We start from the raw sequence: 57,671 nt of genomic DNA on the forward strand, positions 1-57,671 counted from the left end.
CCAGCGCTGCAGTCGCGGTTCCAGTACCTCGATGGCCTGCGGGTAGCGCTGGCTGGCGGCGAGCAGGTTGCCCAGCTCCAGCCCGGCCAGCAGCGTTTCGAGGCTGCTCTCCCCGTGGTGCTGCAGCGCCACGGGCAGGGCTTCGCGCTGACGCTCGACCGCGGCTTCAGGCTCGCCGAGGGCGAACTCCGCCTGCGCCAGCACGCCCAGTGCTCGCAGGGCCTGGCCGGTGTCCGTCAGGCGCAGCCGCGGCAGCAGGTCGCGCAGCGCTTCGGCGGCCTCGTGGTAGCGCCCCTGCTGTTGCCAGGCTTCGGCGCGGATCAGTCGCAGACCGTCCAGCGCCGCGGGCTCGCTGCGGTCGGCGAGTTGGGCCTCTGCCTGGGCCAGCGCCGCTTCGGCCTCGTCATACGCCGACAGCGACAGCGCGACCTCGGCGACCGCGCGGTACAGCGCCAGCTGTGTGGCCGCGTCGAGCTCGCTGCTGGCGGCAAGCTGGCGCCGCGTTTCGGCCACCAGCTGCTCCGGGCTCAGGCGCTCGTCACGCGGCAGACTGGCGCGGGCGCCCTGGAACAGATTCAGCATGAAGGCGCTGACCGCGTTGGCGCGCGCGCTTTCCTGACGGGCGCGATCGGCCTGCCACAGCACGACGCCGATGCCGGTGCTGGTCAGCAGCAGCAGGCTGATCGCCAGGGCCACGCCGCCGCGATGGCGGTGCAGGAACTTGCGCAGCCGGTAGCCCCGCGCCGGCGGATGGGCGCGCACCGGCCGGGCGTCGAGATGGCGCTCGATGTCGTCGGCCAGTTCGCCGGCCGAGGCATAGCGCCGGGCCGGGTCCGGGTCCATCGCCATCCGCAGGATGTTGTCGAGATCGCCGCGCAGCGCCAGCCGCAGCGCGGCCGGTGGCAGCGCGGCGGCGCGCCCGGCGCGTGCGGCTTCCGACGACGCGGGTCGAGCGGGTGCGCGGGTGTCGGGCCGTTGTCCCAGCAGCAGCTCGTGCAGCAGTACCCCGAGCGCAAACACGTCGGTCGCCGTCGACACCGCACCGCCGGCGTGCTGCTCGGGCGCCGCGTAGCCCGGCGTCAGCGGCGCCAGCCCGGTGCCAGTGGCGAATTCCTCGCCTTCGTCGAGCAGCTTGGCGATGCCGAAGTCGAGCAGCTTCACCTCGCCGTCGGCGGTGACGAGGATGTTCGAGGGCTTGATGTCGCGATGCACGATCAGCTGCCGGTGCGCGGCCTGCACCGCCCGGCAGACCACGCAGAACAACTGCAGTCGGCCCTTCAGGTCGAGCCGGGTGCGTGCGGCGTGCTCGGTGATGGCGACGCCGTCGACGTACTCCAGCACCAGAAAGGGCACGCCGGCGGCGGTCACGCCGCCGTCGAGCAGGTGCGCGATGTGGGGATGCGACAGCGCCGCGAGCGCCTGGCGCTCGCGACGGAACATGCGCTGCTCCAGCTCCGAGAACAGGCCCCGGCGAAGCAGCTTGACTGCCACCTTCTGGCGGAAGCCGCCATCGACACGTTCGGCCAGGAACACCGCGGCCATGCCGCCCTGTCCGAGAAGGTGCAGCAGCCGGTAGGGCCCGATCGTCTCGCCGACATAGCCGTCGAGGGTCCCGTGCCCCGCCTGACCCAGGCGTGCGGCGCGCTGCTCCGCCGGCGTGTCGAGCAGGCCGGCGCGGCCGTCGGCGGCCAGCAGCCGCAGCAGGGCCGCGCGCTCCTCGGGCGCGCTGATGTGGGCGTTCACCCAGGCCAGGCGTTGCGCTTCCGGTTGTTCGAGGGCCTCATCGAACAGGGCGCGCAGGCGCAGCGGGTCGGGCGCTGGGCCGGTGGGCGAGTCCGCCGTCATGGCGCGGGCTCATGAGGTTGCGCGGGAAGGCCGACCCGTGCAGCGGCGGCCGCCACCGGGCGTCCGGGGTCGAAGCCGCGCAGGCCTGCCATCGGACTAGTCCAGCCGCTCATGCAGGAAGGCACGGGCGAAGCGCCAGTCGCGATCGACGGTGCGGCGGGCCAGGCCGAGGCTTTCGGCCACGTCTTCGAGGGACAGTCCTGCGAAGTAACGCAGCTCGACGACCTGGGCGGCGCGTGCGTCCAGCGCGGCCAGTTCGCTCAGCGCGGCATCGAGGGCCAGGGTCTCCTCGGCGCTGGCCAGGGCCAAGGGCAGATCGTCCGACTCAAGGGTGACGGCGACCCAGCCATGCCCCGCCTTGAGGCGCAGGCGATCGCGGGCGCGATCCTTGAGCAGATGGCGTAGCGCCCGCGCCGCATACGCGAAGAACTGGGCACGGTGGCTGAAGCGCAGCTCGCCTGCGGCATGCATCCGCAGGTACAGCTCATGGACCACCGCGGTGGTCTGGAGCGTGGCCGAGGCCTCGCCAGCGAGGCGCTTGCCTGCCATGGCCTTGAGTCGCTCGTACACAGCCGCGAACAGCGCGTCCGGAGCCTCCGCCGGACGCCCGTCAGGTGGGGAGTTCGATGGGTCTGGCTGCGACACGACGCGATGCCCCCGGGCTGTGCGGCATGGAGCCTCGAGTCTAGCGTGGTCGCTGGGCACGCTGGCAGCAGGCCCGGGGGCGCCCGGGCATCAGCCCGCTTCCTGCAGCCTCTTCGCCGAAACCACGATGCCGTCCTCGTCGGCGTACAGGTAGTCGCCGGGGCGGATGTCGACGCCGCCGATGCGCACCGGCACATCGCGCAGGCCCTGGCCGCTCTTGTCGGTCTTGCGCGGGCAGGTGCCCAGCGCCTTGATGCCGATCTCCAGCTCGGCCAGCGCGGCGGAATCACGCACGCAGCCGAAGATGACGATGCCTTCCCAGTCGTTCTTGACCGCGAGTGCGGCGAGTTCGTCGCCAAGCATGGCGCGCTTCAGCGAGCCGCCGCCGTCGACCACCAGCACGCGGCCCTGGCCCGGCTCGGACAGCGCCGCACGCACCAGACTGTTGTCTTCATAGGCGCGGATCGTATGTACAGGGCCGCCGAAGGCGATGATGCCGCCGAAGTCGGAAAGCGGCTCCTCGACCACCCGCAGGGCGTCGCCGTAGGTGTCGCAGAGGTCGGTGGTCTTGGCTTCCATGGAATTCTCCGGGGCGTGGACAGGCCGGCATTGTAGGCGCTGGGCGCTTCGCTCCGGCCAAGCGTCGGGCCGGTGCGGCCGGCGGAATGAACGCCCGCCAACGCCGCAGACCGCAATGTCGCGTGGCATCGCCGCACTGCGTACTACCCGGCACAAGGCCCGCATCCCGCGGGGCCAGCGCGAAAGGCCGGTGCTAGCATGACCGTCACCACTCCGTCGCCCCAGGAGGCGACCATGAAGACCCACCTCGGCCACTACGAGATCGTCGCGGAGCTGGGCCGCGGCGGCATGGGCGTCGTCTACAAGGGCTTCGAGCCGGCGCTGAATCGTTTCGTCGCGATCAAGGAGCTTTCGCCTTCGCTGGCGCACGACCCGCAGCTGGTCGAGCGCTTCCTGCGCGAAGCGCGCTCGATGGCGGCGCTGAACGATCCGCACATCATCCAGATCTACTTCATCGGCCAGGAGAACGGCCAGCCTTTCTTCGTGATGGAGTTCGTCGAGGGCGAGTCGCTGTCAGGTCTCCTGAAGCGCGAGGGTCGCCTGCAGCCGGAGGTGGCGCTGAAGATCCTGCACCAGACCGCGCAGGGCCTCGCCACCGCGCACGACGCCGGGGTGATCCACCGTGACATCAAGCCCGGCAACCTGATGCTGTCCTCGCGCGGCCAGGTCAAGATCGCCGACTTCGGCATCGCCCTTGCTACACAGGATCTCTCCAAGAAGCTCACCAGCACCGGCGAGTTCGTCGGCACGCCGGGCTATCTCTCACCCGAGGTCTGCCTGGGCAAGCCGGTCGACCAGCGCTCCGACGTGTTCTCGCTGGGCATCGTGCTGTTCGAGATGCTGAGCGGGAAGACGCCGTTCTCCGACGAGAGCCCGCTGGGCCTGATGCTGGAGGTGGTCAAGGCCGAGATTCCGGACGTGCGCCAGCTGAACGAGGCGGTCGATCCGCAGGCCGCGGCGATCCTCGGCAAGATGCTGGCCAAGGACCCTGCCGAGCGCTTCCAGAACTGCCACGACCTTGCCGCCGCGCTGCAGGCGCATCCGCTGGTCGCGCAGACCGGCGCGCTCAAGCTGCCGGCCGCGAAGCCGGCAGCCTCCGATGCCACCGTGGTCGGCGCGCCCACCCCGGCCTCGCAACCCAAGCGGGCGCCCACGCCGCCGCCGGTGGTGAGCGCGGCAGGCGTCGGCGTGGCCACGCCCGCGCCTGCTTCGGCGCCGCCGCCGGTGCCGGCTTCCGCACCCGCACCCGCACCCGTCACGGATGGCGCCACCCGCGCTCGCGCGCCAGCGCGGCCGTCCGTGCTGGAAGCGCAGAAGCGCGGCGGTGGCGGCAAGCTGGCCATCGGCATCGCCGCGGGTCTTGCGCTGCTGGTCGCGGGCAGCGTATTCGCCTTCCGTGCGCCGCTGCTGAACCTCGTCAGCGGCTTCTACGACGGTTTCGTCGGCAGCAGCTATTCGGATGGCGTGGCCGCTGGCCGCGCCAGCAATCCGGTCGGCAGCAGCACGGCGGCGACGCCGGCACCTGAGGCCACGACACTGACCAAGGAGACGGCCAGCGTTGATGCCGCAGCCCACAGTGCTGCGTCGCCGGACAGCAGCGCCGCTCTGATCGCCGCCGATGCCGCCGCGCGCGGCAATACCGTGGGCAGCGCGGTGGCCGTGCAGACGCCGCCGGTCGAGGCGGCGCAGGCGAACACCCAGGCCGAGCCTTCGGCCCCCGCCAATACCCTGGAGAGCGCCGCACCGACTGCGGCCGCCAGTGCCGCGGTGGTCGGCGCCAAGCTGGCGGCTGCGGATGAGGCGACGACGGCGGCCGCGCCGAACAGCACCGAAGCGGGCGCGCCGCGCAAGGCCGCTGCCGCCCAGGTGGCCAGCGCCGAGCCGCCGCGCAGCCAGGTGCCGCCGCCGCCGCGCATCGCGGTGGTCGCGCTGGGCGATTCGGCGATCACCGGCCCGGCCCGCCAGCGCATCGAGGAGCAGCTGATCCGCCTGGGCTTCGACGTCGTCGACAGCGATCTGCTCGACGTCGACGGCAGCACGCCCTTGCCGCAGGTGTTCCGCCAGATCCGCCGCCAGGCGGCGGCCGTGGTGGTGGTCCGCGCCGAGCCGATCGGCTCGCAGGAGCTGCAGTACTACGGCCAGAGCTCGACGCTCTACTCCGTGCAGCTGGGCGTGCGCGCTTTCGTGGTCGGTGACCAGCGCCCCTTGGGCGCCGGCTGGCGCGAGCGCGTCGACTTCACCACCTTGAACGCCGAGATCAAGGCGCTGGAGTCGATCGAGCCGCGTCTGGACAGCCTGGTGGATGCGCTGTCGGACTACCGGCCGCGGCGGCGGAGTTGATGTTGAGAGCCGGGATTGGGGATTCGGGATTCGGGATTCGTAGAGCCTGAGCCCTCATCCGCCTCGAATCCTGTCGAAGCTTCCCGGTCTTGGTCTTGAACAACCCCGCGCCCGTGGCGCGGGGTTCGGTCTTCCGGGCGGACCGGCGCGCGGCGTCTGCGAGATGACCGCAGGGGCCGCCACGCAAAATGTCGAAACCCGCCGCGCGGCAGCGACCATCCCGGCCTGCAGCCCGCAGGTCCTCCAAGGAGTGCCGAGATGAACTACATCCTGCTGATCTATGGCGACGAAGCCGACTGCGCGAACTGGACCGAGGCCGACTGGCAGGCCTGCTATGCCGCGCACGAGGCCTATGGCAAGGCGATGGAGGCCGCCGGCGTGATCCGCGGCGGCGCCGAACTGAAGCCGGTCGCGACCGCGCGCACCGTCCGCTTCGCCGGCGGCAAGGCCGGCGAACCGATTGATGGGCCCTTCGCCGAGGCCCGCGAGACCCTGGGCGGCTACTACTTGATCGAAGTCGACAGCCTCGATGAAGCGCTCGCCTGGGCGGCCAGGATGCCCTGCATGCAGGGGGGTGGGGTGGAAGTGCGCGAGCTCGGGATGAGCTGACCGCTCTCGCGGAAGACCCGCACCCTCAGCCCGCGGTCGCGCCGCCCGGTCAACCGGTGGCGCTGCGCCCACGACCGGACCCGCGCGGCTCTCGCTGCCCGACCATGCGCTTTGGCAGGTCGGGCAGCCGCTCAGGCTGTGGCAGGCTTGAGGCTTTCCCTGCCTGCCGAGGTTCCCGCATGTCGACCGCCCGCGCCCGTGTGACGTCCCGCCTGCTGCTGGGCACCGCGCTCTCTGCCGCACTTGCGGTCGTCAGCGGCGCCAGCGCGCGCGACGCTGAACCCGCCCAGGGCCGTGCCATCGGCGGCGCCGCCGACTACGGCGTGCTGGCGCCGCGGGCGCGGATCGAGCCCGAGAACCGGATGCTGAGCGAGCGCCTGGAGCAGCTGCTGCCGCAGCTGATGGCCGAGGCCGATCTGGACATGTGGCTGGTCATCAACCGCGAGTACGCCGAAGACCCGGTCTACTTCTCGCTGGTGCCGCAGCCGAGCTTCGCGGCCCGACGCACCACCATGCTGGTGTTCCACCGCACGCCGGACGGCAGCGTCGACAATCTCAGCGTCAACCGCTATCCGCTGGGCGCGCCGTATGAGTCCGCCTGGGCGGGTGGTGACCTCGCCGAACAGTGGAAGGCACTGGGGGCGCTGATCGCCGAGCGCGAGCCCAAGCGCATCGGCATCAACGTCTCGCGCGAGTGGCCGGTGGCGGATGGCCTGACGCAGGGCCTGCACGCGCAGCTGCTGGAGGTCTTGTCGCCGGAGCTTCGGCAGCGCCTGGTGCCGGCCGAGGGCCTGGTGATCCGCTGGCTGGAAACCCGCAGCGCGTCCGAGCTGGCGGTGTATCCGCACATCATGGGCATCGCCCGCGGGGTGATCAGCGAAGCTTTCAGCAGCCGGGTGATCACGCCCGGCGTGACCACGACCGACGACATCGCCTGGTACATCCGCGAGCGCTTCGAGTCGCTGGGCCTGCCGATCTGGTTCATGCCCTATGTCAATCTGCAGCGCCCGGGCGTGGCCTGCGAGCAGGACAACCCGTTCTGCGGCATCAGCGGAGTGGTCCAGCCGGGCGATGTGCTGCACACCGATGTCGGCATCTGCTACCTGAAGCTCTGCACCGATACGCAGGAGATGGCCTACGTCGCGCGTGCGGGTGAAGCCGAGGTGCCCGCGGGACTGCAGCAGGCCCTGCGCATCGGCAACCGCTGGCAAGACCTGCTCACCGCCGAATACCGCACGGGCCGCAGCGGCAACGAAGTGCTGGCACGCACGCGCGCCGCGGCCGAGAAGGCGGGCATCGTCAGCAGCACCTACACCCACGCCTTGGGCATGTTCGGCCACGCGCCGGGACCGACCATCGGCATGTGGGACAACCAGGGCGACACGCCGGTGCAGGGCGACTGGCCGCTGCATCCGTCCACCGTGTATGCCATCGAGGGCAACATCAAGGCGCCCGTGCCCGAGTGGGAGGGGCAGTGGGTGCAGATCAAGCTGGAGCAGGGCGCGCTGTTCGATGGCGAGCGGGTGATCTACCTCGCCGGTCGGCAGACCCAGTGGCATGTGGTGCGCTGAGGCCGGGAATCGGGAGCGAGGGTTGAGGACCGAGGAAGCGCGCTTGCGGACCACCGGCCCGCGCGCCGAGGGGCGCCCGAGCGCTGGCTGCGAGGGCCGGGATTCGCGGGAACCTTGCGGGGCCTGGAGCCCCTCGCGATGCCCATAGGGTGGGCCCTGGCCCACCGTGAGCTCCACACGCATCTCGGTCCAAGGTTGATCGCGGACCGCGCCGCTTGGTGCGTGCTCGAGTTCGGTTGCGCGCGTGATGGGTGGGCCCTCGGCAACCCGGGATCAACCATCGATGCACAAGGAGGCCGGCGAGTGCGGAGGCCACGGTGGGCCAGGGCCCACCCTATGCGATGGGCTTGAGGGTCGCCCGGCTTCGCGAAGCATTCCCGCACCTCGCCCCCGGAATCCCTAATCCCGCGCAAGCTCGACTGTCCGCCTCAGCGTTCCCGCGCCAGCGCGTTCGCGAGGCTGTAGTGCACGCGCAGCCAGGCCTTGCGCAGCTTGGTGCCGAGGCTGCGCTCGTCGACCTTGGCGCCGATGCTGCTGTCCTGGCTGGTCTCGTCCAGCTCGATCACCGCCGGCGACACGCCGCGCATCAGCAGGCCCTGCGACTCCCACCAGTAGCGCAGGTCCACATCGACCGGGCGACCAAAGGGCTGGCGCGTCGCCAGCAGCTTCTCCGCGCCGCGTCGGCTGATCACGTAGCCGGCGGTGAGGCTGGGCACGCGCCCATAGCGCAGCAGGTTATGTCCCGCGCACAAAGGGGTCTGTGCGCGCGCCTTCTCGCGCTTGCCGATCTCGGCGCGGCCGATCAGCTTGACCATGTCCCAGGACTCGCGGCTCGCCGCCAGCGCCTCAAGGACTCGGGCGAAGGCCGGTCGCAGGCGCACATCGTCCTCCAGAACCACGGCCGCTTGATGCGGCGAATCCAGCAGCCAGCGCCAGGCCTTCAGATGGCTGGCGTAGCAGCCCTTCTCGCCATTCACCAGCGGCTTGTGGAACCCGCGGGCGTTCAGCGCCGGGCTGTACAGGGCGTCCTGCTCGGCCTGAGGCAGCGCGGTCCACAGCACGCCGGGCAGGCGTTCGCCCTGCAGCCCGTGACGCGCGAACTCCGCCTGCATGCGCGCGCAGCGCTCGGCGTCACGGTCGAGGTTGATGAACAGGATCGGCCAGGGCGACATGGGCGCACGGGGGTACAACGGGGCCGGCATGTTCGCATGCGAACCCGCCGTCTGCAGAGTCTTGCGCGCCCGAGTGGCGGTGGGCGCGCCTGGCCTTGCCTGGACGGGCGCGCCGGTATGCTGTCGGCATGGACACTGAGCTTGGTATCACCCGGGCGTTGGCCTGGTATGGCGACACCTTTCTGGGTAGCGCGCCCCTCCTGTTCGCGGGGTTGGGCCTGCTGCTGTGGGCGTTGGCGGGGGCGACGCTGGGCCTGCACCGGCGCATCCGCCGCACGGGCTATCGGACGGCGGCAACCGTGCTGGGCACCGTGCTCAGACCCAGGGTGACGGCGCACCTTGGCGGCGCCCCGCGAGAAGACCATGCAACCCACTTGGCGGTGGAGTATCGCGATGCACTGGGCGCGCCACAGCGTGGCCTGCTCTCGGAGTGGGAGGACGCGTATGCGAGGTTCGCGCAAGGACAGGCGCTGACCCTCTGGGTCGTACCGAGCCCGAGCTATGACGACCTGTACCTCGCCTCGGGTCGTGGAGCCCCCAAGCTGGCCTTGGGCTTCATGGTCGCAGGCAGTCTCTGCCTGTTCCGTCTGTGGCTTTCGCCCTGGGCCTGGCTGGGCGGCGTTGCTGTCGCCGTGCTCGCCTTCGTCGCCAGCGATCTCTTCCTCGGTCGCGTGCAAGCGCCAGCGAGCGTGCCGCCGAACGCGACCTTCGTGGACAGCGAGCTCCGTCCGATGGGGCGGCAGCCTCCGGGCTGAGCCCGGGGGGTGTCCACAGTCCGCGCGGCGAGGCCGGGGCGATCCGCGGCGGGCCCGGCGCCGCTTGGGGCGAGGCTGCGCTCAGCGACCTTGGCGCCGATGCTGCTCGCCTGGCTGGTCTCGTCCAGCTCGATCACCGCCGGTGACACGCCGCGCATGATGAGACCCTCTGATTCCCACCAGTAGCGCAGATCGACATCGACCGGGCGGCCGAAGGGCTGGCGCGTCGCCAGCAGCTTCTCCGCGCCGCGGCGGCTGATCACGTAGCCGGCGTTGAGGCTCGGCACCCGCCGGTAGCGCAGCAGCACGTGGCCCGCGCAAAGCGGAGTCTGCGTCCGCGCCTTCTCGCGCTTGCCGATCTCGGCGCGGCCGATCAGCTTGACCATGTCCCAGGACTCGCGGCTCGCCGCCAGCGCCTCAAGGACTCGGGCGAAGGCCGGTCGCAGGCGCACATCGTCCTCCAGAACCACGGCCGCTTGATGCGGCGAATCCAGCAGCCAGCGCCAGGCCTTCAGATGGCTGGCGTAGCAGCCCTTCTCGCCATTCACCAGCGGCTTGTGGAAGCCGCGGGCGTTCAGCGCCGGGCTGTACAGGGCGTCCTGCTCGGCCTGAGGCAGCGCGGTCCACAGCACGCCGGGCAGGCGTTCGCCCTGCAGCCCGTGACGTGCGAACTCCGCATGCAGGCGCGCGCACCGTTCGGCATCGCGGTCGAGGCTGATGAACAGGATCGGCGAGGGCGAAATGGTGAGGGCAGGCTGGTCCAAACCCTTAGATTCATGACAGCTCTCCCCGCAACAGGGCACGCCAGCCCAGCCCGGATCGCAGCACCCTTCATCGACGCGGGCTCTCGACCGGGCCGAGGTAGCTCGCAGGCGGCTCGCCGCGCCACAGCTCGATGCGCTGGAACACCAGGCCGGAATCGACTCGCCAGAGTTTCAGCAGCTGCGGCCCTGCGCTGACCCGATGGCGGCTGCGACCGATGTAGATGTTGTCGGCGACGGCCCGCTCCCAGGCCAGGTAGTGCGGATGGCCGGGGCTGGGTTCGAGCTGCAGGCGCACGATCTGCGGCGGCTCGTCGCCGATCGACACCGCATAGCGCAGGCCGCCGTTGCCCTGCTGGTCGAGCGTGGGCGACAGATGCACCCGAACCTCGACCTCGCCGTCGGTGTGCAGATGCACTGCGTACTCCAGTCGCGCGCTGTCGCCGCCGGGCTGTAGGGCAGCGGTGGTGGGTGGCAGCGGGGTGACGCCGGCGTGGGTGCGGCCGAGATTCGGGATGACCTCCCAGGCGATTCCCGCAGCTGCCGTCGCGCGGTCGAAGTGGGCCGCTTCGATGACGATATGGCCATCGCCTTCGATGAAGCCCCGCGCTTCACCGTCAACGCTTGGCACCTGCACCGGAACCTCGATCGTCACCTCGGTCAGTTCGTCGCCGTGCACGACCACTTGGCCGCGGTGCTCGCCGGGCGGCAGGTGGGCGAAGTCGACCTCGACGCTCAGGGCCACCACATCCTCGATCGCGCCCGCTTCGGGATGGATGCGCAGCCAGGGCTGCGAAGTTGCGGTGGTGTAGTGCAGCGCCTGCGCGCCGCGGTTGAAAGCTTCGACGCGCCGGCTGCGCGCGGTGTAGGGATCGAGCGCCGGCAGCACGGCGCGGCGCGCCGGCTGCGGCCATCCGCGCGGATCGCCTTCGACCTGCACGCCCAGGGTTCCCGACTCGCGTACATCGACCGTCGCCAGCGCCGGCAGCACGTTGCGTTCGGGCTGCTGCCAGTGGGTGTAGCCGATGCGCGCCTGCGACATCATCCCGGTCCACTTGCCCTCGGCGATGTCCTGCTCATAGACCCGTGCAAGCTCTCCGTCGCGGGCGAACAGACGGCGAGCCTCTTCGGCCCATGCGTTGGCAGAAGCACGGCCCTGGGTGGCGTACAGCCGGTTGCGTGCAACCGCCGCATACAGCCGATGCAGGTTGTCGAGCGCCAGCACCGGATACTCGACCAGCTGATACCAAGAGGCACGCTGCGAGGGCGCAAGCGTGGAAGCGATGCGCTGCGTCTGCGCGACCAGATCGGCCCATTCGGCAAGCACCCGTTCGGACTCGTTGAAGTGCAGCAGGCGATAGGTGTCGGCATCGAGCAGCTCGGGCTTGCGGCGGGCGCTGTACTGTCCGTAGCGGCTCAGGATCTCGCCGATCTCCTCCGCATGCTCCGGCCCGAACTGCTCTGCCGCCCAGCGCGCCGGATAGCGCCGCAGCGCCTGCAGATCCATGCGATCCGGCGCCCAGGCCTGGTCCAGGAAGACGCTGATCGGCAGTTCCATCGGTTTGATGTCGCCGACGTTGACGATCCAGAGCCGGTCGACGCCGTGCGTCCAGGCCAGGCGCATCTGCTCCCAGCTGCGCTCGATCTGATTGGTGTTGAGCCACTTGTAGTTGCGCGGGTCGCCGACGTAGTCGAAGTGGTAGTAGACGCCGTAGCCACCGGTGCGGGTCGCGCCCGGCGTCGGCAGGCGGCGGAGGTTGCCCCAGTTGTCATCGGCGAACAGCAGGGTGACGTCGTCAGGAACCCGCATGCCGGCGTCGTAATAGTCCTGGACCTCCTTGTAGAGGGCCCACACCTGCGGCGTGCGCTCGGGCGCGTGGCCAGTGACGTCGGCAATGATCGTCCGCTGGTCGGCGACGATGCGTTGCAGCAAGTCCGTAGCGGTGTGATCGCTCATCGCTTCGTCGCCATCGCCGCGCATGCCGAGCGTCAGCACCGCCTCGCGTCCCTGCAGGCGCTCGACGCCCTCGCGCCAGAACGCGCGCAGGCGCTCGCCGTTGCGGGCGTAGTCCCAAGGGCCTTCACCGTAGCGCGTCCATTCGACATGCGCCCGCATCATTGGCTCATGGTGCGAGGTGCCGATCACCATGCCCATCGCATCCGCGAGCGCGGCGTTCTCGGGGTCGTCATCGTAGAAGGCGCGTCCCCACATCGCCGGCCACAGGTAGTTGCCCTTGAGGCGCAGGATCAGCTCGAACACGCGTTCGTAGAAGCGGTGGTTGCTGCCGCCGAAGGTGGCGCGCGTCCACGCGCCGAGCGCGGGCTCTTCGTCGTTGATGAAGATGCCGCGATAGCGCACGGCCGGCGCATCGAGCAGGCGACCGGGGCTCACCCAGGCCTGCGCACGTCGCGGAATCGGCACGTCGGCCCAGAAGGTCCAGGGCGATACGCCCAGCCTGCGCACCAACTCGTAGAGTCCGAACACGGTGCCGCGGCGATCCGCGCCGACGATGACCAGCGCCCGCTCGATGCCGTCCTCGGGCTGGTAGACGACCTGCAGCGAGTAGGCTTCCCAGCGCCCGAGCAGATCGTTCACCTCCAGCTTGCCAGCGGCTGCCAGACGATCGATGCGCGGGCTCAGACCAAGCGTGCCGGCGATGATCGCGTGCGCCGCGTCAGCGGCGGGCTCCGAGCCCGCCAGCGACTGCAGATCCTTGCGCACTGCCGCCCCCGCGCGCTGCACGGCTTCTGCATCCTCGGGGTCGATCAGCAGCGGCAAGGGGCGGCCGCTTTCGATCAGCGCCAGTGCGCCGGTGATGGGGCGATCGAGCACGCTGGCGGGTGCGGGGCAGGGAGGAGCGGCAGGCGTTGCCGCGCCGGCCACGTAGTCGCGCAGCCAGCGCAGGGCAGGGCGCTCACGGTTTTCTTCGTCGATCAGATAGGCCCGCTGTTCCTGTCGCCACAGACCGGGCCGGAAGCCCCAGAGGGTGATGCCGGCCACGGATGGATGTTCCCAGAACAGCGGGAAGATCCGCTGGTAGTGCGCGAGCTGATCGGCATCGGTGTAGCCGTCGATGTCGAGCTCAGTCACATACAGGGGCAGGCCGCTCGCGCCGAGCAGATCAAGCGCAGCGCGATGCACCTCGACCGGTGTCTCGCAGCTGGTCGAGAAGGCATGGCCCTGCACGCCGACCGCGTCGATCAGTCCGCGCGTCTGCAGCAGATCGACGATCTCCCGATAGCGTCTGCTGTTGTCGGGGCTGTTGGTGATGCTGTAGTCATTCAGCAGCAGCTGCGCATGCGGGAAGTGCTGGCGCGCGAGCCTGAAGCTCTCGATGATCCAATCCCAGCCGGTCTTGCCGGCGCCGCCGAGGGCTTCGCAGTAGTTGCCGCCGTCGACGTCATCGCTGCAGGGCGGGTCGTGCAGGGGCTCGTTCACCACCTCGACGATCTCGATATCGGGGTAGCGCTCGGCGACTGCTGCGAACCACTGCTCGATCTCGGCGCGCTGTTCGTCGATCGGCAGATGACGGATCCATTCCGGCTGCTGGTTGCCCCAGACCAGTACATGGAACTGGAACGGCATGCCGTGCTCGCGCGCGTACCGGTAGGCCTCGTCCAGCGCCGTCCAGTCCATCACGTCGCGTACGGCCTCGACTTCACCCCACTTGCCGGCATTCTCGGGGCTGAGCTTGTTCCAGTACTGAGCGAAGCCCTCGCGTTGGGGTGCGCTGAACGCGGCGCCCAGAAACTTCGCCTGATCCTCCGCCAGCGGCTGCGCGTCAGCGATCCCCGGCGCCAGCGCCAACAGCCACAGGGCCAGGAACACGCGGGCCAGCAGGCGGGCGTCAGTGCTTGTGTGCAAGCTCATCAGTGGCTCCCGTGTCAGGGCGGTCCCGTTGGGCGAACGGGGCAGAGCGCGCGGTCGACGCCCGCGACGGCGAGCTGACCTCATCGCTCCGCGGCGCTCGCTGTCTGCGACTGGCAGATTCAGAGGGCACCCGTAGACGCGTGCTCGCCGACCCCATTCCGCCGCTGGCATGCCCGCGAAATGCTAGCGCTACCATTAACACAGGAGCGGCCATTTTCCATGTTGCTGCGCAGCGTGCGCTGCATGAATGGGAGCGCTACCGTTGAGTTGTGACTTTAGTGAGCGCCCCTCCGCTCCCCGTCCGTGAGTGGGCTTGCACAGCAGGTTCGTGCAGGCCTCACTCGCGGTTTTTTTCCCGGCTCGGCGATGATCGGCGTGCCTCGTGCCGGGCAGGCTGCGGCCAGCGTGTCGGTGGGGCGCGTTGGTGGGGTTCCGCGCTGTGGAGGCCCTTGGACCTCACGCATAGCGTCGACCCGCTCCGGCCCATCGCCACAGCTGGCGCACGCAAGGGGAGAACGGATCCACATGCAGACCCACCCGGCGACCGAACCGCTCAGCGTCCGCGAGAAGCTGGGGTACAGCCTGGGCGACTTGGCGGCCAATCTGATCTTCCAGACCCTGGTGACCTTCCTCGCCTTCTTCTACACCGACGTCTACCGCATACCCGCTTCGACGGCGGCCAGCATCATCTTCTTCGTCGGGCTGCTGGGCGCGTTCGTGTTCACTCCGATGGTCGGGCTGCTCGCCGATCGCACGCGCTCGCGTTGGGGCAAGTTCCGGCCCTGGATCCTGTGGACCGCACTGCCCTTCGGCGTGCTGTCCCTGCTCGCCTTCAGCACGCCTGATTTCGATGAGACCGGCAAGGTCATCTATGCGCTCAGCACCTACACCCTGCTGGTGCTGGTCTACGCCGCGAACAATCTGCCCTACTCCGCTCTGTCGGGTGTGCTCACCGGCAGCATGAGCGATCGCAACAGCCTGTCGTCCTACCGATTCGTGGCGGTGATGATTGCCCAGTTCGTGATCCAGGTGCTGCTGCTGCCGCTGGTGCTGATACTGGGAGATGGCGACCGGGTGGAAGGCTTCCAGAAGGTCATGGCGATCTTTGCCGTGGTCGGCACCGTGTTTTTCCTGCTCACCTTTCTGCTGACTCGCGAGCGCGTGCTGCCGCCACCGGAGCAGGCCTCCAGCGTGCGCGAAGACCTCGGCGACCTGCTGCGCAACCAGCCCTGGATGATCATGCTGCTGCTGACAGTACTGGTGTTCATCACGCTGGCGCTGAAGGGCGGCACCTACGTCTACTACTTCCAGTACTACCTGGATGTCACAGCGCAGGCGCGCTTCCTGGAGGCGATCGGCTTCAATGCGGTGATTGCGGGCCTGAACAGCCTGCTGATCGGCGTGGGCCTGGTCGGCTTCCAGTGGCCCGAAGACCCGGCGACCTCGGCCTTCAGTCTGTTCAATGCCGGCGGCATCCTCTGCATGATCATCGGTATCGGCTTCTCGCGCCCGCTGGCCGACCGCTACGGCAAGCGCAACGTGTTCGGCGCGGCGCTGTTCGTGTCGACCCTTTTCCTGCTCGTGTTCGTGGCGTTTCCCCCCGACGCGATCGCCCTGGTCTTCGCCTCGCACATCCTGCACGGCTTCTTCTACGGCATCACCATCCCGCTGCTCTGGGCCATGATCGCCGACGTTGCCGACTACTCGGAATGGCGCAACGGTCGTCGCGCCACCGGCATCATCTTCTCGGCGATGCTGTGCGGCCTGAAGGTGGGCCTGAGCGTTGGCGGCGCCCTGGTCGCGGCAATTCTTGCCACCTACGGCTACGAGGCGGGGGCCGCCGTGCAGTCCGAGCAGACTGTCGACGGCATCCGGCTTGCTGTCAGCGTGCTGGCGTCGACGCCCTTCCTGATCTGCGTGGGCCTGCTCTACTTCTACAAGATCGACAAGACCCTGGAATCGCGGATCGAGCGTGAGCTGGTCGAGCAGCGCACGGCCCGCAAGTCGCTGGCGCAGGGGGCGGCATGAGCACGAATCCGACCGGTCGACCGCCTGCAGAACGGATCGCCACGGCGATCTCGGCACCGCTGGTGCGCCATGTCTACACGGCGGACCCGTCCGCCCACGTGTTCGAAGGACGCATCTACATCTACCCCTCGCACGACATCGAGGCCGGTGTGCCCGCCAATGATCTCGGTGACCAGTACGCGATGGAGGACTACCACGTCTTCCGCCAGGACTCGCCCGACAGCGAGGCGGTGGACTGCGGCTGCGTACTGCATGTGCGCGATGTGCCCTGGGCGGACCGGCAGATGTGGGCGCCGGACGCCGCCGAGCGCGACGGCCGCTACTACCTGTACTTTCCGGCCAAGCGCGCCGACGGTGTGTTCCAGATTGGCGTCGCCTGCAGCGATCGCCCGGAAGGGCCCTTCATTCCCAAGCCCGAGCCGATCCGAGGCAGCTATTCGATCGATCCGGCGGTGTTCCGCGATGTCGATGGCGAGCACTACATGGTGTTCGGTGGCATCTGGGGCGGTCAGCTGCAGCAGTATCGCGACAACCGGCATTCGCCGCTGTACGCCGAACCCGTGGGCGATGCGCCGGCGCTGGGGCCGCGGATCGCGCGTCTGACTGATGACATGCTGCAGTTCGCCGAAGCACCGCGCGAGCTGCAGATCCTCGATGCCGACGGCCGGGCGCTGCGCGCCGATGACCACGCGCGCCGCTATTTCGAAGGGCCGTGGATGCATCGGCAGAACGGTCGCTACTACCTGTCCTACTCGACCGGCAACACCCACACCCTCTGCTATGCCATCGGCGATTCGCCCTATGGCCCGTTCGAATGGCAAGGCGTGCTGATGACGCCGGTGCTGGGCTGGACGACGCATCACTCGATCGTCGAGTTCGAGGGTCGCTGGTGGCTGTACTACCACGATGCGTCGCTTTCGAACGGCGTGGATCACCTGCGGTGCATCAAGTGCACCGAGCTCGAGCATCTCCCCGACGGCCGCATCCGCACGGTGCACCCCTATGGCCCTGCTTGAACGCGAGGGAAGGGGCAGCGCAGTCGGCATCGAACTGCCTGACGCCCGCGCGCCGCTGCTGCCGGGGGAGCTGCTCAGCCTCGGCGACGGCGAACTGCGCGCACGGATCGCGCCTGCGGCCGGTGGTCGCATCGCCAGCCTGCAGTGGCGGGGCCAGGAATGGTTGCTCGGGCACAGCGCGAACAATGCCAGCACCATCGGCTGGGGCTGCTATCCGATGCTGCCCTGGGCCGGCCGCCTGCGCGGAGGTGCTTTCCATTTCGAGGACCAGGCCATCGGATTGCCGCGCAACTTCGATGCCCATGCGATCCACGGCCTGGGCTTCGCGATGGCCTGGCAGCTGCTGCAGCAGCTGCCAGGCAGCCTGATGCTGGGCCTGCAGCTGCCGCGCGACGTGCGCTGGCCCTTCGGCGGGCAGGCGCGGCAGTGGATCCGGATCGAAGGCGACAGCCTGCGGCTCGAACTCGAACTCGCGGCGGAGGAGCGCGCGCTGCCGGCCGTGATCGGCTGGCACCCGTGGCTGCTCAAACCGGAGCATCTGCAGTTCGTTCCGCAGCGCTACTACCCGCGCGATGCCGATGGCATCGCCACCCTGCCGCTGCAGCCCGCACCGCCGCCGCCCTGGGACGACTGCTTCGTCCATCGCGGGCCGATCGGCATCGAGCGTCATAGGCAACGTCTGCAGATCGAGTCCGACTGCGAGCACTGGGTGATCTACGACGGCCATCCGCAGGCGACCTGCGTGGAGCCGCAGACGGGCCCGCCCGACGCCTACAACCTGCAGCCGCAGCGCTGCCACCTGCCCGCAGGCGGGCGCCTGCGCGCCTGGATGCGCTGGTCATGGTCGCAGGCATGACGCGCCTCGTGGCTCCTGCCCACATCCCTGACACGGGCAGGGGCGTCCATGCCGTTCCGGTGGTTGTTTGTTCGACCAGAAATGATAGCGCTAGCACTACGCGCAGGAGCGTGCAGCGATGACGGCAGCGAAGGGCGAGCTCTACGTCGGCCTGGATGTCGGCAGCCAGAGCGTCAAGCTGCTCGTGTTCGAGCCGCAGACGCAGCGCATCGTCGCCCTGCATGGCCAGCCCCTGCAGATGAGCGCCGGCGAGGACGGCAGCCGCGAGCAGCGCGCCGAATGGTGGATCGACGCGATCCGCGCCTGCTTCTCGCGGCTGTCGGCGTCCGTGCGCGGGCGGGTGGTGGCGATCGGCGTGTCCGGGCAGCAGCACGGCCTGGTGGCGCTGGACGCAGCCGGCAAGGTGCTGGCCCCGGTCAAGCTGTGGTGCGACACCAGCACCCAGCAGGAGTGCGGCGAGATCATGCAGGCGGTGGGCGGTGCCCGCGCCTGCGTGGCGCTGGCCGGCAATCCGATCCTGGCCGGTTACACCGCGTCCAAGGTGAGCTGGACGCGCAAGCATCGGCCCGAGGCCTATGCGCGGCTCGACACCATTCTGCTGCCGCACGACTACGTGAACTTCTGGCTGACCGGCGAGCGCTGGATGGAGTTCGGCGATGCCTCCGGCACCGGCTGGCTCGACGTGCGCACGCGCACCTGGTCCGAAGCTCTGCTGCAGGCGACTGCACCGGAGCGTGATCTCGTGCGCTGCCTGCCGCCTTTGTTGCCGCCGGACGCCGGCTTGCCGCTGGCACCGACCAGCGCCGAAGAGCTGGGCCTGCCCAGGCACGTCCGGGTCAGCGTCGGCGGCGGCGACAACATGATGGCGGCGATCGGCACCGGCAATGTGGCGCCCGGCGTGCTGAGCATGAGTCTCGGCAGCTCGGGCACGCTGTTCACCTGCGCCGAGCGCCCGGTGGTGGACGACGCAGCGGGCTGGGCGGCGTTCTGCTCCTCCACGGGCGGCTGGCTGCCGCTGGTGTGCACGATGAACTGCACGCTGGCCACCGAGTCGATCGCACGCGCCTTCGGCTTCTCCTCGCGCGATGGCGATGCCCTGCTGGCCGGCACCCGGCCGGGCGCGAATGGCCTGACCCTGCTGCCCTTCTTCAACGGCGAACGCACGCCCGACCTGCCGCAGGCGCGCGCTGCCCTGTTCGGCATGGACGCGAACAATCTGGATGCCGCAAACGCCTATCGGGCAGCGATGGAAGGCGCGACCTTCGCTTTGCGCTACGGCTTCGACGCCCTGCATGCGGCGGGCCTGGCTTTCGACTCGATCCGTCTGACCGGCGGCGGCAGCAACAGCCCGATCTGGCGACAGATGGTCGCCGACGTGTTCGACCTCCCGGTCGATGTGCCCGAGCAGTCCGAGGGCGCCGCCTTTGGCGCCGCGCTGCAGGCGCTGTGGTCGCAGCGCCGCGCCGAGGGCGACAGCACGACCACCCTGGCCGCGATCGTGCACGAGCATGTGCGCCTGGATCCGCAGCGCTCGGCGCGCCCCCAGGCGGACGCCCGCCAGGCCTACCGCAGCCACTACCGCCGCTATCTCGAATGGCTCGACTGCATGCGCCGCATGCATGCGACCACGCCCACCAGCGACGCCCGACCCTGAAGCGCGGCGCTCTACACCTCAAGCCCCAAGGACATCCGCCATGCACAGCCCCTATATCGGCGCCCGCGAGTTCTTCCCCGGCATCGGCCGCATCCCCTTCGAGGGTCGGCAGTCGGACAATCCGCTGGCCTTCAAGCACTACGACGCGACGCGCCTGATCGGCGGCCGCAGCATGGCCGAGCATCTGCGCTTCGCGGTCTGCTACTGGCACTCCTTCTGCAATGCCGGTCATGACCCCTTCGGCCCCGGCACGCGCCGCTATCCCTGGGACCAGGGCGACACCGCCGTGGCCAGGGCCGAAGCGCGACTGGGCGCGGCCTTCGAGTTCGTGACCAAGCTTGGCGTGCCCTACTACTGCTTCCACGACATCGACCTGGCGCCGGATGCCGATGACATCGGTGAATACCGGGCCAATCTCCAGCACATGGTGCAGCTGGCCAAGCAGCGCCAGCAGGCGACCGGGGTCAAGCTGCTTTGGGGCACCGCCAATCTGTTCTCCCACCCGCGCTACATGAACGGCGCGGCGACCAATCCGGACTTCGCGGTCGTCGCGCGCGCCGCCGTGCAGGTCAAGGCCGCGCTCGATGCGACCGTCGAGCTGGGCGGCGAGAACTACGTGTTCTGGGGCGGCCGCGAGGGCTACGCCAGCCTGCACAACACCCAGATGAAGCGCGAGCTCGATCATATGGGGCGCTTCCTTGCAGCCGCTCGCGACTACGGCCGCAGCATCGGCTTCAAGGGCGTGTTCCTGATCGAGCCGAAGCCGATGGAGCCGATGAAGCACCAGTACGACTTCGATTCGGCCACCGTCGCCGGCTTCCTGAAGAGTCATGGCCTGGAGCGCGACTTCAAGCTCAACATCGAAGCGAATCACGCGACGCTGTCTGGCCACACCTTCGAGCACGACCTGCAGGTGGCCTCCGATCACGGCCTGCTCGGCAGCATCGACGCCAATCGCGGCAACGCGCAGAACGGCTGGGACACCGACCAGTTCCCGATCGATCTCTACGACACCGTCGGCGCGATGATGGTGGTGCTGCGCCAGGGTGGGCTGGGCGCGGGCGGACTCAACTTCGACGCCAAGGTGCGCCGCGAGTCGACCGATGCCGAGGATCTGTTTCTGGCCCACATCGGCGGCATGGATGCGTTCGCGCGAGGGCTCGAAGTCGCGCATGCGCTGCTCACGCGCTCGCCCTGGGAGAGCTGGCGCGCCCAGCGCTATGCGAGCTTCGACAGCGGTCGCGGCCGTGATTTTGCCGAGGGGCGCTTGGGCTTGGCCGATCTGGCGGCGCTGGCGGCTGAGCTGGGTGAGCCTGTGCAGCGCAGCGGCAAGCAGGAGCGCTACGAGAACCTGCTGAACCAATACCTGCTCGGCTAGGTCGATGACAGCCGTGCGAGGCTGCCGCAGCGGGGTCGAAGCGCCGGCATCAGCCCGCTTCCGGCGCGCGCGGTGCGGCCACCGATCCGCGCACGATGAGTTCGTGTGCGAGCACCACGTCCTCGGCCCGGCGCGGCTCGCCCTCGCGCTGGCGCAGCAGGCGCAGCAGCACCTCAAGCGCGGCATCGGCCATCGCCGCGATCGGCTGCCGCACCGTGGTCAGCTCAGGCCAGACCGTGGTGGCGGCCGAGCTGTCGTCGAAGCCGACCACCGACAGATCACGCGGCACGTCGAGGCCGCGGCGATGCGCGACCGAGACCACCGCCGCGGCCATGTCGTCATTGGCGGCGACGATGGCGGTCGGCGGCTGCGGCAGCGACAGCAGGTATTCGGCGGCATCCAGGCCCGAGCGATAGGTGAAGTAGCCCTGCCGCACCAGGGCAGGATCGGGCGCGATGCCGGCCTGCGCGAGCGCGGCCTCGAAGCCTTCCTGGCGGCGCCGGCTGGCGATCTGGTTCGGATGGCCGAGGATGCAGGCGATGCGCGTATGGCCGAAGCCGATCACATGGCGGACGATCTCCAGCGCGGCCTCGAAGTCGTCGATCCGCACGCGCGGCATGTCCAGGCCTTCGGCGCCCCAGCCGATCGCCACCACCGGCACGCCGGCAGCGGCGAGCTCGGTTTCGACCAGCAGCGACTCGCACAGCGGCGGCGGCAGGATCACGCCGGAGACGGTGCGCGCCAGCGCGCGCGCCGCGGCCTGTTCGGCCGCCGCGTCATGGTCGGCCCAGGTGTCGATGACCAGCTGCGCGGCGGTGCGCGCCGCGGCGCGCAGGGCGCCGATCAGCAGCTCGCTCAGGTAGGCGGTGCTGGGGTTGGAGTAGATCAGCGCGATGCGCGTCGCCTGCGCGGTGGCGAGCGAGCTGGCCGCCAGGTTCGGCGTGTAGTCGAGCTGCTGGATCGCCCGCTGCACCCGCTCGCGGGTGCTGTCGCGCACGCTGCCGTGTCCATTGATGACGCGCGAGACCGTCATGGGCGATACGCCCGCCAGCCGCGCCACCTCGTCGATGGTGACGGCACTGCTCTTGCGCCGGATCGAGCGTTTGGTCTGCAAGGCGATGTCCTGTGGGTAGGGTGGCCTGCGCCGTGGGTGGCCGTGGCCTCGCTTCTTCTTTGCGGCGGGGCGAACCGCTGCGTCGGGAGCGTTTCCTCATGGTAGCGAGAACGGGTGGACCCGGCGACGGCGGACAGGGCGCGAGCGATGCGGTGTCGGTCGGGCTGGCCGCAGCGGAAGAATTCCATGGCAGCGAATCGGCGATCTCGCGCTGGCTGACCGTTTTGCTGGCCCTGTTGTGTACCTGTGTGAGCGCAGCAGCCGCGGAGTCTTCTACTGAGAGCCTGCTGGCGCCGATCTTCCAGAACCACGCCGTGCTGCAGCGCGATGCGCCCATCCGGCTGTACGGTCGCGCGGAGGCGGGTGCGTCGCTGCAGATCCGCTTGGCCGCGCATCGCCTGCAGGTCGAGTCCGATGCCCAGGGCGATTGGCGGGCCGAGCTGCCCGCACTCCCGGCCGGTGGGCCGCACGTGCTCGAAGTGCGGTCCGGCGCGCGCGTGCAGCGCGTCGAGGATGTGCTCATCGGTGACGTCTGGCTCTGCTCCGGTCAATCCAACATGGTGCTGCCGGTGCGCCGCAGTCTGGACGCCGACAGCGAGATCGCGCAGGCGCAGAACGACCGGATCCGCATGTTCACGCTGCCCGAGGCGGCGTCGCTCCGGCCTGCATCCGCGTTCGCTCGTCCAATCGCGTGGCAGCTGACGAATCCGGACACGGTCGGTGAGTTCTCGGCCGCCTGCTACTACTTTGCCCGCGAGCTGCAGAAGCAGATTGACGCCCCGATGGGCCTGATCGTCGCCGCGTGGGGGGGCTCGCGCATCCAGGCCTGGATCAGCACGGAGGCCTTGTCGGCGCAGGGCGAGCACGACGATGAACTCGACGCCATGCAGCGCTATGCCGTGGACCCGGCCGCAGGCGCCGCACGTTGGGGCGAACGCTGGACCGGGTGGTGGCGTCGGCACGGCAGCCGGGGGCCGACGGATGCGCCGTGGTCGAGCAGCTTCCGCGAAGACGCCGATTGGGCCGATGCGCCTGCCGAACTCGGCGCCTGGGAACGCTGGGGCGTGCCGGAGCTCGCCGCCTACGACGGCATGCTGTGGTATCGCAGCGGCCTGCGACTGACGCGCGCGCAGGCCCGCCAGCGCGCCGTGCTGGAGCTTGGCGCCGCCGACGAAACCGATGTGACCTGGGTCAACGGTCGCGTGGTCGGCAGCCTGTACGGACCCGGCGAAGGGCGTCGCTATGCGCTGCCGCCGGGTCTGCTGCGCGCTGGCGAGAACCACATCGTCGTCAATGTGCTCGACACCTGGCGGGACGGCGGCCTGGCCGGGCCGGCCAGTGCCCACGCCCTGGTTTTCCAGGACGGCACGCGCGTGGCGCTCGATCGCGGCTGGCGCTGGCGCAAGGCGAGCGCCGCCGGCTCGCCGCCGCGTGCGCCCTGGCAGAGCGCGGCCGGACTGTCCACGCTCTACAACGGCATGATCGCGCCGCTCGGCGCCTACGGATTACGCGGCGTGGTCTGGTACCAGGGCGAGTCCAACACCTTCGAGGCCGCGGCCTATGCCGACCTGCTGAAGTCGCTGATCGCCGACTGGCGGCAGCGCTTCAAGGCGCCGCTGCCCTGGCTCAACGTGCAGCTGGCCGGCTTCGGTGCGCCGCCGACGGCGCCTGCCGACAGCGCCTGGGCCGAACTGCGCGAGGTGCAGCGTCGCCATGCGGCCAGCGACCCGCGCTACGGCATCGCAGCCGCGGTCGATCTTGGCGACCGTTACGACATTCATCCGCCGAACAAACAGGAGCTGGGGCGCCGGCTGGCGCGGCTGGCGCGACATCTCGTCTACGCCGAGACCGCACTCGCGCCGAGCGGCCCGCAGCCGGTCCGCGCCTGGCGCGAGGAGGGCCAAGTGCGCCTGCAGTTCGGCCAGCTCAGCGGCGCGCTGCTCAGCCATGGCGCCGAGCACCCGATCGGCTTCGAGCTGTGCACGGCGGCCAGCCAGGCCGGGTCAGCGCAGACAGATCTGCGATCCGACCGAGCCCCGCTGCAGTGCCGCTACGCGCAGGCCGAGCTGCACGGCATGCAGGTGTCTCTGCGCGCCGACAACGCCGCGCAGGCCACCCATGTGCGCCATGCCTGGGCCGACAACCCGGTCATCACCCTGTTCGACAGCGCGGGCCTGCCTGCGCAGCCTTTCGAACTGCCGATCACGCCCGACGCCGCCGAGGAATGAATTCATGCACACACTGTCCGACCACGCCTCGTCCGGTCTTCGCAGACCCACGCGCATGCGCTCGCTGCTGGCGGCCTGTGTGGCGCTGATTTCCGCGCAGTCAGCCGCCGCGCAGTCGGCGCTGTTCGACCATTTCCGCTACGTCGGCCGCGATGCGGTGTTCGAGCAGCCACTGCCCGAGGGCCACTTCCGCAACCCGATCCTGTCCGGCTTCCATCCGGACCCCAGCATCACCCGCGTCGGTGACCGCTACTACCTGGTGCACTCGACCTTCGTCTGGTTTCCCGGCATTCCGGTGTTCGAGAGTCGCGATCTCGTCCACTGGACGCAGATCGGCAGCGTCATCGATCGCGAGGGCCAGCTCGATTTCAAGGGCCTCGGGGTGTCGCGCGGCGTGTTCGCGCCGACCATCGAACACCACGAGGGCACCTTCTACGTGTTCAACACCGCCGTCGACAACGGTGGCAATTTCCTGGTGACCGCGAAGGATCCGGCGGGGCCGTGGTCGGATCCGATCTGGCTGCCCGGCATCGATGGCATCGACCCCTCGCTCTATGTCGATGCTGACGGCCAGGCCTACGTGCTCAACAACGGTCCACCCGAAGGCGAGCCGCGCTACGACGGCCACCGCGCGATCTGGATGCAGGCCTTCGATCTGAAGACGAACACGCCCTTCGGCCCGCGTCGGGTGCTGATCGACGGCGGCGTCGATCCCTCGACCCAGCCGATCTGGATCGAAGGGCCGCACATTTATCGGGTGGACGGCTGGTACTACCTGGTCTGCGCCGAGGGCGGCACCGGCCCGCAGCACTCGCAGGTGGTGCTGCGCAGCCGCGAGGTCTGGGGGCCGTATGTCCCCTATGAGAACAACCCGATCCTGACCCAGCGCGATCTCGATCCTGCGCGCCCACACCCGATCACCAATGCCGGCCATGCTGATCTGGTGCAGACGGACGACGGCAGCTGGTGGGCGACCTTCCTGTCGAGCCGTACCTATGGCGAGGTGCACTACAACACCGGTCGCGAGACCTTCCTGCTGCCGGTCGAGTGGCGCGAGGGCTGGCCGCACATCCTGCCTGAGGGCAGGCCCATTCCCAGCGTGCTGCCGGCGCCGAAAGCGATGCAGGGTGATGCAAGGCAGGCGCCGCTGTCCGGCAACTTCGAATGGCGGGACGACTTCGACGGTCCGCAGATGGACCTCGCCTGGCTCAGCCTTCGCGGCCCCAGTCAGGACTGGGCATCACTTCAGGATCAAGCAGGCTGGCTGCACTTGAGTGCCCAGTCGGATCGGCTGGAAGGCAGCGGCCGTCCCGCCTTTCTGGGCCGCCGCCAGCAGCATCTGGCGTTCGAGGCCGAGTTGCGCGTCGCCACTCCGGAAAGCACCGCGATCTCGGCCGGCCTGGTGGCGTTTCAGAACGAGGATCACTGGTACTACTTGAGCCTGCGTCGGACCGATGCCGGCCGTACGCTGCAACTGCAGAAGCGGGCGGCTGGCGAAACGCGGACGGTCGCCGAGGTCGAGCTTGCTGAGGGTGGGCCTCTGCTGCTGCAGGTCGCGGGTCAGGATGCCGACTACCGGTTCACCTATGACCTGGGCGAAGGCCCGTTGCCCATCGGTGGCGTGCAGGACGGCCGCATCCTCAGCACCGATGTCGCCGGCGGTTTCGTCGGGGCGATGCTCGGCCCCCATGTGACCTTGATCTAGCGCTGAGGCGGGGCTCTATGCGTTCTTGAGCACTGCCGATGGCCGCGTGCGCATTTCTGGCGGACGCTCGGCCGGGCAGTAGCGCTCAAGAAAGGCCTGATGGCTCGGCATCGAGTCCACGCGCCGCTGGATCGGCTGTCGGATTGCCGCCAGCAGTTGGGCAAGGTCGGCATCCGGCAACGCTCTGGACAGGGGATGGTGCGCGCGTGGCGTGATGCCCTGCCCGAGCATCACATGCGTCCACGAGTCGACTCGGAACAGCTCATCCTCGCCCTGCCAGGCATGGGCGCGATCGCGGAACAGGGCGATGCGCTGTGCCAGCGAATCCGGCAGGCCCATGGCCCGGCATTCCCGCCACATTGGCTCGTCGCGCTGGTTCGCGTGGTAGTGCAGGATGATGAAGTCGCGCACGTGCTCGGCTTCCGCGCGGCTCGCCTCGTTGTAGCGGCGCACCAGCGAGTCGTCGATGCCGGCGAAGGGAAACATGTGGATCAGCCGTGCCACGCCACTGAGGGCGAGGTGAATGCTGGTGGATTCCAGCGGCTCGATGAAGCCGCTCGACAGGCCAAGCGCGACGACGTTGCGATTCCACACCTGACGCCTGCGCCCGGTCACGAAGGGCAACACCATCGGCGGCCGCAGGGCGGCGCCCTGCGTGGCCGCCCGCAGGCGCGCGCTGGCCTCGTCGTCGGACATGTAGCGACTGCAGAACACCCAGCCGTTGCCGACGCGATGCTGCAGTGGGATCTGCCAACGCCAGCCCGCGCTGTGGGCGCTGGCCTGCGTGTAGGGCGCGGCGGGCCCGACTGACTCGGTCTGCATCGCCACCGCGCGGTCACAGGGCAGCCAGTGGGTCCAGTCCTCGTAGCCGGTCTTCAGGGTCTGCTCGATCAGCAGGCCGCGGAAGCCCGTGCAGTCGATGAACAGATCGCCCTCGATGACCTGGCCGCTGTCCAACACCAGCGCCGCGACATCGCCGCTGACTGGATGCTGTCGCGCCTCGCGGATCTTGCCCTCTACCCGCACCAGACCCTGCTGCTCGGCGCGACGGCGCAGGAAGGCGGCGTACTGCGCGGCATCCAGATGGTAGGCATAGCTCAGCTCCCCTTGCCCGGGGCCCGACTGCGCGAGCTCCCAGCGCGTCGACCAGCTCGCGGCGCTGCCCTGGGCGGCACCGGTCAAGGCGAAACGATCCGCACGCGAGGCGGCTGCCTCCAGGCAGTAGTCAGCGAGATCGGAGCGCTGGCCACGGCGCAGGCTTTCCAGCCAGAAATGATGGAACTCGCAGGCCCAGGTGCCGAGCCCGGTGCGGCCGAAGGGGTGGATATAGGTCTCGCCCTCGCGGCCCCAGTCGCTGAACTTGATCGACAGCTTGAAGCAGGCGGCGGTGGCGCGCATGAACTCGCGCTCGTCGATCTGCAGCAGGCGATGGAAGGTGCGGACGGTTGGAATGGTCGACTCACCGACGCCGATCGTGCCGATCTGTTCTGACTCGACCAGGGTAATGTCGAGCAGATCGCGGAACTGGTGACTCAAGGCACAGGCTGCGACCCAGCCTGCGGTGCCGCCGCCGGCGATCACGACCCTGCGGATCCTGCGCGCTTCATCGGCCATCTGTGCACTCCAGTCGCAGGCGGGCTGCGCGCGATCGCCGCTGGCGATTTGCGGACAGCGCCGCCGTCATCGGTTGAGCTTGCTGATCAGCATCGCGCGCAGCTGGCGCGCGAGTGCTTCGTCGATCGGTCCCAGCACATGGCGGGCCGCCGACGGCAGGTGCGCGCCGGCGCGATCGGCGGGGCCGAACACGTAGTAGTCGAAGACTTCGCGCCAAGCGCGCTTTTCGGCCTCCGGACGATCGCGCAGCGTCCACAGCGCGTGGTAGAGCGCATGCATGGGCGTTGGCATCCAGGCGGGATGACTGCTCCACCAGTAGTTGACCAGCACGTTGAAGGCGTCCAGCGCTTCGACGTGATGCCACCACAGGCTGGGAATGAAGAGCGCATCGCCGGCTTCGAGCACGACCGACCGTGCCACCGCCATCGCCTCGCGGAAGCGCGGATAGCGATCCAGATCGGGCGCCGCGAAGTCGACCACGCTGACCGCCTGGCCACCCGGCGTCGGGTCGAGCGGGCCAGGATAAAGATTGCCGATCTGGTCGGGCGGAAACAGGGTGAAGCGTCGACGCCCAACCGCGCAGCAGGCCAGGTTGTTGGGCGCGTCGTAGTGGCAGGATGCGGTCACGCGATTGCCGATCCAGATGCTCGGCGGCGCATCCACGCCCTGTGCCGCGAAATCGAGCTCGTTGTGCGCGCGCAGGCCGGGGAAACAGGCATCCACGGGTAGCGAGGCCACGTAGTACATGTCTGGTGCATCGGATTCGAGTCCAGCCGCGATCGCATCCAGCACGGTGGCCAGATCCCCCCGCTGCACCTCGCAGTTGAGCGCGGTGAAGTCATCGCTGTAGAAGGGCCTGCCACGCGCCTCGGGCCCGGCATGCGAGTACTGGACGGGACGCCCGTTGTAATGGGCGAGCAGTGCGGCGAAGGCATCCGCGGTCGAGTTCCGGCCCGCCTGCACCAGGGGCCAATCGCTCACCAGGCCGCGCAGCACGACCGGTTCACCGGCGGCGAGCAATGCCTGGAGCGGCAGTTCTCCCGCAGGGATACTGCTGAGGGAGCGCAGTTCGATGGCGCCTTCGATCATGTGCCAGCCGTCCGCATCAGGCGACGCGCTCCGCCGTGGACGAGGGCGACGACGGCGCGCGCAGCCTGCGCTGCTTCTCTGCCAGCAGCCGACGCACGTTGTGCTGGGAGGCCAGCATCAGGTACGCGCCCTCCAGCCAGCCGGCCTGGTGCAGCGCGTGCAGATCGGACGGACCCAGTGCGGCCAGACGCTGGCGATCGATACCGTGCAGTCCACCGACCTTGACGCCGTGCTCGCTGTCGAAGCGCACCTCCAGCGGTACGGGCTGGATCAGGTCCAGCGCCTTGAAGGCCGCGCACATGATGCGGCTGGCCTGCGCGCCGCCATGGATGCCGCGGAGCACGGTGATGATGTGCTCCAGGTAGGGGCTGTGCCCGCCGTGTGGAAGGAACACCGCTTCGCCGTGATCCGTGCCGATCCGCGGGTGCTCCATATCGACGTGAATGACCGGCTCGGACTCCGGCTCGCCTGCCGAGCCGCGCTGCTGGAAGCCGATCAGGAAGGGGCCGCGCGCAACCGCACCCGGCAGGTAGCTCGCCGCCCAGCGACCCTCGTACAGGAACAGGTTCTCGCGCGGTTCGAAGCCCAGCAGGATGACCGGCTGGTACTCGCCGGAGCCGGCGTCCTGCTTCAGGAAGATCGGATACTCGCGCTGCAGCTCGGCGAACTCCGTCGGGAAGGCGGGCAGCATGCCAACCGAGTCGCCATACGCTGCGCCGAAACGTGTAATCACGCGAAGATCCGCGTGCGCGACGTTGTTCAGGACCTCATAGCGCGCCATTGCAGTTGCAGGCTCCCGCGGCGATGCCGGTTCTTGATGCACGAGCTGACTGACAGTTTCACGCAAAACTCGTCTGCCGCAAGCGTGTGCGGCGTTCGGTGTGCCGGTTGCTTGCGCTGCTTCGGCAGCGCCCTGGGCCGCTGCCGAAGCAGCGGCCCAGGGCTCCAGGCGGACTGACCACTAGCGCAAGGCCAGCACCCGCTGGACCGCGTCGTCGGTGCATCCTTGATTGCGCGAGCGAGGCTGCAGGGAACCGGCTCGGCCTCAGCTCAGAAGGTGTAGCGGAAGCCCAGCATGTAGCGCGGGCTCTGATCGAGCAGTTTGATGAACTGGTTGTACGAACGTCCGCGCCAGCGGATGTCCTCGCCGGTCAGGTTGATCGCCTCCAGCGACACCGACATCCTGTCGTTGATCCGGTAGCTCGTGCTGAGGTCCCACTGGGTGTACTCCTCGACATAGAACGGATTGCGGCTGCCGCCCTGGTTGGCGAGGATCAGATACTCGTCGCGCCAGTTCCAAGCCAGGCGCACCGACCAGCCGTACTTTTCGTACATCAGCATCGCGTTGGCGGTGTCGCTGAGACCCAGCAGTGCGAACTGATCCACGGTTGGATCGCCCGCATCGTCGATGCCGACATCACCCTTGACGATGGTGTAGTTGGCGTACACGCCGAAGCCGCTGTCGCCGAAGAAGTACTGCCCACCGAGCTCCCAGCCGCTCAGCTTGGCCTTGCGCTGGTTGACCGGACGATTGACGTCGAACAGATAGAGCGGGTCGTCCTCCTCGCCCACCAGGTCGAAATCGAACTCCATCTGCAGCACTTGGGCGACCGTGCCGTTGTACGCCGCCAGGCCACCGGTGCCCGGGTTGCGTAGCAGCGCCAGGGCGGTGAACAGCGCGGTGTCGTTCGCTGAGCAGGCAGCGTCGACGTCGCCCCCGCCCGCGGCCACCTGGGTTCGGCAGTTGGCGCTGAGCAGGAAGTCGAGGGCGGCCCGAGCGTCGGGCCCGGAGGAGGGATCGCGCAGGTCGTATAGCGACTCGCGGACGACCGTGTTGCCGACGAAGTTGTCGACGCGCTTGTTCCAATAGGTCAGGGTGACGTAGCTGGAAGGTGCGAAGTACCACTCCAGGGCAAGATCGAGATTGTCCGCTTCGAGCGGAATCAGGGCCGGGTTCTGCGCGCTTCCGGTGGCCCGCGTCGAGGGATTGATCAGGATCGAACCGGTGGGCTGGTTCGGGCTTGGGCCCGCGTACAGATTGCCGTAGGGCACCCGCGACATGGTCTGGCTGAACGAAGCGCGGCCCTTCAGGTCTTCGCGGAGGTCGATGCTGAAGTCCATGTTCGGCAGCAGATGGCTGTACTTCGCCTTTTCGCTGAAGGGTTGCAGCGTGTCCGAACGCACGATCCGGAAATCGTTGTTCGCCTGCCACTCGATGGCCCCGGGAATGGCCACCACCGAGGTCGAGGTGATGTCGGTGCGCTCGTAGCGCAGTCCGATGCGGCTGTTGACCGTTCTGCCAGCCAGCTCACCGTCAAGCTCGATCTGCACATAGGCGGCATCCACGGACTCGTTGATCTCGTTGTCCGCGGCCAGCTGCGGGTTGACGCGGGTGCTTGCGCCGTAGCGCTGTGCCGCCCACTGCGCCAGCTCACTGGCGTCTCCGCGCCAAGCGCCGGTGGGAATGCCGGCGGTGCCGAAGTCATTGAACAGACGGGTGATGCTGAAGGGGGTCAGCAGGTCGGTCATGCCCGACTCGTTGCCCGCGTTGGCGACCCCCCAGTCGCCGAGCGCTGCGTACATCTCGCTGTTCTGGCGACGGGTCATGCGCGTGTCGGACGAATCCACGCCGAACTGGAAGCGTCCTCCATCAAACATCCACTCGCCGTCGATCTTGCCCGCCTTGACCCGAGATTCTTGCGTCTGCGCGTTGATGCGCAGCACCTGCGAGCCCAGCTGCGAGGCGGGGAAATCGGGGTTGACCACCCCATTGGTGCCGGCCAGAGCGTCAGCATTGGTGGGATACCAGGTGCGCGAGGCGATCGGGAGGCCGTTGTTGAAGCGGAATTCCTGGGCCCAGCCACCACCGCAGTAGGGCCCACCGGCCTGGCAGTTGTTGGTTCCAGCAAGACTAAAGAACGTGGAGCCACCGCCGGTGAACGGATCGTTCGGCAGGCTACGCGACTTCGACTGGTGGGTGTCGACGGTGAATCGCAGGTCGTCGTTGGCGCGCCAGACCGCATTGAAGCCCAGCGAGTCCAGCCGGTACTTCTGCATGCTGCGCTGCTGCTCCAAGCCGAAGTCCTTCAGGCCGACCACGTCCCGCAGGTAGATCGGTGTCGCGACCGCCTGGCCGGTGTCGAACTCGAGATGGGTGAAGCTGTTGGAGCGCTGCAGCCACTGCGTCTGCTCGCCTCGGTCCTCGGTGATTTCGTTGTTGCCGTAGGTGTAGTCCAGCGTCAGCGTCAGGCTGTCCGTCGGCGCGAACTGCAGAACGCCCTGAGCGTTCAAGCGCTCGCGCTGGAAGTCTGCGAAGGCGTAACGGATATCGTTCGGCATGCCGTAGAGCTGCCCGATCGCGGGCGGGTTGACGACACTTGCACCCGGACGCAGGGCGGCCTCGGTTCCCGTCCACGGCTGCACATTCCATCCGTTCTCGGTGGCCTGGATCGATCCTCCCTGGCGCTCCTGATAGCTCGCGCTCAGGCTCACGCCCCAGGTCTTGTCGTCGTTCGCGTAGCTGAAGATGCCCGAGACCTCCGGGGTGATCTCCTGGTCGAACGGGGCCGACTCGTCGTACATGCCCTTGATCCCGGCGTTCGCCACCAGGCCAGCCCGATCCAGGGGGCGAGCGGTAAGGATGTTGATCGTGGCGCCGATGCCGCCGCTCGGCACATTCGCCTGGCCGGTCTTGTAGACCTCAAGACCGCTGACGGCCTCGGAGGCGAGCTGCGCGAAATTGAAGGCGCGCGTGCCGCCATCGACGCCGCCGATCGGCACCTGTCCGGGAGCGCCAAAAGCATCCGCGCCGGGGATCTGCCGCCCGTTCAGGGTCACCAGATTGAACTGCGGGCCGAAGCCACGCGCGGTGACCTGCGCGCCTTCGCCGTCGCGGCGCTCGATCGAGATGCCGGTGATGCGCTGCAGTGACTCTGCAAGATTGGTGTCTGGAAACTTGCCGATGTCTTCCGAGGTGATGGCATCGACGATGCCGGTGGAGTCGCGTCGCACGCCCATCGATTGCTCGAGTGCGCCGCGCATCCCGCTGACGACGATGGCGTCAAGGCGTGTCGCGTCGTCGCCCTCGGTATCGCTCTGTGCGTAGAGCGGGTTGATCACCAGCACGCCGCTCACGAAAGTGAACAGAGCTCGTGAACGGAACCGATACTTGTCCAGGTTCATTGGCAGACCCCCTTCAGCCGATCGGGCAGGCACTGCCTGGCCCGAGTCCATGCGCTACGGCGGGCTGCCGACAGGTTTTGCCGACTGCAGATCATCATTTCTTGTCACTCCCCATTGGGCTAGAGAACGCTGCGTCGCCCTCGGCGTACAACCGGGGCTCCCCCTCGGATCGCCTACGGCGGCCCGACCTCCTCGAACGCTCAGGCCACCTCCGGGCAGCCTGATCTCCACGCGACAGAACCTTCTTCGAGCCCCCGGCTTTTTGTCCTGGCCGGGTCGCCATCAGCGGGCTTCCACGCGCTCCTCTTCGGTGACATCCAGAACCTTCTCGCTCCCGCCCCCGGGGCGAATGTTTCATTCGGCAGGCTCAGTCCGAAAACCCTTGAGCGCAGGCGCTGGCTATCTGCGATGCCCAGCGGTTCCTCGGCTCCGCTGCCCCATCGAATGGGAGCGCTACCATCTGCGGTTCCAAGAAAAGCGCTCTCGATGACAGCGCTATCAGATTTCGGCAGTGGCGTGATAACACCCTCCTGCAGGACTGTCACCATGCAGTGCAACAGGGAGCAGGGCGAACCCGTGCTCCGGAAGACCTGCGACAAGCCGCTGCCGTCACGACAGGCGCCAGATTGCCCCTGCTCGGAAACGGCGAGCGAGCAGAACCAGCCCGCGCTGTCCGCCTGAAAGGCAAGTCGTTCCGACGGGGCGTCTAGCTTCGCCAAGGTGGGCCTGCGCGGATGCAGGGCGGCGCGCAGCGCCGGCTCGGCTTCGGCGAGCCGGGCGCGGGCGCTCGCGATGTCGTCAGCGGCGGCGTCCGCTTCAGCCAAGGCCAGCAGGGCTCGGGTCGTGCTGGGATGCGCTGCCGGATGCAGGGATTCAGCCAGCGCCAGTGCCTCGCGCCGCAGCCGTTGGCGGGCGCTGTGGTCGACCCGTGCGCGGCCTGCGCCTGCAGCAGGGCGAGCCGTTGCGGCACGGGCACTTGGTCGAGGGCACTCAGCACGGCCTGCGCGCTGCCGATCGCAGCGGGCGCTTCGACGACGCGGCCAGCACGCGCAGCTGCCGACCTTCGACGAAGGGCATGGCCAGCCAGGGCTCGCCGGCCTCGGTCGTGCCGCCGTCGATCAGCCCCGCGATATGTGGGTGCTCCAGCGCCGCCAGCACCTGGCGTTCGCGGCGGAAGCGTTCGCGCACGCGCTCGGACACGTAGCCGCGCACCAGCTTGAGCGCGACCCGGCGGTCGTACTCGCCGTCGTCGCGTTCGCCCAGCAGCACCACGCCCATGCCGCCCTCGCCGACCAGGCCGAGCACGCGTCAGGGCGCGATGCGCCCCGGCAGGGCGCCGCGCAGCGCCGCCGCGGCCGCGCCGCGCACCCGCTCGGAGACGGCGTCCTTGTCCGCGACGTGGCTTGAATCCGCTGGGGTGGCGGCAGACAGCAGCGCCTCTGCCCGCGCGGCAAGCGCTGCATCGATGCCTTCAGCGCGATACAGCGCTTCGCGCTGCGCCAGCGTCAGCCCCTGCACGCGCTCGAACAGCGTGAGCGGCGCACCCGGCGCGCTCACGACATCGCCTCGCGCAGCCAGGCACGACCAAACTTCAAATCACGTTCGACCGTAGCCACCGACAGCCCCAGCACCTCGCCGACCCGGCGCGCATCGAGTCCTCCGAAATTGGTCAGCTCAAGCGCGCGCGGCTCGCTCGTCCTCGGCCGCCAAGCGCTCCAGCGCCTCGTGCACCTCCAGCACGCCGACGCCATCGTCGACGGCCGCATGTTCCGGGTCGAGCGTCACCGCCACCGCATCGGCACCGCGCTTTGCTGCAGCGGCGCGGCGCGCATGGTCGACCAGCACGGTGCGCATCTGCAGTGCGGCGAGCGCGAAGAAGTGCGCCCGCGAATCCCAGTCGACGTCCGCGCCCAGCATCAGTGCGACCGCTTCGTGCACCAGCACGGTCGGGCTCAGCACCACGTCCGCGCCCTGGAAGCGCTGCCGCGCCATCTGCTTCAGTCGGTCGTAGATGTGCGCATTCAAGCGCGGTGCCGCATCGGCAGCACCAGCGCGCCACGCATGCAGCAGGGCAGTGATGGCGGCGGTGTGTTCCAAGGGGTTCCTCCGGGGCGCGGGTACGTTACCGGAAGGCGGTTGGGGGCGGCCACTCGCGCACACACAGTGCCGCGGTGAACGCCTGTCGCGATCGCGTGGGCAGAAAGGCCTGCAATGACGGACACGGGTTCCGCAAGCGCTTCGGCCGGGAGGCCGCCCTGCGCTCACGAACTCGGCAGCTGTGTCTCTTGCAGAGAGTCCAGCCAGGCCTGCTTGAGGGCGTCCACACGGCTCTGGTCTGCCACGACAGTGCGCAGATTCGCCAGACCTTCTCGCGCCACGATGTAGTCGACGAAGGACCAAGACAGGGCATAGAAGGGCTTGGCGTAGCGGGTACGATCGGTCAACACCTTCGTGACGATCAGGTCCAGCTCGGGCGGCAGCTCATTGCGGCGTCCGCGCGGACCAACCAGATCCAAGACTTCCTGGCCCTGGGGTGTTGCCAGATGCAGCTGGACGTCACGTAGCCGCTCTGGCAGAACGACCGAGCTGTGATAGCCCCCGCTGATCGGCTCGACTGCGGCCGCGACGTGGTTGGCCAGACCTTCGCCGAGCCACTCCGAGTGACGCCACGACCAGCTGGCCATGGCGTGCACCATTTCGTGCAGATAGGGCGCGCTGCGATCGGAGATTCGCCAGGTGGGTATGTACACCATGGTCGGGTGATCGAAGCGCACATGCGACATGCGCACCCGCGGGCTCATGTAGACCTCGATCGTGCGCGGTGACTCCGGCTCGTCGAGCAGTTCACCCAGGTGCGGCCGCAGAACCGCAAGGCCCCGTTCGAGATTGCGGAAGAACGCCAGCACCTCGGCCTCGTCGAGGCCGTTGGGATCGATCCAGAGCGTCAGCCCCTCCGAGTCGTAGCGCTGTCCCGAGGCCTGCAGCGTCTCGGTGACCTCAATGGCGAGGCGGGTTTGCGGCGACTGGGCGTGCAGGGGAGCAATGGCGAGACAGCCGAGAACCAGGGCGAGACGCTGCAAGATGTCGGGCATCAGTGAAGTTATCGGCAACAGGGCGACGCAGCATAAGGCTGTGCGGATGAACGATATGGGCCTGATGGGCGTGCCTTGGCTTGACCATGAACGACACTTGGCGAGCAGGCGGCGCCGGCGCACCCCTGCGCGGGGTGCGCGTCAGCACCGCGGCACGTCGTCAAGCCCGCATGTCGATCCGCAGCGGCACGCTCGCCTGCGTCACGCCGGGTCGGCTCTGGGCGACGGTCCGCGCATCCGCGCCAAACCACGCCAGCGTCCGCCCCAGCGCTGCCACCTCGCCGAGGATCAGCAGCGCCGGTGACTTCACCGCCTCGCGCTTGGCCGTCTCCGGCAGACTGGCCAGATCGCAGTGGATCACCCGCTGCTCGGGCCGGCTGCCGTTCTGGATCAGCGCGGCCGGCGTGTGGCCGCCGCGGCCGTGGGCCAGCAGGCGTTCGCGCAGGGTGTCGAGGCCGCTCACGCCCATGCAGACGACGAGCGCCTGCTTCTCCCCTGGCACGCACTTCCGGCCGCGACTGCATGGCCCCATTCGTTTGAGCGGGCGTAACGAGCTGCGCACGTTCGTCCCACCCCGCCCCTTTGGTGGGGGCGGGATGCGAACCCAGCGCATCAGTCCTCGAAGCCGTCTTCGAAAACCACGTCGTCGGTGCGGTAGAACGCGGCATAGGTGCCGCTGGCGGTCGCCGACAGCGCGAAGATGCGTTCGCCAAAGCGGTACATCCAGTTCGGCTGCAGCGCTTCGCCACCGCGTGATGGCCAGTTGGGGTCCACCTCGCCGCTTCCGGTCGACACCCGGAACACCCGCGGCGGCCGCTCGCCCGAACTGTCCAGAGGCCCCAGCCCGCCGACGTAGACGAATTCGCCCGCCTCATCCACCGCGATGCCACCGGGGGCCCAATGGTCCGACAGCGTACCCAGCACCTGACCCTCGGGCGCGCCTGCAGGATCGAACCTACGAATCACCCATGCGGGCTCCGCCGTCGTCTGTCCTGGGAAAGAGGCATAGATCACCCCGCTGCCCGCATGCACGTCGAAGCCGCCCAGCTGCGCCAACGGCGCCGTGCGGATGGGACCCAAACCGACCGCCTCGGCGGGGCCGGGGAGCCAACGGTAGAGCATGTGCTGCGGCGAGCTCGGTGGCGGTGGAAAGATGATCACACCGCCGCCCGCGAACGCATTCGCCGGCGGCGGGCTGCGATCGAACACCGCGGCCCCATCGCTCCGGACCGCGATTCGTCGGGTGCTTCCGAACGGCAGGGCTGTGCTTGCAGCCGCCAGCTGGCCCGTCCGATCTCCGGTCCTGATGCGGTTGCGTTCCGCGACCAGGAAGCCGGAGCCGTAGCTCGCAACGCCCGATTTCAGGACATTCGCATCGCCCGAGCTGCCGGAATTGAAATCGGGCACCCACGCGCCATCCGAAAGCCGCACCGCACCCAAGGCCCAGGTGCCCTCAGGGCTTTGGGCCCCCCAGTCCTCGGGCCGGGGAATAGCTTTGATCGAGCTGGTGTAAAGAAGCTCTCCGCCGGGGGTGGCGGCGAACGCGTTGGGCGTTCCGAGGAAGTCCATGAAGGGCCCGGCGAGCCGCTGACCCTCTGCATTCAGACGCAGGGTCCCCCACAGCCGTGTGCCCCCGACCACATGGGTGAACTCGCCGAAAACCAGTGCTCCGCCTCCCTCGGCGGGCACGGCGCCATGGAACCGCACGCCGCTTGAGCTTCCAAGTGAAGGAGCCATTGCCGTGGGCGTGCTGCTGGTAGTTGAAAGCGACATGGCTCCGACACGGGTCTGACTCGTCGACCGCAGCGAACCGAGGACCAGCACGCGATCGCCAGTCACCAGCAGTCGGGCGCCGCGGCCGACGATCTGGGGCGGATCAAAGCTGGGATCCTGCGCGTTGTTCGCGGAACTGTCGAAGCGCCAAAGTCCGCTGTATCCCGAGGGCGGGTTCGGCCCCAGGGAGAAGGGCCACCCCATCAGCACATAGGGCCGGTCCTGGGAATCGAATGCGATCTGTTCGACCAGGTCGAAAGCTACAGGCGACTGGAATGCGTGTGCGGTCGTGCCATCCGGGTTGAGCCGGTGCACGGCGGGCCCCGTGCTGACGAACACATCGCCCGCTGAGTTCAAGGCAATATCGCGAACGTGTGACCAGGACCACATGCCCGGCACGGCCGGGCGCTCTGCGAAGGCAGGATCGAGGGTCAGCGTCCCCGCCGTGAGCTTCACCAGCCCCCGGCGCTGTGCGCCGGAGATGAACTCAAAGGCGCCGCCTACCAGTACGCTGCCATCGCCGAGTACTTGCAGGTCGAATACTTCATTGTTCAGTCCAAGAATCACGTCGTAGCTGCCAGACCTCGCGTTCACAAGGAGCAATTGCCGTAGCGGCGAGGTGTCAGGTCGGTGCACGGCAAGCAAGTTGCCATCGGGAAGTACGGCCAGCTTCTCGATCACACCGGGCAGCGCCTGCTCCTCGCCCGGATTCAGAACCCATGCATCCAACTGCCCTGTCAGGCTGAGGCGGGCCAGCCGCGGTCGCGCCGAGCCTTCGATGCTGTCGAAGTCGCCGCCCACGTAGAGCCACTGCGCCTCCGCGTGTAGGGCAAGCGCCTTCGCTCCCTCGATGGACGGGCCCCAGTTCTGCCGGAGTTCAAACTGCGCGGTGAAGTTGAGGAGGCTGCTGTTGACCGCCGTGGAGTCGACATGTGTGGTGTCACTAGCAATCGCAAAGCTGCCGTCGGGTAGCGCGACGGCGCTGTGGACAGTCGCTGGCTTGAGCAGGACCTCGTCGACCAGCCGGACCTGGGCAAAGGTGGCATGGCTTGGCAGAGCAAGCAGGGTAAAACCCAGAAAGAGAACGCAACCAAGTCGCGACATGTTGGACCTCACAGAAGGAAAGCTTCAAGCGCGTAGCGGACGCGTGCGAATTCTGCCAGACGGTCTCTTGCATCGATACGACCCTGCAGGCCGTGTCAAGCGATCACTTCCTGCGGTGCGGGCCATAGTTGCCCCCAGGTTTGAAGCCGGTCCGTATCGCTCGAGCTTGGGGGTCGGAGGGCTCGTTCGTGCCGGGAAGAGGCGACCCCGCTCAGGCCCGCATGTCGATGCGCAGCGGCACGCTGACCGGTGTCGGTCGCGATGAGCTCTGCAAGGCGCTCTGCGCATCCTCGCCAAACCACGCCAGCGTCCGCCCCAGCGCTGCCACCTCGCCGAGGATCAGCAGTGCCGGTGAATTCACCGCCTCGCGTTTGGCCGTCTCCGGCAGACTGGCCAGATCGCAGTGAATGACGCGTTGTTCGGGCCGGCTGCCGTTTTCGATCAGCGCGGCTGGCGTGCTGGCGCTGCGGCCGTGGGCGATCAGACGCTCCCGCACGGTGTCGAGTCCGGAGACGCCCATGTAGACGGCCAGGGTCTGCTTCTCCTGCGCCAGCGCGCGCCAGTCGAGCGCGTCGATGGAATTGCGGCAGTGGGCGGTGACGAAGCGGACGGATTGGGCGTAGTCGCGGTGGGTGAGCGGGATGCCGGCGTGTGCGGCGCAGGCCAGCGCGGCGGTGATGCCGGGCACGACTTCGTAGGCGATGCCGTGGGCGCGCAGGTGTTCGAGTTCCTCACCACCGCGGCCGAAGATGAAGGGGTCGCCGCCTTTCAGCCGCACCACGCGCTTGCCCTTCCGCGCGTGTTCGAGCAGCAGGGCGTGGATGCCCTCCTGGGTGGTGTGATGGGTGCCGGCTTCCTTGGCGACTTCGATGAACTGGGCGTCGCGGCGCGCGAGTTCGAGCACGGCGCGGCTGACCAGGCGGTCGTGCAGGATCACATCGGCTTCCTGCAGTCGGCGCTGACCTTTCAGCGTGAGCAGGCCGGGGTCGCCGGGGCCGGCGCCGACCAGGCTGACGAAGCCTTCTCTTGAGCCTTCGGGTTCGCCGGCTTCGATCAGTTCGACGAGACGCGCGCGCGCGGCGTCCAAGCGCGCGGCGCGCAGCAGCTCGCCGACTTCGCCCGGCCACAGGCTTTCCATGAACTTGCGGCGGCTTGGCACGTGTGGGAAGCGCGCGCGGAGGCGGGCGCGGTGGATGCGCAACAGCTCGGCCAGCTGGCCGAAGCTCTCGTCCACCGACTGTTCGATTTTCTCGCGCAGCTGTCGCGCCAGCACCGGTGCCGCGCCGCCGCTGCTGATGGCGACAGTCAGCGGGCCGCGGCGCACCACGGCGGGCACCTGCACGCGGGTCAGCTCGGTGTCGTCGACCACGTTGACCCAGAGCCTGCGTGCAGCGCCTTCCTCGGCGACGGCGCGGTTGACTTCCACCGCATCGGTCGCGGCGATGGCGAGGAAGACCTCGTCCAGCCAGTGCGGTTGGAATTCGTCTTCGAGGTGGGTGATGCGCCCCTCGGCCTTGAGCTTCTGCAGGGCTTCGTTGAGCGCGGGCGCACCGACGCGGACTTCGGCGCCGCATTCGATCAGGGGCAGAACTTTACGCGCCGCGACTTCGCCGCCGCCGACGACGAGGATGGGGCGGCCCTGGAAGTTGAGGAAGAGGGGGTAGAGGGGTGTGGCGGCTGAGGTCGAGTCTCGCGATTCGAGCTTCGCAGCTTGCGCTCTTGAGCCCCTCTCCCCTCGTGGGAGAGGGGTTGGGGAGAGGGGGGCGCGAGCGTTGGCGGGGTGCGCGCCAAGCTCCGCCCGGACCCTCGCTCCGTTAGTCGCGGGATTGGGGCTTGGAGATTCGGGATCGGTGAGAACTGGGGTGTCGCGGGTTGCAAGCCTGTGCTCCGCCCGGACCCTCTCCCCACTAGAGCCGGGATTCGGGAGTGGGGATTGGGGATTGGTGAGAGCAGGGGTGTCGCAGGTTCGAGGCACGTGCTCCGCCTGGACCCTCTCCCCCCACCCTTGGGCCCTCGCTTCGCCTCTGTTCGTTCGAGCCTCGCGCTCCCGCCGTGAGTTCGTAGGCGGCTCGACTCGCTCCGACCGAAGAGGGGAGCGAAGCGCGGCTTCGCCCGCTGGCTCAAGCGAGCGGCTCGGAGTGCTCTGCGAATCCCGAATCCCGAATCCCCAATCCCAGCTCTTACTCATGCAACCCACACTCCCTCTTCAGGCCGAAGAATCGCGTGTCCTCCTCGCGCATGCCGTCGAGCAGGGGGCGGGTGGTGTGGGTGTCGCCGATCGAGACGTAGCCCTGTTCCCACAGCGGGTGGTAGGGCAGGCCGTGCTGGGCCAGGTAGCGACCGACGTCGCGATCGCTCCAGTCGACGATGGGGTGCAGCTTGAAGCGGCCCTCGCGACGCTGCAGCACGGGCGTGCTGCTGCGGCTCTGCGACTGGCTGCGGCGCAGGCCGGCAAACCAGGTGCCGACGCCGAGTTCGCGCAGGGCGCGCTGCATCGGCTCGACCTTGTGGATGCGGTTGTAGCGCTCGATGCCGTCCAGGCCCTGCTCCCACAGGCGGCCGTGGCGGGCTTCGATCCAGGCCGGCGAGCGCGTGCTGCGGACGATGTGCAGGTTGAGGCCAAGGCGATCGGTGAGTGCGTCGATGAACTGGTAGGTCTCGGCGAACAGATAGCCGGTATCGACCACCACCACCGGCAGGCCAGGCAGGTGCTGGTTCAGCAGGTGCAGGCTGACTGCAGCCTGCGCGCCGAAGCTCGACGACAGCGCGTGGGTACCGGGCAAGTGCTCCAGCGCGAAGCGGATACGGGCGTCGGCATCCAGACCTTCCAGCCAGTGATTGATGCGGTCCAGCGCCGCGCCATCGTCATCGGCCGCGGCGGCGACCAGCGCGTCCAGATCGGCCGGCGCGCTGTCGATGCGGATTGGCTGCGCGCTCATGCGGCCAGCACCTTGCGGATGCGCACGGGCTCGGGCGGCAGCAGGCCGGCGCGCAGCAGGTAGTCGCCGAAGTGTTCGCCCGCATTGCGTTCGGCCGCATAGCGCGCGATCAGCGGATCGAGCTCGGCGAGGATTTCCGATTCGGTGATGTTCTCGCGGTACAGGCGGTTCAGCCTCTGCCCGCGGTGGTCCGCGCCCAGCATCAGGTTGTAGCGGCCCGGCGCCTTGCCGACGAGCGCGATCTCACCGAGGTAGGGCCGCGAGCAGCCGTTCGGGCAGCCGGAGATGCGCAGCAGGATCGACTGCTGGCCCACGCCGTGCCGATCAAGCAACGCCTGCACCTTGTCCAGGGCCTCATCGAGATAGCGCTCGGCCTCGGCCATGGCCAGGCCGCAGGTCGGCAGGGCCACGCAGGCCAGGGCCTCGCGCTTCAGCGGGCTGGTCTCGAGCGCATCGAGCAGGCCGTAGCGGCGCAGCAGGGCGTCGATGCCGGCGCGGCGCTCGGGGGCGATGTCGGCGATGACCAGGTTCTGGTTGGGCGTCATGCGGAAGTGGCCACGGTGCACTTTCGCGACTTCGCGCAGGCCGGTCAGGTGCAGGCGGTCGGCGCTGTCCTGGATGCGGCCGGCGGGAATGCGCAGGGTCAGATGCCAGTGGCGGTTGTCCGCCTCGACCCAGCCGAAGCGGTCGCCGCTGTGGACGAACTCGAAGGCGCGCGGCGGCTGCAGGCTCACCCCCGAGCGGCGCTCGACCTCGGCGCGGAAGGCGTCGAGCCCGTGTTCGTCGAGGGTGTACTTCAGGCGCGCACGCTTGCGGGTGGCGCGGTTGCCCATGTCGCGCTGGGCGGTGACCACGGCCTCGCCGACCGCAATCACGTCGTGGGGTCCGATGAAACCGAGCAGGTCGGCGAGGCGTGGATAGGTTTCGGCGTCGCCATGGGTGCTGCCCATGCCGCCGCCGACGCTGACGTTGTAGCCGGCGAGTTCGCCGTTCTCGACCACGGCGATGAAGCCGAGGTCCTGGCTGAAAACATCGACATCGTTGTGCGGCGGAATGGCGAAGCCGATCTTGAACTTGCGCGGCAGATAGGTCGGCCCGTAGATGGGCTCCGATTCGGGAACGGGCTCGCCCTTGTCGCCGGCGACGCGCTCCTCGTCCAGCCAGATTTCGTAGTAGGCGCGGGTGTTGGGCAGCAGGTGTTCGGACAGCGCGGCGGCCTGCCGGTAGACGGTGTCGTGCAGCGCCGACAGCAGCGGGTTGGCGGCCACCGCGACATTGCGATTGACGTCGCCGCAGGCGGCCAGAGTGTCGATCAGGGCGGCGTTGATCGCCTGCATGGTCGGCTTCAGGTCGCGCTTGATCACGCCGTGGAACTGGAAGGCCTGGCGGGTGGTGATGCGCAGGCCGCGCTCGGCATAGGTGGTGGCGATGGCATCGAGCTTCAGCCACTGCTCGGGCGTGATCACCCCGCCCGGCGTGCGCGTGCGGATCATGAAACTGTGCGCGGGCTCGAGCTTGGCGCGCCTGCGCTCCTCGCGGATGTCGCGGTCGTCCTGCTGGTAGCTGCCGTGGTACTTCAGCACCACCTGGTCGCTGTCGCGCAGGGCGCCCGTCACGGCATCGGCGAGGCTGTCCTCGATGGTGCCGCGAAGCAGGCGGCTGTCGCGTTTGATGTCTTCCACGGAATGGCTGGCCATGGCAGGACCTCAGTAGACGTCGCGGGCATAGCGCCCGGACTGCTGTAGCTGCTGCAGGGCCTCGGTCGCGGCCTCGGCGCCGCCGAGGCGCTGGGCGAACAGGTCGAGCAGGGTCTGATGGACGTCGCGACCCAGTGCCAGGCTGCCGCAGACGTAGAAGTGCGCGCCGCCGTCCAGCCACTCGAACAGGCGCGTGGCCTGCTCGCGCAGGCGCTGCTGCACGTAGACGCGCGGTTTGGCGTCGCGCGAGAAGGCGAGATCGATGTGCTGCAGCTCGCCGCGGCGCAGGTGCTCCTGCCACTCGGTCTGGTACAGGAAGTCGTCGCGCAGGGAACGTGCGCCGAACAGCAGCCAGTGCCGGCCGCGGGCGCCTTCGGCCACGCGCTGCTGCACGAAGGCGCGGTAGGGCGCGATGCCGGTGCCGGCGCCGAGCATGATCAGATCGCGCTCGCCGTCGGCCGGCAGGCGGAAGCGCGGGTTTTCCTCGATGAAGACGCGCGCGCGCGCGCCGGGCTCGAGCGTGGCCAGGTGGTGCGAGGCCAGGCCGAGGCGCAGCGGGTCCTCGTCCTCGGCGCCGACCACGTCGACCGTGAGGTGCACCTCATCGGCGTAGGCCAGCGGGCTGGAGGCGATCGAGTACAGGCGCGGCGCCATCGGCCGCAGGGCGCGGACGAAGGCCTCGGCGGTCCACTGGCCCGGCCATTCGCGCAGCACGTCGATCAGCTGGTGGCTGGACAGCAGGGCCGACAGCGAGGAGGCCTCGGCGGGGTCCAGCAGGCTGTGCAACTCGCGATGCTTGGAGACCGCACCCAGCGCCACCAGCAGCGGCTTGGCCAGGCGCGTGAGTTCGCGATGCTCGCTCAGCCACACGCGCAGCGGACGCGCGACGCCATCGAGCGTGAGTGAGGCATCGCCATCGAGCCGGGTCAGTTCGAGCACGGCGTCGACGAGCGCAGTCGGGTTCGGCGCCCACACGCCGAGCGCGTCGCCCGGCGCGTAGTGCAGGCCGGAACCGGCGAGGCTCAGCTCCAGATGGCGGACGTCGCGCTGGCTGCCGCGGCCGGTCAGGCGCACCTGCTCGATCAGCTCGGCCGCGAAGGGCTGCTCGCGCGAGTGCAGGGCCGCGCTCAGCGCCGGCCGCAGCGGGATGATCGCGGCCGAGTGCGCGGCCCCCGGGTTCGCGCTGGGCGCGAGTTCGGCGGCCAGCGCCTTCAGCGATTCGACCGCGCGCGTGCGCCAGGGCGTGGCGACGGCGTCGATGTCGACATCGGCCTCGCCCAGCGGCTGCAGGCGATGGGCGCCCAGCTCGGCCAGACGCGCGTCGATCTGCCGGCCGGTCTCGCAGAATCTGGGATAGCTGCTGTCGCCCAGGCCCAGCACGGCGTACTTCAGTTCAGGCAGCTTGGGTGCGCGCCGACCGAGCAGGAACTCGACGAAGCCCAGCGAATCCTCCGGCGGCTCGCCCTCGCCCTGGGTGCTGATCACCACCCACAGCAGGCGCTCGTCCTTGAGTTCGCGGGTGGGGTAGGCGTCGGCGCGAAGCAGGCGCACGGCGAAGCCGGCGGACTCGGCCGCGCTGACCAGACCCTCGGCCGCCCGCTTGGCGTTGCCGGTCTGGCTGCCATACAGCACGGTCAGCCTGGGCTGGGCCGCCGCGGTCGCCTGCGGCGCGGCGGCAGTGCCGGGGAGTGCGCCGCGGGCCAGGCCGGCGGCGTAGCCCGAGAGCCACCACAGGCTGGCGGGGTCGAGGCCCTCGAGCGCGCGCGCCAGCGGGACGACCGCGGTGGCGGCGGGCAGGGGCAGGGCGCTCAGGTCGGGCAGGGCGGGAAAGGCAGACATCGCGCACCGGCATCGAAAGTTCGGGCAAGCACTGTCGCAACCGCGGTGCGCGCGCAGAAACGCGGATCGGATGCTTCGATAGTCCGCGAAGGACATAAGCGCCGGTGCCCCGGCATCTGGCAGCCCGCGCCCCCTTCACCCGCCGGCTACAAAGCCCTGTTGGCGCGTGGACTTACGGCACAGGCCGCGGCTGTGCCGGCGGGTTCATGCTTCACATCCGTGCAAGTCGGGCGTGGCGCCGCGGGTAGCCGCCTCCGCCCGCGCCCGTTTCCCCTTTCTGCCGCGTCGTCGCCCTCCCCGCGCTGCCGCTGGCTGCAACCGCCCCCCGAGGTTCGCATGCACTTCCCGTCGCGCTTCAAGCGCTTGAAACACACGTCCGGTCCGCTGCTCTGCGCGCTGTCGATTGGCCTGCTGATGGCGGCCTGCGGCAGCGAAGCCCCTGCACCAGGTTCCTCGGGCGGCATGCCGCCGGCGACCGTGATCAGCGCCACGGTGGCGACGCAGCCGTGGGTCGACCAGATCGAAGCGCTTGGCACGGCACAGGCCAGCGAGTCGGTGACCCTGACTGCCAAGGTCACCGAGACGGTCGATGCGGTGAAGTTCGAGGACGGTGACCGCGTCGCCGCCGGCGACATCCTGGTCGACCTCTCGGGCCGCGCCGAAGTGGCCAACCTCGAAGAAGCCCAGGCCACGTTCAAGGAGGCCCAGCAGCAGTACGAGCGCCTCGTCGGCCTGGTCGAGAACGGCACCGTGCCGCGCAGCCAGCTGGACAGCCAGATCGCCGCCCGCGATGCCGCCCGGGCCCGGGTCGAGACCATCCGCGCGCGCCTGGCGGATCGTGTCATCACCGCGCCCTTCGCCGGCGTACTCGGTTTCCGTCAGGTCAGCCCCGGCACCCTGGTCACCCCGGGCACGCCGATCGCCACGCTCGACGACATCTCGGTGATCAAGCTCGACTTCGCCGTGCCCGAGACCTTCCTGTCTGCGGTGGCCGCGGGGCAGACCGTGCGGGCGCGCAGCGCGGCCTATCCGGGCCAGGAATTCACCGGCGTGGTCGCGACCGTGGGTTCGCGCGTCGATCCGGTCTCGCGTGCGGTGATGGTGCGCGCCGACTTCGAGAACCCGCAGCTGCTGCTGCGACCCGGCATGCTGCTGACCGTGCGGGTGGAGAAGCCGGCGCGCGAGGCGATCGTGATCCCCGAACTTGCCCTGCTGCAGGTTGGCTCCCAGAGCTTCGTCTACCGCGTCGGTGCGGAGGGCGCGGTGGAGCGCGCCAACGTGCGCGCCGGCGCGCGCCGCCGCGGCGAGGTGGAGATCGTCGAGGGCCTGGCGGTCGGCGAGCGCATCGTGGTCGAGGGCACGGTCAAGCTGCGTCCCGGCGTGCGCGTGGTGGAGGCGGCGGCAGCGACTGCCGCGGCCCCGGCAGGCTGAGGGAGGGCGCCATGGTCCTGTCCGATCTTTCAATCAAGCGTCCGGTGCTGGCTACCGTGATGAACCTGCTGCTGGTGGTGCTCGGCGTGATGGCCTACAGCACCCTGACCGTGCGCGAGCTGCCGGATATCGATCCGCCGATCGTCTCGGTCGAAGTGACCTACACCGGTGCCTCTGCGGCAGTGGTGGAAACCCGCGTCACCCAGATCCTGGAGGACGCGGTCAGCGGCATCGAAGGCATCGAGTCGGTCGACTCGCGCAGCCGCAACGGCGCCAGCAACGTCACCATCGAGTTCGGCCTGAATCGCGACATCGAGGCCGCCACCAACGACGTGCGCGACGCCATCAGCCGCGTCATCGACCGACTGCCGCAGGAGGTCAACGCCCCACAGGTGGCCAAGGTCGAGGCCGACTCGCAGCCGATCATCTGGCTGAACATGAACTCCGACCGGATGGACACGCTCGAGTTGACCGACTACGCCGAGCGCTACATCACCGACCGGCTGTCGGCACTCGATGGCGTCGCCGCGGTGCGCGTCGGCGGCCAGCAGCGCTATGCCATGCGTATCTGGCTGGACCGGCAGGCCCTGGCCGCGCGCGGGCTGACGGTCAACGACGTCGAGAGTGCGCTGCGCCGCGAGAACATCGAGCTGCCGGCCGGTCGCCTGCAGTCGGAAACCCGCGACTTCACCCTGCGCGTCACCCGCAACTACCTGACCGCGGATGACTTTGCCCAGCTCTCGCTGGCCAAGGGCGAAGACGGCTACGTGGTGCGGCTGGGCGACGTCGCCCGCGTCGAGCGCGCCTCCAGCGAGCGGCGCGCCTATTTCCGCGGCAACGGCCAACCCAACCTGGGCCTCGGCATCGTCAAGACCTCGACTGCCAACAGTCTCGATGTCGCCAAGGCGGTCAAGGCCGAGGTCGAGCGCATCCAGTCCACGCTGCCCGAGGGCGCCAGCCTGATCGTCGCCTTCGACACCACCATCTTCATCGACTCGGCGCTGAAGCGCGTGCAGTGGACCCTGCTCGAAGCCATGGTGCTGGTGCTGATCGTGATCTACCTGTTCCTCGGCAGCCTGCGCGCGGCCCTGGTGCCGGCGGTGACGGTGCCGGTCTGCCTGATCGCCGCCTTCATGGCGCTGTCGGCCTTCGGCTTCTCGATCAATCTGCTGACCCTGCTGGCCTTGGTGCTGTGCATCGGCCTCGTCGTCGACGATGCCATCATCGTGCTGGAGAACGTGCAGCGCCGCGCCGACCTCGGCGAGCCCGCCCTGCTGGCGTCCAAGCGCGGCACCGCCCAGGTGGCGTTCGCGGTGATCGCCACCACGGCCGTGCTGGTGGCGGTGTTCCTGCCGGTGGGTTTCATGCAGTCGAACGCGGGACGTCTGTTCCGTGAGCTGGCGGTGGCGCTGTCGGCGGCGGTCGCGATCTCCAGCTTCGTCGCGCTGACCCTGACCCCGATGATGTGCTCGAAGCTGGTGCGGCCGAACGAGCGGCCGAACCGCTTCAACGCCCTGTTCCTTGACTTCATTGCAGCGGTCGCCAAGCGCTACGGCCAGCTGGTCAACGCCATGGTGCATCGCTCGCGCGCGGCGCTGACGGCAGGCCTTGCGATCGCCTTCGCCGGCGTCGGCGTGCTGGCGGTGTGGCTGTTCAATACCGTGCCCAGCGAGCTCGCGCCGGATGAGGATCGCGGCAGTTTCTTCGTCAGCATCCAGGGCCCCGAGGGCGCCGGCTTCGACTACACGGTCAGCCAGGTGCAGCAGATCGAGGAGCGGCTGATGCCCTTCGTCACCGACGGCCCGGTGCAGCGCATGAACACGCGCGTGCCGGGCGGCTTCGGCGCCAGCGAGGAGATGCACACCGGCTTCGCCATCGTGATCCTGAAGGACTGGGCCGAGCGCGAGATGAGCACGGGCGAGGTGATCGACGCGTTCCGGGCCCAGCTGAACAGCATCCCCGGCGTGCGCGCCTTCGCCCAGGGCCGCGGTGGCGGTCTCGGCGGCGGCCGCGGCCAGCCCCTGCAGTTCGTGCTGGGCGGGCCCAACTACGAGGAGCTCTCGCAGTGGCGCGATCGCATGCTGGCGCGCATCGACGAGAACCCCGGCATCTTCGCTGCGGACTCGGATTACCAGGAAACCCGCCCGCAGATGCGCATCGACATCGACCGCGCGCGCGCGGCCGACCTCGGCGTGTCGGTGCAGGAGATCGGCCGCACGCTGGAGACCCTGATGGGCTCGCGGCGCGTCACCACCTATGTCGAGGACGGAGAGGAGTACGACGTGGTGCTGCAGGCCGAAGAAGCCTTCCGCAGCGGCCCGACCGACCTCACAGGCGTCTACGTGCGCTCCGAGCGCACCCGCGAGCTGATCCCGCTGGCCAATCTCGTCACCCTGTCCGAGCTGGCCGAGCCGGGCAGCTTCAACCGCTTCAACCGCCTGCGCGCGATCACCATCTCGGCCAACCTCGCGGCCGGCTACACCTTGGGCGAGGCGATTCGCTGGGTCGAGCAGACCGCCCGCGAGGAGCTGCCCGACTACGCGCAGATCGACTACAAGGGCGGCTCGCGCGAGTTCGTCAAGGCCAGCGGCAGCGCGCTGACCACGTTCGCCATGGCCCTGCTGGTGGTCTACCTGGTGCTGGCGGCGCAGTTCGAGAGCTTCATCCATCCGCTGGTGATCATGTTCACCGTGCCCTTGGCGGTGCTGGGCGCGCTCGGCGGCCTCTGGCTCACGGGCGGAACCCTGAACCTGTTCAGCCAGATCGGCATCGTCATGCTGGTGGGCCTCGCGGCCAAGAACGGCATCCTGATCGTCGAGTTCGCCAACCAGCTGCGCGACGAAGGGCGGCAGGTGCTGGACGCGATCACCGAGGCCGCCTCGGTGCGCCTGCGGCCGATCCTGATGACCTCGATCGCCACGATTGCCGGTGCGGTGCCGCTGGTGGTGGCCGGCGGCCCGGGCTCGGCCAGCCGCGCCACCATCGGCGTGGTGGTGATCTTCGGCGTGGCCTTCTCGACCCTGCTGTCGCTGTTCGTGGTGCCGGCCTTCTATGCCCTGCTGGCACCGTTCACCCGCTCACCCGAGGCGCTGGGACGTAAGCTCGACGAACTCGACGAGCAGGTCGCGCCGGTGGGGGGCCACGCATGAGTCATGAGAGCGGAGACGGCGGCAACGAGGGCGATCGCGGTCTTGGCGCCAAGCGCGGTGCCGGCGAGGGCTCGCCGTGGTCGGCGCGCCGCGCTGCGGGCGAAGGCCCCGCGCGCGCGGGCGGAGCGCGCAGCGTGCAAGGCAGCGGCGAGCGCAGCAGCGGCCCATGGCCTGCGCGTGCCTCACGCCCCGCGGACGCCCCCCGCGGGCCTGGTCCGCGGGCGGAGTCGCCCGAGCCGCCGCGCGATCGCAGCGACCGCAGGTCCGCTGAGGCCGCCGCACCTTCCGGCAACCGCGGCCCGTGGTCGCGCGGCGATGCGGCCTCCGCGGGCCCGCGCCGCGAGCCGCCGCCGCGTGGTTCGTCTGCGCCACGCCCGCACGCGGGCAGCGAGCGGGCAGCCCATGGCGAGGCCCGACCGCGACCCGATCGCGAGCGCGGGCCCTCGCGACGCGACGCGGACACGGCGATCGCAGGCCGCGGCACAGACGCCCACCGCGGCCCGCGTCCAGCGCGTCGCGAAGAGCGTCAGGACGAGACTGTCGCGACGCCGCGCGTGCTGCGTGAGCCTGAGCAGAAAATCTGCGGCCTGAACGCCGCGCGCGCCGCCTTTGCCGCGCGGCCCGAAGCCCTGCGCAAGGTGTATCTCAGCGAGGCGCGCATCGGCGCGCTGCGCGAGCTGCTGGCCTTCTGCGTGGCCAAGCGTCTCGGCTATCGCGTGGTCGAGGATGAAGAGCTCGAACGCATCAGCGGCGGCAGCCACCACGAGGGCGTCTGCCTGCTGATGCAGCCGCGGCCCGAGCGCGATCTGCAGGGCCTGCTCGATGCCCTGCCGCGCACCGGCCCGGTGCGCCTGCTGTGGCTGGACGGCGTCGGCAATCCGCACAACCTGGGCGCGGTGCTGCGTTCGGCCGCGCACTTCGGCGCCCAGGCCGTGCTGCTGCCGCCGCAGTCCACGCTCTCGCTGTCGGCCGCCGCCGCGCGCGTCGCCGAGGGCGGCGCCGAGCACGTGCCGGTGGTGCGGCTGGACGGACAGGGCAGCAGCGCCGAGCTCCGCGCCCTTGAGCAGCTCGTCGAAGCCGGCTTCGTCACCGTCGCCACCCTGCCGGCCGGCGCCACTGACCTGTACGCCCAGCCGCTGCCGCAGCGCGCGGTGTTCGTGCTCGGCGCCGAGGGCGAGGGCATGCAGAAGCGTCTGGTCGAGCACTGCGAGCGCGCGGTCTCGATCCCCGGCAGCGGCCGCGTCGAGAGCCTCAACATCGCCAACGCGGTGGCGGTGCTGCTGGCCGAGCACTGGCGCCAGCATCCCTTGCGCTGACACGGGCCGGATCGGGCGCGCCCCACGACCGTCGCGCTCGGGGCCGCCCGGGCGCTGCAAGCGTCGCTGCGGACCGATGGCGCCCGCAGCCTTGCTGCGCGCGGGTGGTTCGCACTCGGATTGAGAACGATCAAGGCATCCACCGGGCTGGACGCGCCACCCTTGGCGAAGATCGACCAGGGGAGTGCGCCATGCCGAGACCTTCAATTCCAGCGCTCGCGCTGTGGATCTGCTGCCTGTGCCTGCCGCTCGCTGCCGCGGCGCAGCCGGCCAATCTGGCGCTCGGCAAGCCGGTCAATGCATTGACCGACACCGTCAGCGGACAGCCGGGCGACGTGGTCGACGGTGATCCGGCCACCGTCTGGTGGAGCTATCAGGGCAACTACACCGAGGTCTCGTTCGTGCTCGATCTGGGCCGCGCCGAGCACTTCACCTCGGTGGTGCAGTTTCCCCGGCAGACTTCGCTGCTCGTGGTCGAGTTCTCACTCGACGCGCAGCGCTGGGAACCGTTGCATCAGCAGACCCTGCCCTGGCCGGGCAATGCCGAGGTGGCGGTCCAGCGAGCAGACCGCCCACGCGCACGCTTCTTCCGCTACACCGGCAGCAATGCTGAAACCGCATACGCCGGCGTCGGCGATTTCCAGGTCTTCGATGCCGACGGTGTGTTCGCCGACGGCTTCGAGGGCGACGCTGCGGTGCCCTAGCCAACGGCCGCCCCGGGGAGATTCGTCGCAGCTTCACCCAAGAGTTGTGCTGAGGTCGCGACGCAGTGGCTGGTCAGGGCTCGTCAGACCGCTGTCTGGCGATGCCCAGGGCACGCTGGGTCAAGCCGCACCGAGTACGCGCGTACTTGATTCGCGAGTACGCCGTCCAGGCGCGAGAGGCTCCGATGCATGCGAGCTTTCCCGGCGTATTCAGACGACTGCCGCGGCGGCCGTGCTCTGTCCGATCCCGGGCTCGACCTCGACCGGTCAGGCGTTGATGCCTGCCGCGGGAGGGCGATGCCCGGCTCAGGGCTCGAAGCCGTTGGCGAACAGCGGCGCGTCGGGCGTGGTGAACGCGGCGATCGCGAAATCGTCGTCGGTGTTGCCGGTCCAGCGGCTGCTGCCGGCCAGCAGGATGCGCGGGCCGGCGTTGCGCAGGTCACGAACGCTCGCCAGCGGTGAGTCGAGGCCATTGCCCGCGTTGAAGCTGGTGCCGATGTGGGCGCTGCCGGTGTTGAAGCCGGTGTCCGGCGTGCCGTCGGCCAGGTAGCGGAACAGTCCGAAGCGGCTGTTCGGCCCCGAGCTGTTGGTGATGTCGGCGGCGACCAGCAGGCGACCCTCGGCGTCCACTGCCACCGCCCGAAAGCGCAGGTCATCGGTCGGAAACGGCGCGAACTCGGTACGCAGGAAGTCCACCGCACCGCTGCTGCCGATGCGCAGCAGCAGGCCGACCTGACGCGCATCGCCGGGAGCGCCATTCGGGTTCACCCGATTCGCCGCCAGCAGCGCGCCGCCGTTTCCCGGCAGCGCGGCGATCGCGCTGACGCCGACCTGGGTGCAGCCGTTGGTGGTGCCGGCCAGCGCGCTGCTGCCCAGCGGATCGGCATCCAGGCTCAGGCCGCCCGGGCCGGCGCCGAGGCTGACGCTGTAGACCGCCAGCAGGCAGCTCTGGGGCCCGGTGAAGGGTAGGCCGACCAGCAGCGCATCGCGTGCCGTCGACCAGACCGCGGCACCGGTCTCGAGCAGCGGCGAGGCGCTCAGGAAGACGCTGCCCTGGTTCTGCGCATTGGCGTCCATGGCGGTGACATGGGTGGCCCAGCCGAAGCTCGCATCGGGGCGCGCACGCACCAGCGCGATCACCTGGTCCTGCGGACCCACCGCCAGCGCCAGCACGCTGTCCTCGCCATTGAGATCGATGCGGGCGAGGCCGAGGAAGCCGAAGCTGGGGTCGACCTCGCCATTCGGCAGGAGGCGGCCCAGCAGCACATCGCTGCCGCCGGAGACCGCCGTGTTGCCGGCAAAAACCACCCGCCCTTGGCTGTCCTGCACCGCATCGATGACCTCCGGGGTGTTCACGGCATAGCTGCGCTTGCCATTGGTGCCGAACGAGGTGTCGAGCTGGCCGGACAGGTTCAGCTTTGTCAGGGCCAGGGCGAGCCCCGGGCTGTTGCTGGCCTGGCCGACCACCAGATAGCCGCCCGCGGTGGGGAAGATCCGGCGCGCACCATCGGTGGCCGCGCTGTCGAGATCGAAGGACACGGTGCGCCGGCCGTCGCCGTCAAAGCTGGCGTCCAGGCTGACCTGGGCGGCAGCGGGCAGGGCGGCCAGCAGCAGCGCGGCGCAGGCGGTTGTAAACAGGGGGCTGAGTCGGGCGAACATCGGCAGGCTCCGTGGGTGTCTGCCGGGGGATACGCAGAACGCGTGACGGATCCGGCGCGGTTCTGTTGAGACACTGCGGCCGAGCCACGGGGCGCTCTGGCCTCGTCACCGCCATCGCCGGCATTGGGTGGGCCCTGGTCGACCATGAGCCCAACGCTTGCGCCGGTGCCAAGCAACGCAACGTCGCCTGCACAGGGTGGGCCCTGGCCCACCGTGAGCCCAACGCTTGCCCCGGTGCCAAGCGACGAACGATAGCGGCAAGCGTCACGGCCCTGGTGGGCCAGGGTCCACCCTATGGATGTCCGTCGCCCAGCCTACGGGTTGCGCTTCGCCGCGGCGGCCAGCTCGTCGACGCTGGCGCGGGTCAGCGGGCTGCCTTCGCCGAGGCTCGCGCGCCGCTGCTCAAGCACGCTGCGCAGCAGGGCGAGCGCCTGCTCGCGATCGGCGTCAGGCAGGTCGAACAGGGCCAGAGCCAGCTCGCGTTCGGCTTCGGCGCGGCGCGGTCCGCCGTTCGGCGAAATGCTTTCGCGATACTCGGCGGCCACGACCTCGGCGACCGTCAGCGCGCGCTCCGGCTGTCCGGCGAGACGCAGCGCACGCGCCTGGATCACCCGGGTCCAGGTCGTGAGCTGGCCGAGCTCGGCCGCGAGGGCGAGGCTCTCGTCGATCAGCGGCAGCGCTTCGTTGGCGCGCTGCGCGGCCAGCAGTCCCATGGCCAGCGAATTGAGCTGCGCCGACAGCCGCGTGTGGTCGTCGAGTGCGCGGCTCTGCGCGACCAGCGCGCGCAGCGTTTCGAGGCCGGCGTCGACCTCGCCGACTTCGACGCGGGCCATCGCCTCGGCCTCCAGCGCGTTGCGGGTCTTGTGCGAATCGGCTCCGAAGGCGCGCTCGAACAGTGCGCGCGCCTCGCCGAAGCGCTGCCGCGCCAGCGCGAATTCGCCACGGCGGAAGCTGACCATGCCCCAGCCGAACAGTGCCTCAGCGCGCAGCGAGTCACGGTCGTCCAGCGGGCCCAGCGCCTGCCACAGTGCGCGGTACTCGGCATCGGCGGCGCCCAGCGCGCCCTCACCGATCAGCAGCCCGCAGAGCATCATCCGCGCCCACTGGCTGCGCGCGTGCGCGGGCCCGAGGCGCGCTTCGACCAGCGCGATCACCTCGCGCTGGCGGGCCATCGCGCGCGGCGTCTCCAACAGCCCGCGCAGGGCCTCGACTTCGGTCTCGTAAAGCTGCAGGCGCAGTCCGAGCGGCGCCTGCGGGTCGAGCTGCGCCAGCGCCAGTTCGATCGCGGCGACGGCCTCGCGCGGTCGACCGGCCTGCATCTGCGCACTTGCCACCAGCGCCAGCAGCTCGGCGCGGGCTGCCGGCGTCTGCCATGCCGTGGAGTGCAGATAGGGCGCGAGCAGGTCGATGGCCTCCTGCGACTTCGATCGCGCAAGCAGCAGCTGGCTGCGCAGCCCCAGCTCGCGCAGGGCCAGTGCGTCGGGTGGCTGCGCGGGCGACGGCAGCGGCAGCCCGGCCAGCCGGGCCAGGCCAGCGTCTATGGCGTCGCGCGCCAGCGCCAGGGCGGCCTGGTCCAGCGCGAGCGCGCGCTGCTCGTTGGCATCCAGAGCAAGCCTCGCCGAGAGTGCTTCGGCTTCGCTGAGCAGACTCGCTGCCTGATCCAGCTGGTCGAGGCCGAGGCTTGCGCGTGCCAGATCCTGCAGCAGCAGAAGTCGCGCGCGCGGCTCCAGCGATGCCTCGGCGCGCAGGCGTTCGGCGCCGCGCGCCAGCACCTCGGCCAGCGAGGGAGGCTCCGCATCCTGCAGCAGCGGGTCGGCGGCGCTGAACACCTCGCCGAGGAAGCGCCGCGCGGCTTCGGCCTGGGCCGCACGCTCGGCTGCGCGCTGCGCCTGCCAGAGGCTGCTGCCGATGCCGGCGGCGATGGCCAGTACCGCGACGCCGAGGCTGGCGCTGGCCAGCGGCTGTCGACGCATCCACTTGGCCAGGCGCTGCGGCCAGGGCGTGGGCCGGCTGCGCAGGGGGCGCTGTTCGCGCCAGGCGCGCAGGTCCTCGGCAAACGCGGCCGCACTCGGGTAGCGCGCGCCGGGCTGCGGCTCCAGCGCGCGGCCCAGGATCTGCTGCAGATCGCCGCGCAGCTGGCGGCGCAGCGCGCCTTCGCTCAGGCCGTAGCCGGCGGCGTTCTCGGCGCGGCCGAAGGCACGCCACAGCGACTCTGGCGATTCGCGTGCAGCCATCGAGCCCGCGGTCTCGCCGAAGGGCGAGCGTCCGCTCAGCAGCTCGAACAGCAGCAGGCCGGTGGAATACAGGTCGGCGGCGATGCCCGCGGGCTCGCCGGCGAGCTGCTCCGGCGCCGCGTAGCGCGGCGTCAGCGGCGCCGGCGCGCGCGTGCGGGTCAGCGCGGGGTCGAGTTCGCTGTCGTCGAGCAGGCGGGCGATGCCGAAGTCGAGCAGCTTGACCCGGCCCTCTGTGTCGACCATCACGTTGCCGGGCTTGAGATCGCGGTGCACGACGAGCTGACGGTGCGCGTGGTCGAGCGCGTCCAGCACCTGCAGGATCAGGTCGACGCGCGCGCGTGGGTCGAGCCGTCGACGCGCGCAGTGTTCCTGCAGGCCTTCGCCTTCGACGTATTCCATCGCCATCCACGGCGTGCCGCCGGGCTCGACGCCGGCGTCGATGAAGGCGGCGATGTGCGGATGGCTGAGGCGGGCGAGGATCCGGCGCTCGCGCAGGAAGCGCGCGCCGAGTTCCGGCCCGAGGCCGCTGCGGATGCGCTTCAGCGCCGCCCGCTGGCCCAGGCCCTCCACCGCGCGCTCGGCCAGCCAGACCTCACCCATGCCGCCTTCACCGAGCGGCTGCAGCAGCCGCCACGGGCCGAGCCTGTCGCCGCTGCGCGCGCTTGCCACGGCATCGACAGCGCCGACGGCCTGCGCCGCCGCGCCCTGGGTGAGGCAGTCGCCGGTGCGGGCATGGGCATCGAGCAGGCTGCGCAGGCGCGGCAGCAGGTGGGCGGCAGCGGGGTCGTCCCGCAGCGCGCTCAGCGCCTGCGCCTGTTCGGCGGCCGGCAGATCTGCCAGCTGCTCGAACAGCGCCGCCAGCGGCGCCCAGTCGGGATCGCTCGGGTCCCCGCTCATGCGCTGTCCGCGAGTTCGGCGAGCAGGAAGGCGCGGGCGAGATCCCAGCCGCGACGCACGCTGCGCTCGCTGATGCCGAGCGCGCTGCCGGTCTCCTCGAAGCTCAAGCCGGCGAAGAAATAAGCTTCGACGATGCGCACCAGCTTGGGGTCGCGGCGCTCGAGCTTCTGCAGGGCCTGATCGATGGCCAGCAGATCGGGGCCGTCGGCGGCGGGCAGGGCGGTGCCCAAGGTGACCGCGATCCAGTCGCCGCCGCGCTTCTGCGCCTGGCGCTCGCGGGCGAGGTCGACCAGCACCTGGCGCATGGCGCGGGCGGCCAGGTTGAGGAAATGCGCGCGGCTGTCCAGCGCCGGCGCGGCGCCCTGCGGAAACAGCTTGAACCAGGCCTCGTGCAGCAGCTCGGTGGGGCTGAGCTCGGACACCGCGCCGCTGCGCACGCGCTGGGCCAGGGCGCGCAGCTGGACGTAGGTCGCCGCCAGCGCGCGCGCGCCGGCGAGTGCGTCGCCCGCGCGCGCGGCGTTGATCAGGGCGGTCAGCGCTGGACCGTCAACATCCCCCTGTGCCGCTGCATTCACGCGTTGCGGGCCATCAGCCCCAGCGGGCCGAGGTCGAGGTCGGCGAGGGTGGCAGGCGCGTTCCACGCCAGTCGGCCCAGGCAGGGCACGGGGATGCGCCGCAGCAGGGCCTCGAAGTAGTGCTCGGCGAATTCGAGCTCCGGGTCGATCACGTTGCAGATCCAGCCGGCGACGCGCATTCCGTCCGCCTGCAGGGCCGCCAGGGTCAGCAGGGCGTGGTTGATGCAGCCCAGCCGCAGGCCGACCACCA

General features: G+C 69.5%; 39 protein-coding genes and 2 pseudogenes (2 of these 41 only partly in view). 14 read left to right on the plus strand and 27 right to left on the minus strand.

Annotated elements, in window-relative coordinates; genetic code table 11:
* The 3 genes from BLP83_RS08310 to rraA form a co-directional block, all read right to left on the minus strand.
* Positions 1-1,845, minus strand: the 5' portion of a protein-coding gene (locus BLP83_RS08310) for a serine/threonine-protein kinase (RefSeq protein ID WP_091241212.1). 942 nt of this gene lie to the left of the window's left edge; 1,845 of the gene's 2,787 nt are visible here — the first part of the coding sequence; its start codon is at positions 1,843-1,845; its stop codon lies beyond the left edge, outside the window.
* 96 nt (positions 1,846-1,941) lie between these two features.
* Entirely contained in the window at positions 1,942-2,550 is a 609-nt protein-coding gene (locus BLP83_RS08315; RefSeq protein ID WP_091241215.1) for an ECF-type sigma factor, read from the minus strand.
* A 30-nt stretch (positions 2,551-2,580) separates the two neighbouring features.
* Positions 2,581-3,069, minus strand: a complete 489-nt coding sequence (gene rraA, locus BLP83_RS08320) for a ribonuclease E activity regulator RraA (protein ID WP_091241218.1) — start codon at positions 3,067-3,069, stop codon at positions 2,581-2,583.
* Between the two features lie 234 nt (positions 3,070-3,303).
* Here rraA and BLP83_RS08325 point away from each other — a divergent pair, with 234 nt between their 5' ends.
* The 3 genes from BLP83_RS08325 to BLP83_RS08335 all read left to right on the plus strand — a co-directional run bounded on the left by BLP83_RS08325 (position 3,304) and on the right by BLP83_RS08335 (position 7,589).
* A complete protein-coding gene (locus BLP83_RS08325; protein ID WP_176764073.1) occupies positions 3,304-5,409 on the plus strand; it encodes a serine/threonine-protein kinase in 2,106 nt (701 codons plus the stop codon).
* 258 nt (positions 5,410-5,667) lie between these two features.
* The gene (locus BLP83_RS08330; RefSeq protein WP_091241222.1) at positions 5,668-6,018 is read left to right on the plus strand and encodes a YciI family protein; all 351 of its coding nucleotides are present in this window, start codon (positions 5,668-5,670) and stop codon (positions 6,016-6,018) included.
* A gap of 179 nt (positions 6,019-6,197) precedes the next feature.
* Positions 6,198-7,589, plus strand: coding sequence for a M24 family metallopeptidase (locus BLP83_RS08335; RefSeq protein ID WP_091241225.1), 1,392 nt, complete (start codon positions 6,198-6,200; stop codon positions 7,587-7,589).
* Positions 7,590-8,017: 428 nt separating this feature from the next.
* On the opposite strand, the gene BLP83_RS08340 is transcribed toward BLP83_RS08335, so the two are convergent.
* From BLP83_RS08340 to BLP83_RS19010, 4 genes and pseudogenes are all read right to left on the minus strand, one after another.
* Complete coding sequence (locus BLP83_RS08340; protein ID WP_091241228.1) at positions 8,018-8,761, minus strand: glycosyltransferase family 25 protein; 744 nt, start codon at positions 8,759-8,761, stop codon at positions 8,018-8,020.
* Between the two features lie 499 nt (positions 8,762-9,260).
* Positions 9,261-10,280, minus strand: coding sequence for a glycosyltransferase family 25 protein (locus tag BLP83_RS08345; protein ID WP_176764074.1), 1,020 nt, complete (start codon positions 10,278-10,280; stop codon positions 9,261-9,263).
* Positions 10,281-10,347: 67 nt separating this feature from the next.
* Positions 10,348-13,110 (minus strand): glycosyl hydrolase 115 family protein, encoded by a 2,763-nt coding sequence (locus BLP83_RS08350; RefSeq protein WP_425388991.1) that lies wholly within the window; start codon positions 13,108-13,110, stop codon positions 10,348-10,350.
* A gap of 6 nt (positions 13,111-13,116) precedes the next feature.
* Positions 13,117-14,079, minus strand: a pseudogene (locus BLP83_RS19010) (endo-1,4-beta-xylanase); the annotation flags it as partial.
* 594 nt (positions 14,080-14,673) lie between these two features.
* Here BLP83_RS19010 and BLP83_RS08355 point away from each other — a divergent pair.
* The 5 genes from BLP83_RS08355 to xylA all read left to right on the plus strand — a co-directional run bounded on the left by BLP83_RS08355 (position 14,674) and on the right by xylA (position 21,080).
* Positions 14,674-16,176, plus strand: a complete 1,503-nt coding sequence (locus BLP83_RS08355) for an MFS transporter (protein ID WP_091241234.1) — start codon at positions 14,674-14,676, stop codon at positions 16,174-16,176.
* Positions 16,173-17,192 (plus strand): glycoside hydrolase family 43 protein, encoded by a 1,020-nt coding sequence (locus tag BLP83_RS08360; RefSeq protein ID WP_091241235.1) that lies wholly within the window; start codon positions 16,173-16,175, stop codon positions 17,190-17,192. Before BLP83_RS08355 ends, BLP83_RS08360 begins: the two co-directional genes overlap by 4 nt.
* Entirely contained in the window at positions 17,179-18,048 is an 870-nt protein-coding gene (locus tag BLP83_RS08365; RefSeq protein ID WP_091241238.1) for an aldose 1-epimerase, read from the plus strand. Before BLP83_RS08360 ends, BLP83_RS08365 begins: the two co-directional genes overlap by 14 nt.
* Before the next feature lie 118 nt (positions 18,049-18,166).
* A complete protein-coding gene (gene xylB, locus BLP83_RS08370; RefSeq protein ID WP_091241241.1) occupies positions 18,167-19,702 on the plus strand; it encodes a xylulokinase in 1,536 nt (511 codons plus the stop codon).
* Between the two features lie 40 nt (positions 19,703-19,742).
* A complete protein-coding gene (gene xylA / locus BLP83_RS08375) occupies positions 19,743-21,080 on the plus strand; it encodes a xylose isomerase (protein ID WP_091241243.1) in 1,338 nt (445 codons plus the stop codon).
* 49 nt (positions 21,081-21,129) lie between these two features.
* Here the strand turns inward: xylA and BLP83_RS08380 are convergent, their stop codons facing one another.
* On the minus strand, positions 21,130-22,194 hold the full coding sequence (locus tag BLP83_RS08380; protein ID WP_245679991.1) for a LacI family DNA-binding transcriptional regulator: 1,065 nt from the start codon (positions 22,192-22,194) through the stop codon (positions 21,130-21,132).
* Positions 22,195-22,418: 224 nt separating this feature from the next.
* On the opposite strand from BLP83_RS08380, the gene BLP83_RS08385 reads away from it, so the two are divergent.
* Both BLP83_RS08385 and BLP83_RS08390 read left to right on the plus strand, forming a co-directional pair.
* Positions 22,419-24,422, plus strand: coding sequence for a sialate O-acetylesterase (locus tag BLP83_RS08385; protein WP_425388992.1), 2,004 nt, complete (start codon positions 22,419-22,421; stop codon positions 24,420-24,422).
* A gap of 55 nt (positions 24,423-24,477) precedes the next feature.
* Complete coding sequence (locus tag BLP83_RS08390; RefSeq protein ID WP_091241246.1) at positions 24,478-26,127, plus strand: glycoside hydrolase family 43 protein; 1,650 nt, start codon at positions 24,478-24,480, stop codon at positions 26,125-26,127.
* 15 nt (positions 26,128-26,142) lie between these two features.
* Here the strand turns inward: BLP83_RS08390 and BLP83_RS08395 are convergent, their stop codons facing one another.
* From BLP83_RS08395 to BLP83_RS08460, 15 genes and pseudogenes are all read right to left on the minus strand, one after another.
* Positions 26,143-27,741 carry a tryptophan halogenase family protein gene (locus BLP83_RS08395; RefSeq protein WP_091241248.1) on the minus strand — a complete coding sequence of 533 codons (1,599 nt, stop codon included), beginning with the start codon at positions 27,739-27,741 and terminating at the stop codon, positions 26,143-26,145.
* Between the two features lie 66 nt (positions 27,742-27,807).
* Positions 27,808-28,830 carry a cupin-like domain-containing protein gene (locus tag BLP83_RS08400; protein WP_091241250.1) on the minus strand — a complete coding sequence of 341 codons (1,023 nt, stop codon included), beginning with the start codon at positions 28,828-28,830 and terminating at the stop codon, positions 27,808-27,810.
* A gap of 16 nt (positions 28,831-28,846) precedes the next feature.
* Positions 28,847-29,611, minus strand: a complete 765-nt coding sequence (locus BLP83_RS08405; protein ID WP_091241252.1) for a SapC family protein — start codon at positions 29,609-29,611, stop codon at positions 28,847-28,849.
* 269 nt (positions 29,612-29,880) lie between these two features.
* Complete coding sequence (locus tag BLP83_RS08410) at positions 29,881-33,012, minus strand: TonB-dependent receptor (RefSeq protein ID WP_091241254.1); 3,132 nt, start codon at positions 33,010-33,012, stop codon at positions 29,881-29,883.
* Between the two features lie 200 nt (positions 33,013-33,212).
* Positions 33,213-33,836, minus strand: coding sequence for a hypothetical protein (locus BLP83_RS18265; RefSeq protein WP_143006612.1), 624 nt, complete (start codon positions 33,834-33,836; stop codon positions 33,213-33,215).
* 166 nt (positions 33,837-34,002) lie between these two features.
* Complete coding sequence (locus BLP83_RS08415; protein WP_091241256.1) at positions 34,003-34,317, minus strand: protein kinase; 315 nt, start codon at positions 34,315-34,317, stop codon at positions 34,003-34,005.
* A 3-nt stretch (positions 34,318-34,320) separates the two neighbouring features.
* The gene (locus BLP83_RS08420; protein ID WP_091241259.1) at positions 34,321-34,569 is read right to left on the minus strand and encodes a hypothetical protein; all 249 of its coding nucleotides are present in this window, start codon (positions 34,567-34,569) and stop codon (positions 34,321-34,323) included.
* Positions 34,566-35,277: pseudogene (locus BLP83_RS19390) on the minus strand (ECF-type sigma factor). Before BLP83_RS19390 ends, BLP83_RS08420 begins: the two are co-directional and overlap by 4 nt.
* Positions 35,274-36,092, minus strand: coding sequence for a hypothetical protein (locus BLP83_RS18635; RefSeq protein WP_218121224.1), 819 nt, complete (start codon positions 36,090-36,092; stop codon positions 35,274-35,276). The pseudogene BLP83_RS19390 and the gene BLP83_RS18635 overlap by 4 nt, the downstream one beginning before the upstream one ends.
* A 172-nt stretch (positions 36,093-36,264) precedes the next feature.
* A complete protein-coding gene (locus tag BLP83_RS08435; protein ID WP_143006613.1) occupies positions 36,265-36,606 on the minus strand; it encodes a uroporphyrinogen-III C-methyltransferase in 342 nt (113 codons plus the stop codon).
* A gap of 110 nt (positions 36,607-36,716) precedes the next feature.
* Entirely contained in the window at positions 36,717-38,981 is a 2,265-nt protein-coding gene (locus BLP83_RS08440; RefSeq protein ID WP_091241270.1) for an NHL repeat-containing protein, read from the minus strand.
* A gap of 211 nt (positions 38,982-39,192) precedes the next feature.
* The gene (gene cysG / locus BLP83_RS08445; protein ID WP_245679994.1) at positions 39,193-40,611 is read right to left on the minus strand and encodes a siroheme synthase CysG; all 1,419 of its coding nucleotides are present in this window, start codon (positions 40,609-40,611) and stop codon (positions 39,193-39,195) included.
* A 550-nt stretch (positions 40,612-41,161) separates the two neighbouring features.
* Positions 41,162-41,920 carry a phosphoadenylyl-sulfate reductase gene (locus BLP83_RS08450; protein WP_091241273.1) on the minus strand — a complete coding sequence of 253 codons (759 nt, stop codon included), beginning with the start codon at positions 41,918-41,920 and terminating at the stop codon, positions 41,162-41,164.
* A complete protein-coding gene (cysI, locus tag BLP83_RS08455; protein ID WP_091241275.1) occupies positions 41,917-43,617 on the minus strand; it encodes an assimilatory sulfite reductase (NADPH) hemoprotein subunit in 1,701 nt (566 codons plus the stop codon). Before cysI ends, BLP83_RS08450 begins: the two co-directional genes overlap by 4 nt.
* 9 nt (positions 43,618-43,626) lie before the next feature.
* Positions 43,627-45,456, minus strand: coding sequence for an assimilatory sulfite reductase (NADPH) flavoprotein subunit (locus tag BLP83_RS08460; protein WP_091241279.1), 1,830 nt, complete (start codon positions 45,454-45,456; stop codon positions 43,627-43,629).
* Positions 45,457-45,792: 336 nt separating this feature from the next.
* Between BLP83_RS08460 and BLP83_RS08465 the strand changes: the two genes are divergently transcribed.
* The 4 genes from BLP83_RS08465 (at position 45,793) to BLP83_RS08480 (ending at position 52,056) form a co-directional block, all read left to right on the plus strand.
* The gene (locus BLP83_RS08465) at positions 45,793-46,887 is read left to right on the plus strand and encodes an efflux RND transporter periplasmic adaptor subunit (RefSeq protein ID WP_091241280.1); all 1,095 of its coding nucleotides are present in this window, start codon (positions 45,793-45,795) and stop codon (positions 46,885-46,887) included.
* Positions 46,888-46,898: 11 nt separating this feature from the next.
* The gene (locus BLP83_RS08470) at positions 46,899-50,036 is read left to right on the plus strand and encodes an efflux RND transporter permease subunit (RefSeq protein ID WP_091241283.1); all 3,138 of its coding nucleotides are present in this window, start codon (positions 46,899-46,901) and stop codon (positions 50,034-50,036) included.
* 467 nt (positions 50,037-50,503) lie between these two features.
* Positions 50,504-51,352 (plus strand): TrmH family RNA methyltransferase, encoded by an 849-nt coding sequence (locus tag BLP83_RS19395; protein WP_425388993.1) that lies wholly within the window; start codon positions 50,504-50,506, stop codon positions 51,350-51,352.
* Between the two features lie 191 nt (positions 51,353-51,543).
* Positions 51,544-52,056 carry a discoidin domain-containing protein gene (locus BLP83_RS08480; RefSeq protein WP_091241287.1) on the plus strand — a complete coding sequence of 171 codons (513 nt, stop codon included), beginning with the start codon at positions 51,544-51,546 and terminating at the stop codon, positions 52,054-52,056.
* Between the two features lie 306 nt (positions 52,057-52,362).
* Here the strand turns inward: BLP83_RS08480 and BLP83_RS08485 are convergent, their stop codons facing one another.
* From BLP83_RS08485 to bioD, 4 genes are all read right to left on the minus strand, one after another.
* Entirely contained in the window at positions 52,363-53,715 is a 1,353-nt protein-coding gene (locus tag BLP83_RS08485) for an NHL repeat-containing protein (RefSeq protein ID WP_091241290.1), read from the minus strand.
* Between the two features lie 314 nt (positions 53,716-54,029).
* Positions 54,030-56,846 carry a serine/threonine-protein kinase gene (locus tag BLP83_RS08490; protein ID WP_091241292.1) on the minus strand — a complete coding sequence of 939 codons (2,817 nt, stop codon included), beginning with the start codon at positions 56,844-56,846 and terminating at the stop codon, positions 54,030-54,032.
* Positions 56,843-57,421, minus strand: coding sequence for an ECF-type sigma factor (locus BLP83_RS18640; RefSeq protein WP_176764079.1), 579 nt, complete (start codon positions 57,419-57,421; stop codon positions 56,843-56,845). The genes BLP83_RS08490 and BLP83_RS18640 overlap by 4 nt, the downstream gene beginning before the upstream one ends.
* Positions 57,418-57,671: the 3' end of a dethiobiotin synthase gene (gene bioD / locus BLP83_RS08500; RefSeq protein WP_091241298.1), read on the minus strand. It continues 427 nt past the right edge of the window; the window shows 254 of its 681 coding nt (coding positions 428-681); its start codon lies off the right edge, out of view; the stop codon is at positions 57,418-57,420. The genes BLP83_RS18640 and bioD overlap by 4 nt, the downstream gene beginning before the upstream one ends.

The organism is Aquimonas voraii, from assembly GCF_900101825.1.
GTDB lineage: Bacteria > Pseudomonadota > Gammaproteobacteria > Xanthomonadales > Xanthomonadaceae > Aquimonas > Aquimonas voraii.

What these genes read in the sequence shown, in the direction of transcription:
- rraA (WP_091241218.1), bottom strand. Translation starts at nt 3,069, where the DNA reads ATGGAAGCCAAGACCACCGACCTCTGCGACACCTACGGCGACGCCCTG.
- BLP83_RS08325 (WP_176764073.1), top strand. Translation starts at nt 3,304, where the DNA reads ATGAAGACCCACCTCGGCCACTACGAGATCGTCGCGGAGCTGGGCCGC.
- BLP83_RS08330 (WP_091241222.1), top strand. Translation starts at nt 5,668, where the DNA reads ATGAACTACATCCTGCTGATCTATGGCGACGAAGCCGACTGCGCGAAC.
- BLP83_RS08335 (WP_091241225.1), top strand. Translation starts at nt 6,198, where the DNA reads ATGTCGACCGCCCGCGCCCGTGTGACGTCCCGCCTGCTGCTGGGCACC.
- BLP83_RS08340 (WP_091241228.1), bottom strand. Translation starts at nt 8,761, where the DNA reads ATGTCGCCCTGGCCGATCCTGTTCATCAACCTCGACCGTGACGCCGAG.
- BLP83_RS08355 (WP_091241234.1), top strand. Translation starts at nt 14,674, where the DNA reads ATGCAGACCCACCCGGCGACCGAACCGCTCAGCGTCCGCGAGAAGCTG.
- BLP83_RS08360 (WP_091241235.1), top strand. Translation starts at nt 16,173, where the DNA reads ATGAGCACGAATCCGACCGGTCGACCGCCTGCAGAACGGATCGCCACG.
- BLP83_RS08365 (WP_091241238.1), top strand. Translation starts at nt 17,179, where the DNA reads ATGGCCCTGCTTGAACGCGAGGGAAGGGGCAGCGCAGTCGGCATCGAA.
- xylB (WP_091241241.1), top strand. Translation starts at nt 18,167, where the DNA reads ATGACGGCAGCGAAGGGCGAGCTCTACGTCGGCCTGGATGTCGGCAGC.
- xylA (WP_091241243.1), top strand. Translation starts at nt 19,743, where the DNA reads ATGCACAGCCCCTATATCGGCGCCCGCGAGTTCTTCCCCGGCATCGGC.
- BLP83_RS08390 (WP_091241246.1), top strand. Translation starts at nt 24,478, where the DNA reads ATGCGCTCGCTGCTGGCGGCCTGTGTGGCGCTGATTTCCGCGCAGTCA.
- BLP83_RS08395 (WP_091241248.1), bottom strand. Translation starts at nt 27,741, where the DNA reads ATGGCCGATGAAGCGCGCAGGATCCGCAGGGTCGTGATCGCCGGCGGC.
- BLP83_RS08400 (WP_091241250.1), bottom strand. Translation starts at nt 28,830, where the DNA reads ATGATCGAAGGCGCCATCGAACTGCGCTCCCTCAGCAGTATCCCTGCG.
- BLP83_RS08405 (WP_091241252.1), bottom strand. Translation starts at nt 29,611, where the DNA reads ATGGCGCGCTATGAGGTCCTGAACAACGTCGCGCACGCGGATCTTCGC.
- BLP83_RS08410 (WP_091241254.1), bottom strand. Translation starts at nt 33,012, where the DNA reads ATGAACCTGGACAAGTATCGGTTCCGTTCACGAGCTCTGTTCACTTTC.
- BLP83_RS08440 (WP_091241270.1), bottom strand. Translation starts at nt 38,981, where the DNA reads ATGTCGCGACTTGGTTGCGTTCTCTTTCTGGGTTTTACCCTGCTTGCT.
- BLP83_RS08450 (WP_091241273.1), bottom strand. Translation starts at nt 41,920, where the DNA reads ATGAGCGCGCAGCCAATCCGCATCGACAGCGCGCCGGCCGATCTGGAC.
- cysI (WP_091241275.1), bottom strand. Translation starts at nt 43,617, where the DNA reads ATGGCCAGCCATTCCGTGGAAGACATCAAACGCGACAGCCGCCTGCTT.
- BLP83_RS08460 (WP_091241279.1), bottom strand. Translation starts at nt 45,456, where the DNA reads ATGTCTGCCTTTCCCGCCCTGCCCGACCTGAGCGCCCTGCCCCTGCCC.
- BLP83_RS08465 (WP_091241280.1), top strand. Translation starts at nt 45,793, where the DNA reads ATGCACTTCCCGTCGCGCTTCAAGCGCTTGAAACACACGTCCGGTCCG.
- BLP83_RS08470 (WP_091241283.1), top strand. Translation starts at nt 46,899, where the DNA reads ATGGTCCTGTCCGATCTTTCAATCAAGCGTCCGGTGCTGGCTACCGTG.
- BLP83_RS08480 (WP_091241287.1), top strand. Translation starts at nt 51,544, where the DNA reads ATGCCGAGACCTTCAATTCCAGCGCTCGCGCTGTGGATCTGCTGCCTG.
- BLP83_RS08485 (WP_091241290.1), bottom strand. Translation starts at nt 53,715, where the DNA reads ATGTTCGCCCGACTCAGCCCCCTGTTTACAACCGCCTGCGCCGCGCTG.
- BLP83_RS08490 (WP_091241292.1), bottom strand. Translation starts at nt 56,846, where the DNA reads ATGAGCGGGGACCCGAGCGATCCCGACTGGGCGCCGCTGGCGGCGCTG.